At 61.6% G+C, this 57671-nt stretch carries 39 protein-coding genes and 1 pseudogene (2 of these 40 only partly in view); 10 read left to right on the top strand and 30 right to left on the bottom strand.

Going from position 1 to position 57671, the window contains the following annotated elements; all coding sequences use genetic code 11:
• The 3 genes in view from ACRRSD_RS27340 to ACRRSD_RS27330 are tightly spaced (each overlapping or abutting the next) and all read left to right on the top strand, a layout consistent with a single transcriptional unit that may run on beyond the window.
• Nucleotides 1-35, top strand: the 3' portion of a protein-coding gene (locus tag ACRRSD_RS27340) for an ATP-binding protein (protein WP_435038553.1). Its footprint begins 976 nt before the window's first position; 35 of the gene's 1011 nt are visible here — the last part of the coding sequence; the start codon falls outside the window, past its left edge; the stop codon is at nt 33-35.
• Entirely contained in the window at nt 28-903 is an 876-nt protein-coding gene (locus tag ACRRSD_RS27335; protein ID WP_038368915.1) for a sensor histidine kinase, read from the top strand. Before ACRRSD_RS27340 ends, ACRRSD_RS27335 begins: the two co-directional genes overlap by 8 nt.
• Nucleotides 893-2836: a response regulator gene (locus ACRRSD_RS27330; RefSeq protein WP_435036370.1), complete on the top strand. Its 1944-nt coding sequence runs from the start codon at nt 893-895 to the stop codon at nt 2834-2836. Before ACRRSD_RS27335 ends, ACRRSD_RS27330 begins: the two co-directional genes overlap by 11 nt.
• Nucleotides 2837-2958: 122 nt before the next feature.
• Here ACRRSD_RS27330 and ACRRSD_RS27325 read toward each other — a convergent pair whose 3' ends face one another.
• From ACRRSD_RS27325 to ACRRSD_RS27315, 3 genes are all read right to left on the bottom strand, one after another.
• Entirely contained in the window at nt 2959-5592 is a 2634-nt protein-coding gene (locus ACRRSD_RS27325) for an excinuclease ABC subunit A (protein WP_435036369.1), read from the bottom strand.
• Nucleotides 5593-5623: 31 nt separating this feature from the next.
• Nucleotides 5624-7735 carry an ATP-binding protein gene (locus ACRRSD_RS27320; RefSeq protein ID WP_435036368.1) on the bottom strand — a complete coding sequence of 704 codons (2112 nt, stop codon included), beginning with the start codon at nt 7733-7735 and terminating at the stop codon, nt 5624-5626.
• 134 nt (nt 7736-7869) lie between these two features.
• Nucleotides 7870-8559, bottom strand: a complete 690-nt coding sequence (locus ACRRSD_RS27315; RefSeq protein ID WP_435036367.1) for a GntR family transcriptional regulator — start codon at nt 8557-8559, stop codon at nt 7870-7872.
• A 103-nt stretch (nt 8560-8662) separates the two neighbouring features.
• Between ACRRSD_RS27315 and ACRRSD_RS27310 the strand changes: the two are divergent.
• Nucleotides 8663-8916: pseudogene (locus ACRRSD_RS27310) on the top strand (flavin reductase family protein); the annotation flags it as partial.
• A gap of 127 nt (nt 8917-9043) precedes the next feature.
• On the opposite strand, the gene ACRRSD_RS27305 reads toward ACRRSD_RS27310, so the two are convergent.
• The 8 genes from ACRRSD_RS27305 to ACRRSD_RS27270 form a co-directional block, all read right to left on the bottom strand.
• A complete protein-coding gene (locus ACRRSD_RS27305) occupies nt 9044-9703 on the bottom strand; it encodes a DUF799 domain-containing protein (RefSeq protein WP_435036366.1) in 660 nt (219 codons plus the stop codon).
• The gene (locus tag ACRRSD_RS27300; RefSeq protein WP_134177559.1) at nt 9700-10071 is read right to left on the bottom strand and encodes a DUF4810 domain-containing protein; all 372 of its coding nucleotides are present in this window, start codon (nt 10069-10071) and stop codon (nt 9700-9702) included. Before ACRRSD_RS27300 ends, ACRRSD_RS27305 begins: the two co-directional genes overlap by 4 nt.
• Nucleotides 10072-10099: 28 nt before the next feature.
• Nucleotides 10100-10774 carry a CsgG/HfaB family protein gene (locus ACRRSD_RS27295; RefSeq protein ID WP_435038552.1) on the bottom strand — a complete coding sequence of 225 codons (675 nt, stop codon included), beginning with the start codon at nt 10772-10774 and terminating at the stop codon, nt 10100-10102.
• A 300-nt stretch (nt 10775-11074) separates the two neighbouring features.
• The gene (locus ACRRSD_RS27290) at nt 11075-14152 is read right to left on the bottom strand and encodes an error-prone DNA polymerase (RefSeq protein WP_435036365.1); all 3078 of its coding nucleotides are present in this window, start codon (nt 14150-14152) and stop codon (nt 11075-11077) included.
• Nucleotides 14149-15564, bottom strand: coding sequence for a Y-family DNA polymerase (locus ACRRSD_RS27285; RefSeq protein WP_435036364.1), 1416 nt, complete (start codon nt 15562-15564; stop codon nt 14149-14151). Before ACRRSD_RS27285 ends, ACRRSD_RS27290 begins: the two co-directional genes overlap by 4 nt.
• Before the next feature lie 7 nt (nt 15565-15571).
• On the bottom strand, nt 15572-16189 hold the full coding sequence (imuA, locus tag ACRRSD_RS27280; RefSeq protein WP_435036363.1) for a translesion DNA synthesis-associated protein ImuA: 618 nt from the start codon (nt 16187-16189) through the stop codon (nt 15572-15574).
• On the bottom strand, nt 16189-16806 hold the full coding sequence (gene lexA, locus ACRRSD_RS27275) for a transcriptional repressor LexA (protein WP_435036362.1): 618 nt from the start codon (nt 16804-16806) through the stop codon (nt 16189-16191). The genes imuA and lexA overlap by 1 nt, the downstream gene beginning before the upstream one ends.
• Nucleotides 16807-16994: 188 nt before the next feature.
• Nucleotides 16995-17912 carry a LysR substrate-binding domain-containing protein gene (locus tag ACRRSD_RS27270; RefSeq protein WP_435036361.1) on the bottom strand — a complete coding sequence of 306 codons (918 nt, stop codon included), beginning with the start codon at nt 17910-17912 and terminating at the stop codon, nt 16995-16997.
• A gap of 103 nt (nt 17913-18015) precedes the next feature.
• Here ACRRSD_RS27270 and ACRRSD_RS27265 point away from each other — a divergent pair, with 103 nt between their 5' ends.
• The 3 genes from ACRRSD_RS27265 to ACRRSD_RS27255 all read left to right on the top strand — a co-directional run bounded on the left by ACRRSD_RS27265 (nt 18016) and on the right by ACRRSD_RS27255 (nt 22555).
• Nucleotides 18016-19758 carry an amidohydrolase gene (locus ACRRSD_RS27265; protein ID WP_435036360.1) on the top strand — a complete coding sequence of 581 codons (1743 nt, stop codon included), beginning with the start codon at nt 18016-18018 and terminating at the stop codon, nt 19756-19758.
• A gap of 189 nt (nt 19759-19947) precedes the next feature.
• Nucleotides 19948-20685 carry a TorF family putative porin gene (locus ACRRSD_RS27260; RefSeq protein WP_435036359.1) on the top strand — a complete coding sequence of 246 codons (738 nt, stop codon included), beginning with the start codon at nt 19948-19950 and terminating at the stop codon, nt 20683-20685.
• Between the two features lie 211 nt (nt 20686-20896).
• Nucleotides 20897-22555, top strand: a complete 1659-nt coding sequence (locus ACRRSD_RS27255) for a phosphoethanolamine transferase (protein WP_435036358.1) — start codon at nt 20897-20899, stop codon at nt 22553-22555.
• A 130-nt stretch (nt 22556-22685) separates the two neighbouring features.
• Here ACRRSD_RS27255 and ACRRSD_RS27250 read toward each other — a convergent pair whose 3' ends face one another.
• The 11 genes from ACRRSD_RS27250 to ACRRSD_RS27200 all read right to left on the bottom strand — a co-directional run bounded on the left by ACRRSD_RS27250 (nt 22686) and on the right by ACRRSD_RS27200 (nt 33654).
• A complete protein-coding gene (locus ACRRSD_RS27250) occupies nt 22686-22964 on the bottom strand; it encodes a DUF971 domain-containing protein (protein ID WP_435036357.1) in 279 nt (92 codons plus the stop codon).
• Nucleotides 22961-23923: a HEAT repeat domain-containing protein gene (locus ACRRSD_RS27245; protein ID WP_435036356.1), complete on the bottom strand. Its 963-nt coding sequence runs from the start codon at nt 23921-23923 to the stop codon at nt 22961-22963. The genes ACRRSD_RS27250 and ACRRSD_RS27245 overlap by 4 nt, the downstream gene beginning before the upstream one ends.
• Nucleotides 23920-24768: an ABC transporter ATP-binding protein gene (locus tag ACRRSD_RS27240; protein WP_435036355.1), complete on the bottom strand. Its 849-nt coding sequence runs from the start codon at nt 24766-24768 to the stop codon at nt 23920-23922. Before ACRRSD_RS27240 ends, ACRRSD_RS27245 begins: the two co-directional genes overlap by 4 nt.
• Nucleotides 24768-25550 (bottom strand): ABC transporter permease, encoded by a 783-nt coding sequence (locus tag ACRRSD_RS27235; RefSeq protein WP_435036354.1) that lies wholly within the window; start codon nt 25548-25550, stop codon nt 24768-24770. The genes ACRRSD_RS27240 and ACRRSD_RS27235 overlap by 1 nt, the downstream gene beginning before the upstream one ends.
• A 266-nt stretch (nt 25551-25816) precedes the next feature.
• Nucleotides 25817-27220 carry an ABC transporter substrate-binding protein gene (locus ACRRSD_RS27230; RefSeq protein ID WP_435036353.1) on the bottom strand — a complete coding sequence of 468 codons (1404 nt, stop codon included), beginning with the start codon at nt 27218-27220 and terminating at the stop codon, nt 25817-25819.
• A gap of 298 nt (nt 27221-27518) precedes the next feature.
• A complete protein-coding gene (locus ACRRSD_RS27225; protein WP_003225615.1) occupies nt 27519-27764 on the bottom strand; it encodes a 4Fe-4S dicluster domain-containing protein in 246 nt (81 codons plus the stop codon).
• Between the two features lie 27 nt (nt 27765-27791).
• Nucleotides 27792-29522, bottom strand: a complete 1731-nt coding sequence (locus ACRRSD_RS27220) for a fumarate reductase/succinate dehydrogenase flavoprotein subunit (protein WP_435036352.1) — start codon at nt 29520-29522, stop codon at nt 27792-27794.
• Entirely contained in the window at nt 29519-30271 is a 753-nt protein-coding gene (locus tag ACRRSD_RS27215) for a GntR family transcriptional regulator (RefSeq protein ID WP_435036351.1), read from the bottom strand. Before ACRRSD_RS27215 ends, ACRRSD_RS27220 begins: the two co-directional genes overlap by 4 nt.
• A gap of 221 nt (nt 30272-30492) precedes the next feature.
• A complete protein-coding gene (locus tag ACRRSD_RS27210; protein WP_435036350.1) occupies nt 30493-31461 on the bottom strand; it encodes a Gfo/Idh/MocA family protein in 969 nt (322 codons plus the stop codon).
• 23 nt (nt 31462-31484) lie between these two features.
• Nucleotides 31485-32372 carry a Dyp-type peroxidase gene (locus ACRRSD_RS27205; protein ID WP_435036349.1) on the bottom strand — a complete coding sequence of 296 codons (888 nt, stop codon included), beginning with the start codon at nt 32370-32372 and terminating at the stop codon, nt 31485-31487.
• A gap of 184 nt (nt 32373-32556) precedes the next feature.
• Nucleotides 32557-33654, bottom strand: a complete 1098-nt coding sequence (locus ACRRSD_RS27200; RefSeq protein WP_435036348.1) for an AraC family transcriptional regulator — start codon at nt 33652-33654, stop codon at nt 32557-32559.
• 211 nt (nt 33655-33865) lie between these two features.
• Between ACRRSD_RS27200 and ACRRSD_RS27195 the strand changes: the two genes are divergently transcribed.
• The 3 genes from ACRRSD_RS27195 to ACRRSD_RS27185 all read left to right on the top strand — a co-directional run bounded on the left by ACRRSD_RS27195 (nt 33866) and on the right by ACRRSD_RS27185 (nt 35537).
• Complete coding sequence (locus tag ACRRSD_RS27195; protein WP_435036347.1) at nt 33866-34813, top strand: SphA family protein; 948 nt, start codon at nt 33866-33868, stop codon at nt 34811-34813.
• Nucleotides 34814-35068: 255 nt separating this feature from the next.
• The gene (gene relB, locus ACRRSD_RS27190) at nt 35069-35263 is read left to right on the top strand and encodes a type II toxin-antitoxin system RelB family antitoxin (protein WP_007918192.1); all 195 of its coding nucleotides are present in this window, start codon (nt 35069-35071) and stop codon (nt 35261-35263) included.
• Complete coding sequence (locus ACRRSD_RS27185; RefSeq protein WP_122600330.1) at nt 35196-35537, top strand: type II toxin-antitoxin system RelE/ParE family toxin; 342 nt, start codon at nt 35196-35198, stop codon at nt 35535-35537. Before relB ends, ACRRSD_RS27185 begins: the two co-directional genes overlap by 68 nt.
• A gap of 47 nt (nt 35538-35584) precedes the next feature.
• On the opposite strand, the gene ACRRSD_RS27180 is transcribed toward ACRRSD_RS27185, so the two are convergent.
• From ACRRSD_RS27180 to gspK, 8 genes are all read right to left on the bottom strand, one after another.
• Nucleotides 35585-48079, bottom strand: coding sequence for a filamentous haemagglutinin family protein (locus ACRRSD_RS27180; protein ID WP_435036346.1), 12495 nt, complete (start codon nt 48077-48079; stop codon nt 35585-35587).
• Nucleotides 48080-48270: 191 nt separating this feature from the next.
• Nucleotides 48271-49386: a substrate-binding domain-containing protein gene (locus tag ACRRSD_RS27175; protein ID WP_435036345.1), complete on the bottom strand. Its 1116-nt coding sequence runs from the start codon at nt 49384-49386 to the stop codon at nt 48271-48273.
• A gap of 578 nt (nt 49387-49964) precedes the next feature.
• On the bottom strand, nt 49965-51176 hold the full coding sequence (gspF, locus tag ACRRSD_RS27170) for a type II secretion system inner membrane protein GspF (RefSeq protein ID WP_212622268.1): 1212 nt from the start codon (nt 51174-51176) through the stop codon (nt 49965-49967).
• Nucleotides 51176-52582, bottom strand: a complete 1407-nt coding sequence (gspE, locus tag ACRRSD_RS27165; protein WP_122843689.1) for a type II secretion system ATPase GspE — start codon at nt 52580-52582, stop codon at nt 51176-51178. The genes gspF and gspE overlap by 1 nt, the downstream gene beginning before the upstream one ends.
• Nucleotides 52583-52733: 151 nt before the next feature.
• On the bottom strand, nt 52734-55106 hold the full coding sequence (gene gspD / locus ACRRSD_RS27160) for a type II secretion system secretin GspD (protein WP_435036344.1): 2373 nt from the start codon (nt 55104-55106) through the stop codon (nt 52734-52736).
• Entirely contained in the window at nt 55103-55648 is a 546-nt protein-coding gene (gene gspM, locus ACRRSD_RS27155) for a type II secretion system protein GspM (RefSeq protein ID WP_435036343.1), read from the bottom strand. Before gspM ends, gspD begins: the two co-directional genes overlap by 4 nt.
• Nucleotides 55641-56819 (bottom strand): type II secretion system protein GspL, encoded by a 1179-nt coding sequence (gspL, locus tag ACRRSD_RS27150; protein ID WP_435036342.1) that lies wholly within the window; start codon nt 56817-56819, stop codon nt 55641-55643. Before gspL ends, gspM begins: the two co-directional genes overlap by 8 nt.
• Nucleotides 56816-57671, bottom strand: partial view of a type II secretion system minor pseudopilin GspK gene (gene gspK / locus ACRRSD_RS27145; RefSeq protein WP_435036341.1) — the 3' portion only. 104 nt of this gene lie beyond the right edge of the window; 856 of the gene's 960 nt are visible here — the last part of the coding sequence; its start codon lies beyond the right edge, outside the window; it ends in the stop codon at nt 56816-56818. The genes gspL and gspK overlap by 4 nt, the downstream gene beginning before the upstream one ends.

Genomic DNA, 57671 nt, shown 5'->3' with positions numbered 1-57671 from the left:
TGCTTGTCGTTGCCCTGGAGGCCGCCCATGGCTGAGTCGCCGATTCTGAGCAGTGCGGAGCAGACCGCGCTGATCGCCCAGTTGCAAAGCGAAACCGCGGCCCTGCGCGAAGAACTCGATGAAACCAACCAGGGTGTGCTGGCCCTGTACGCCGAACTCGACATACAGGCTGAGGAATTGCGCCAGGCCTCGGACTTGAAAAGCCGTTTCCTGTCGTACATGAGCCATGAGTTCCGCACGCCACTGGGTTCGATCCTGAGTATCAACAGCCTGCTCGCCGACGAACTCGACGGCCCGCTCAGTCCCGAGCAACACAAACAGGTAGCGTTCGTCAGCACCGCCGCCCGCGAACTCAGCGACATGGTCGATGACCTGCTCGATCTGGCGAAGATCGAGGCCGGACGCATCAGCATTTCCCCGGCGTGGTTCGACATGTTCGACCTGTTCTCCGCCCTGCGCGGGATGTTCCGGCCGATTGTCGATGCTACTGCGGTCGATTTGATCTTCGAAGAACCGGTCGGTTTGCCGCGCCTGTATACCGACGACAAAAAGCTCGCGCAGATCCTGCGCAACTTCATTTCCAACTCACTGAAGTTCACCACCCGTGGCGAAGTGCGGGTTTCGGCGCGGCTCGAAGGTGCGGACAAGGTGCGCTTTGCCGTCAGTGACACCGGAATCGGTATCGCACCAGAGCTGCATGGTGCATTGTTCGAGGACTTTTCCCAGGTCGACTCGCCGTTGCAGAAACGTCTGCGCGGCACCGGGCTGGGCCTGTCGCTGTGTAAACGCTTCGCCGCCCTGCTCGGCGGTGAAGTCGGGCTGGAAAGCACGCCGGGGGTCGGCTCGACCTTTTTCGTGATCATTCCGCTGGCGATCGCTCTGGAGAACGTCGATGAAACGTGACATCCGCCTGTTGATCGTCGACGACAACGTCGCCACCCGCTACGCCTTGCGCCGACGGCTGGAGCGTCACGGCTACGAGGTGCTGGAGGCCGGCACCGGCGGCGAGGGGCTGGCGCTGATTGACAGCGAAGCACTCGACGCGTTGATTCTCGACGTCAATCTGCCGGACATGAGCGGCTTCGACATCGTGCGCATTCTGCGCGCTGATACGCGCACCGCGCTGCTGCCTGTCATCCATGTGTCCGCCGCGTCGATCCAGACCGGCGACATCATCACCGGCCTCAATGCCGGTGCCGACGCCTACCTGATTCACCCGGTTGACCCGGACGTGCTGCTGGCCACCCTGCGTACGTTGCTGCGAGTGCGCGACACGGAAAATGCCCTGCGCGAGAGTGAAGCGCGATTCCGCGAGATTTTCGTTAACGTCTCCGCGCCGATCGCGGTGCTCGATGCCAGCCTCAAGGTGCATGAGTGCAACCATGCCTTCACACAACTGATTCTCGACAATCGGGATCCGCAGGCCCTGCGTGAATGCTTCGCCGAAGATCAGAGCGCCATCCTCAATGAGCTACGCCTGCGTCTGGTCGATGGCGAGCGCTGGAAAGGCACGCTGAACATGCGCGTGCAGGGCGAGATTCGCGAGACCGAATGGCAGATTTCGCCGTACCGCACGCCCGAACTGAGCCTGGTCTTCGTTGAGGACGTTACCGAACACCGCCATCGCGAGCGCTCGCATCTGGCGCGCCTGGACGACACCACTACGCAACTGGTCAAGGAGACCGCCGAGCGCGTACGTGCCGAGGCGCAGTTGCTGCAGGTGCAGAAAATGGACGCATTGGGCAAACTCACCGGCGGTATCGCCCATGACTTCAACAACCTGCTGACCGGGATCATCACCAGCCTCGAGCTGATCCAGAAACGTGTTGCCGATCAACGTCTGGACAAGGTGCAGTTTTATAGTGAAGCGGCGCTGAATTCGGCGATGAGTGCCGCGTCGCTCACCCATCGTCTGCTGGCCTTCGCCCGTCAGCAACCGCTGGACACACGGCCGGTGGACATCAACGACCAAGTCCGTTCGCTGGAAGAATTGCTGGTGCGTACCATCGGTGAGCGGATCACCCTCAAACTGGAGCTGACCAGCAAACCGGCCATCGCGCTGGTTGACCCGGTGCAGCTGGAAAGCGCGGTGTTGAATCTGGTGATCAACGCCCGCGATGCCCTGCCGGTGGGTGGCAATATATGGGTCAACACTTACGCCGCGTACTCCCATGGCGATCCGAATCTGGCCGATGGCGCTTACGTGGCGCTGTCGGTGCGTGATGACGGTACGGGCATCGAGCACAACGTCATCGACAAGGTCTTCGATCCGTTTTTCACCACCAAACCGTTGGGCCAGGGTACAGGGCTGGGGTTGTCGACAATCTATGGCTTTGCCCGCCAGTCGGGTGGCGATGCACACATCCGCAGCGTCGCGCGGCGCGGCACCGAAGTGACCATCATGTTGCCGGCTACCACCGATCCGACAGGGGCCGACATTCCTGCTCCCGTGGTCGATCCGCAAGGCACCGGTGAACATGTACTGATTGTCGAAGACATGCCATCGGTGCGCATGTTTGTCACTGAAGTGCTGGAGGACGCCGGTTATCGCTGCACCCAGGCGGCAGATATCGAAACGGCACTGGAGCGGTTGCAGAATGATCCATCGATCAACCTGCTGCTGACCGACGTCGGCCTGCCGCGCATGAGCGGTCGTGAATTGGCGGATGTTGCGCGCGGTTGGCGAGAGGGATTGCCGATTCTGTTCATGACCGGGTATGCGGAGACAGCGATCAATCGTCAGGTGTTTCTGGGCAGTGGCATGGACATGCTGGTCAAGCCGTTTCAGATCAGTGAGCTGCTCGACAAGGTTCGCCGCACCCTTGATGGTGCCTGACACTCCGCCATCGCTAGCAGGCTAGCTCTCACACGGAGCTTGTGGTGTATTCATATTCCGGGTTCACCACAAAAACTGTGGGAGCCAGCCTGCTGGCGATGGGGCCAGTTGAACCTCCGCATCTACCGGCTCAAAGCCCGGGCCAAAAACGGTGCCGTCCGGCTCTTCTTGCTCGCCGCTACCTTCTGCGGTGTACCCGCCACCACGATTCGGCCGCCCTGATCCCCCGCCCCCGGCCCGATGTCGATCACCCAGTCACTCTGCGCCACCACACGCATTTCGTGTTCGACAACGATCACCGTGTGCCCCGCCGTCACCAGCGTATCCAGCTGTTCCAGCAGCCGGTCGACATCACGCGGATGCAACCCGGTGGTCGGTTCGTCCAGCACATACAAGGTCGCGCCGCGCTGGTTGCGTTGCAATTCGGTGGCCAGTTTGATCCGCTGCGCTTCACCGCCGGACAGCTCCGTGGCGGGTTGGCCGAGGCGCAGATAACCCAGGCCGATATCGCGCAGCACCTCCAATGACCGGCGAATCCCCGGTTGCCCGGTAAACACCGTCACCGCTTCCTCGACGGTCAATTGCAACACCTGGGCAATGCTCAAGCCCTCCCAGAGAATCGCCAGGGTCTGCGGGTTGTAGCGGGCGCCATGGCAGGTCGGGCATGGCGCATAGACGCTCGGCATAAACAACAACTCGACACTGACAAACCCCTCACCTTCGCAGGTGGCGCACCGGCCCTTGGCGACGTTGAAGGAAAACTGCCCGGCGTCATAACCCGCCGCCCGTGCAGCGTCGGTCGCGGCGTAGAGCTTGCGCACGTTATCGAACAACCCGGTGTAGGTCGCCAGATTCGAACGTGGCGTGCGGCCGATGGGTTTCTGGTCGACCTGCACCAGTCGCTTGATCGACTCCAGCCCGGACGTGACCTGGCCGCTGCTGACCTGCGGTACGTTGTCTTCGAGGCTGAGTTCTTCAGGCTCGTTGTCCACGGTCGGTCGGCCCAATTGCGCGCCGACCAGTTCCAGCAAGGCCTGACTGACCAGACTCGATTTGCCGGAACCGGACACGCCCGTCACCGACGTGAAGCAGCCCAGCGGAAATTCAGCGCTGAGGTTGTTCAGGTTATTGCGGGTGATCCCCTCGAGTTTCAGCCACGCCGTCGGCTTGCGCGCCGTTCGTGTCTGGCGTTGCGACTCGGCAAACAGATAAGCCCGCGTCTGCGACGCTTCGATCTCGGCCAAACCCGCCGGCGGGCCGCTGTACAGCACCTGCCCACCCTGCTCGCCGGCTGCCGGGCCGACATCGATCAGCCAGTCGGCGCGGCGCATGGTTTCCAGGTCATGCTCGACTACAAACAATGTGTTGCCGTCGGCCTTCAAGCGCTGCAAGGCCTCGAACAACGCTTCGCCATCAGCCGGATGCAAACCGGCGGATGGCTCGTCGAGCACATAAATCACACCAAACAACTGCGAGCCCAATTGCGTCGCCAGGCGCAAACGCTGCAACTCACCGGACGACAAGGTTGGCGTGCTGCGCTCCAGCGCCAGATAACCAAGACCCAGATCGGTCAGCGTGCTGACGCGCTCCAGCAGATCCTCGGCAATGCGCTGCGCCGCCAGACGTTTCTCCAGCGAAAGATTTGGCGTGTGGCGCACGTCGGGCGCGCTACCGTGCCCGCTGGCGCCATGGGCCACACGCTGCTGGCGGGCCTCGCGGGTTTGCGCGTGGCTCAAGGTCTCGCCGGTTTCTTCTGCGTGTTCGAGGTAACTGGCCGCCGCTACCGGCCGTAATACCTCCGCCACTTGCAATAACGGCATCTGCGACAGCTCGCCAATGTCATACCCGGCAAACGTCACTGACAACGCCTCACGCTTCAAGCGTTTGCCGTCACACAACGGGCAAGGGCTGCCGAGCATGAACTGCGAGACGCGCTTTTTCATCAGCGCACTTTGCGAATGAGTAAACGTGTGCAGGATGTAGCGGCGCGCACCGGTGAAAGTGCCCTGATAACTCGGTTCCATTTTGCGTTTGAGGGCGACGCGGGTTTCTTCCGGGGTCAGCCCGGCGTACACCGGCACGGTCGGGGTTTCTTCGGTGAAGAGAATCCAGTCGCGCTGCTTTTTCGGCAGTTTCTTCCACGGGATGTCGACATCGATGCCCATGGTCACGAGGATGTCGCGCAGGTTCTGCCCCTGCCATGCCAGCGGCCAGGACGCCACGGCGCGCTGGCGGATGGTCAGGTTGGGATCGGGCACCATCAGCGCTTCGGTGACTTCATACACCCGGCCGAGGCCATGGCACTCCGGGCAGGCGCCTTGCGGAGTGTTCGGCGAAAAGTCCTCGGCATACAACATCGGCTGCCCCGGCGGATAACTGCCGGCACGCGAATAAAGCATGCGGATCAGGCTCGACAACGTCGTCACGCTGCCCACCGACGAGCGCGTACTCGGCGTACCGCGCTGCTGTTGCAGGGCCACGGCCGGTGGCAGGCCTTCGATGGAGTCGACATCCGGCACGCCGACCTGATCGATCAGCCGTCGCGCATACGGCGCCACCGATTCGAAGTAGCGGCGCTGGGCCTCGGCATACAAAGTCGAGAACGCCAGCGACGACTTGCCCGAACCGGACACCCCGGTAAACACCACCAGTGCATCGCGGGGGATGTCGACATCGACGTTTTTCAGGTTATGTTCTCGGGCGCCGCGCACCCGGACCATGCCGGCGGGCGCTTTGGAGGTGCGTTTGGAAGTCATCGACCTGCCTTGGTGAAGGAATGTTCAACGCTCAGCTACCGAGCACCACCCGAATCATCTGCAACATGGCTTCCGGGCTATACGGTTTGCCAAGCAAGTGCGTGTCAGGGCTTAACTGGTGATTGCGCGAAATGATGTCTCGGGTGTGCCCGGAGGTGAACAGCACCGCCACCGGTGGCGTCTGTACCTTGGCCCAGGCGAACAGGTCGGAGCTTTTGATCAGCCCCGGCATGACCACATCGGTGAAGATCAGGTCGACTTCGACACCTTCGAGGAGCATTTGCATGGCCGCATCGCCGTGGCCGGCGGTCAACACGCGATAACCCTCCTCGCGCAACAACTCGACCGCCGAGGCGCGCACCGCGTCATTGTCTTCGACCACCAGAATCGTCTCGTGCCCCCCGCTCTGCTGCCTTTGCAGATTGGGTGCTTCATCAAGAATCGGCCGCAGGCTGCGCGGGAAGTACAACTGCACCCGCGTGCCCTCACCGACGGTACTGGCGATCTCGACGTGGCCGCCGCTCTGTTTAACGAAACCGAACACCATGCTCAGGCCCAGACCGGTGCCCTGACCGTCAGCCTTGGTGGTGAAAAACGGTTCGAACACTTGCTCGAGAATACCCGGCGCGATGCCGGCGCCGGAGTCACTGACCGCGACGCGGACAAATTCGCCGGGGACGATGCCTTTACCGGCGCAGAACTCGCGATCGAGCCGCACGTTGGCGGCGCTGAGCGCGATGGTGCCCTCGCCCTTCATCGCATCGCGAGCGTTGATCGCCAGGTTGAGAATGGCGTTTTCCAACTGGTTGCGGTCGACGTTGATGTGCCACGGTTGCTGCGGCAACTGCACGTCGATCTGAATGGTTTCGCCCAGCGCTCGCTGCAGTAATTCACCGACACCTTCGAAAATCTGTCGCGGGTTACACACTGCCGGCGACAACGGCTGGCGCCGGGCAAACGCGAGCAGTTGCGAGGACAGCTTGGCACCGCGTTCGACCGCCGCCAGCGAGGCACTGACACGACGCTGCACGTTGGCATTGTCCGGTTCGTGGCGCGCAAGCAGATGCAGATTGCCGGCGATCACTTGCAGCAGGTTATTGAAGTCGTGAGCGACACCGCCGGTCAGCCCGCCAATCGCTTCGAGTTTCTGCGACTGGCGCAACTGCTCTTCAGCCGCCAGCCGCGCCTCGACCTCTTCGCCCACGCGCTGTTCGAGGTTGCGGGTAAATTTGAGCAGGGACTCTTCGGCGATCTTGCGTTCATGAATATCGATCAGCACGCCGGGAAAGCGCAACGGCTTGCCGTGCTCGTCGAACTCGCAACCGCCGCTGGCCAGCACCCATAGATAGCTGCCGTCGCTACGCTGCACGCGGTATTCGGCGTTGTACGGTTCGCCGGTCTGCACCGAATGGGCGACGCGCTCTTGTACCCAGGCGTGGTCATCGGGATGAATGCGCGACTCGGCAATATCCTGGGCCAGATTGCTCAGGTCATGATCCGGCGGATAAGAGAACGTGCGGGCAAAACGCTCGTCCGCCGACAGCGTGTTGTTTTTCACGTCCCAGACAAACGAGCCGAGCAAGGCCCCGGCATTCAGCGCCAGACGTACCCGCTCGTTGTCGGCGCGGTAAGCCTTTTCGGCGGCCTGGCGGCGGCGTTCGGAGTGCATGAATTCGGTGGTTTCGACCACCATCGCCATCACCCCGGCAGGCTTGCCGTCATCATTGGCCACCGGGCTGTAATACAGATCCATCCAGACGTCTTCGGGGACGCCGTCGCGCAACAACACCAGCTCTTTATTGCGAAACGACAAGGTGCCACCGGCCAGGCAGGTATCGACCACGTGCCGGTTGAAATCGGCGACTTCCGGCCAGCCCAGTTCTACCGGCGAACCGAGCAGATAGGGGTGGCGACCACCGGCAAATTTCGAATAGGCATCGTTGTAGATCATGTACCCGGCATAACCCCAGAGCATGACCATCGGCAGTGGCGACGCCAGCATCAGTTGCACCGCGCTGCACAGGCTGGCCGGCCAGCTATTCAGCGGGCCAAGTTCGGTGTGGCTCCAGTCGAACGCACTGATGCGCCCGGCCATTTCGCCTTTCCAGCCGTCACAACCATGGCTATCGGATAAAAACTGCATCGACTGACTCAGTGTCCTTAGGTGGTTGCCCGATAAATCGCGATGCCAGAACGACGCGACGCCCGTCTGTTTCGAGCGTCTGCAGTCGTATTGGTTTCATATGAGGTATAGCCGATTTCATTCCCGCGCGGAACCTAGACCCCGATCAGGTGTTTGAGCGGATGGTAGCCAGTTTTCATCTTCGCGGCGACGTCGAGAATAGCTTTCTCGATACCGTTCAAGTGCATGCAGGTCAGCTCGATAGCAGCGTTCTGATTGCCGGCTTCGATGTATTCGATCAGTCGCAGGTGTTCGTCATCGCGGCAGACTTCGTGGCTGTCGTCATCCAGCGCGGCGGCGTACAGCGAGGCACGGGAAATCAGCTTCTGGAACCAGTCGAGCAGCACCGGGTTGTTGAGGCTGCGCGCCAGTTTGATGTGGAACTCGCCGAGCAGATGGATCAGCCGTTCGTGATCGCCGGCGGCGTGCGCTTGATCTTCCAGCAGCAGGTGTTCGCGCAGATCCTGCATCGCCGCCGTGTCCTTGCGTCGGCACAGTTCACTGACGATGCCGATTTCGATCAGCCGGCGGGTTTCGAACAGTGAACGGATCTCTTCATTGCTCGGCAACGACACCGATGCACCTTTGTTGGGCTCGGTGGTGACCAGTCCATCGGCCTCCAATTGCTTCAGTGCCGCACGCACCGACGTGCGGCTGACATTGAATAACTCGGCCAACGAGGCCTCGCCCAGCTTCATCCCCGGGCGCAACGAACGTTTGCTGATCGCCTCGTAAACCCCTTGGTAGACGCGGTCGACCGTGGTTTCCGGTTTCTTTTCGGTCATTTGGGCACTCCTTTAACGTCAGGCAACCAGCCCTTGGCGATGCCTGGCCATGGAAACGCAGATTAATCCGGGCCTTTGCAAATTGCATTCATATATTGCATACCGGCGGATGATGGCGCTGAACATTGGTCAGTCGCCGGAGATCATTTTTGGCGAGGTGTTGATGGCGCATGTGCGCGATGAGCTGATCGATCCGAAGACGCTGTACATTGATCAATGGGCCTGGATGCGATCGGACGCATGGGTGGCCATGGTTACGCACGAACCCGCGATTACTTCGATTTGCCGACCCGCTCGTTGCAAGCGTGGACGGAAGCGCCGGGCGGTGGCGAGCGGTTTTGGCCTGCTGCCAAATAAACCAGAGCAACGCATTACCCCTGTGGGAGCGAGCCTGCTCGCGAAAGCGGTATATCAGCCAAATAATCTTTGAATGGCAGACCGCCTTCGCGAGCAGGCTCGCTCCCACAGGGATTTATGTCGTTTCTTAGTCTGTGCCGTACTTCGGCGAACGCGGGCCGTACAGCAGGCCTGCCCGATGGCCGGCCGAGAGCAGACGATTGCTCGCCACACCGGCAATCGGGTAGCCGGCATCGGTAGCGCTGTTGATGACCTGCTTCACCGCCGCCGTGATCAGCATGCCGATCAGACCGCCACCGCTGTTGTTGCCGCCCTCTTCACTCGACGCTCGCGCCGAACCGGTCCACAGCGTGGTGCCGCTTTTCAGGTCAACCAGTTTTGCCGTCGCAGTCACCGCAGTCTCGCTGCTGATCACCATGTAGCGCGTACCGTATTCGGTTACGGTGATGTACAGCGCGGCGTCCGCACCGAAGATGTCCCTCAGTTTGTTTGCCGGTGCCTGATGGATGTCGTCCGGGGTGGTCAGACCGTTCTGGCGGAACGTCTCGTCCACCAACGTAATCGGCAGCACGTAATAACCGGCTTCGGCCAACGGGAAGGTCACCTGCGACAACAGGCTGTACGACGCCTTCACATCCGGCGAAGTGTTCAGCGGAGGCAGCACCAGAATGGTCTTCGGCCGTGCTTGTTTGTAGGCCGAGTAGTCCACGGTTTTGGGGGCGACGCAGCCACCCAGCACGGTCAGGGCCAAACCGGCGGCAAGCAGCTTCAAGGTACGCGAAATCATTTCGCGTCTCCGCTCTTGGCGTTCTTGAGCAGGAAATCCATGTACGTGCCGGACTCGGGGAACAGGGTTTTCTCGGTATTGAACTGCTGCACCATCTGATCGTCCTTGCCCATGCTCAGATAGAGCAAGCCAAGGTGTGCGTGGTAACCCGGCGGTACGGCTTTGCCGGTGGAGCGGATTTTCTGCAGGTCACGTTCCAGCGCTTCGGCCTGGGCTTCTTTCGGCTCTTCGCCTTTGAAATATTCGTAAACCTGGGGTTCGTAGCCTTCCCATTGGTACAGGGTCTGCGGGCCGGGGGCACAACCGGCCAGCAAGGCGCTGGCGGCCAGCGTCAGCGCCATCAGCGCGCGCGACAAAGTCAGTTTCATGGATGTTGCTCCTTGCAATGGGTGTCGATCAGTTGCCCGGTTTCCAGGCACCGGCGTTCATGCCATCGACCAGACGATTGATCGCCTCGCGCATGGCCAGATCGAGGACTTTGCCGTTAAGGGTCGAGTCGTAGGCAGCGGTGCCGCCGAAGCCGATGATTTCGCGGTTGGACAAGGCGTATTCGCCGGCGCCCTGAGTCGAATAGACCACTTCGGAGGTGCTGATATTGACGATGTTCAGGTTGACTTTGGCGTAGGCGACCTGAGTCTTGCCACGACCGAGAATGCCGAACAGCTGGTGATCGCCGGTCTCTTTGCGGCCGAACTCGGTGACGTCACCGGTGACCACATAATCAGCACCTTTCAGACGCTGGGCCTGGCCCTTGATCGCCGCTTCCTGCTGGATTTCGCCCATGTTGTCGCGATCCAGCACGCTGAAGCGATTGGTCTGCTGCAAGTGGGTGATGAGGATGGTCTTGGCCTGACCGCCGAGACGGTCGACGCCGTCAGAGAAGATCCCGCGCATGTAGCTGGAGCGGTTGTCGAACTTGCCCACAGCCATTGGTACGCGAACACCGGTCCAGACTTGTGTAGCGCTTTCAACCTTGGCCACCGGCAATGCGCGGGAGCTTTCCGTCGCGCACCCTGAGAGTGTGCCAGCAATGGCGCCAAGCACAGCAATCGCAACGCCTGAGACCAGCATCCGGGAGATCATTCTCACTGAGTATTCCTTTGAAAAACGGGGATGTCCCGGCGCGGCATTGCGCGGCGGGAGCTGAAAAGGGGCGGCATTATGACAAAGTGCCATCATTCGCGACAGGCTTTTTTGACGCCAATGAATTGGCTTGATTAGCCTTACGCAAATCCACTGTGGGAGCGAGCTTGCTCGCGAAAGGGGTTCGTCATTCAATGAACATTTGGCTGATGCACCGCCTTCGCGAGCAAGCTCGCTCCCACAGGGTTTTATGTCTGACTTGGGTTTGTGTTCGGCTTGGGGAAAGGATCAGTGGAAATCGCGGCTCTGCACGCGGATGCCATTGAGCAACGGGCTGAGGTCGCTTAGCCGGCCTGCAATTAAATGGCGCACTTCACCTTCGCGCTCCCAGCGGCCATCGACCTTGAGCAATTGCGAGCCCACCAGCACTTGGCGCTGACGCTCGGCCAGATCGCGCCAGACCACCACATTGACGTTGCCGAACTCGTCTTCCAGGGTCACGAAGGTCACCCCGCTGGCGGTGCCCGGTCGTTGCCGTCCGGTCACCAGCCCGGCGACGCTCACCGGCCGACCGTGCTCGACCTCAAGCAACTCCTGCGAACTGCGACAGCGTCGCGCCTTGAGTTCACTGCGCAACAGCGCCAGCGGATGCGGCCCCAACGTCGTACCGACGGTGCTGTAATCGGCGTGCAGATCCTCGCCAACACTGGGTTTTGGCAGCTCCACCTCCGGCTCTTCCTGGCTCGGCAACCCGGCAAACAACCCCAGCTGCTTCTGCACCCCGGCCACTTCCCAACGGGCGCGATGTCGATGCCCAGCCAGACCGCGCAACGCCCCGGCATCGGCGAGCAACGCCTGCGCCCGGCTGTCGAGCGCCGCCCGTTCGCCCAGATCGGCGACATCGGCAAACGCCCCGCGCGCCCGCGCCGCCTCGATGCGCCGGGCATCGTCTTCGCGAAAGCCCTTGATCATGCGCAGGCCCATGCGAATCGCCGGTTGCGCCACCGTGGTGGTTTCCAGACTGCAATCCCAATCACTGGCGCGCACGTCGACCGGGCGGATCTGCAATTGATGCCGGCGCGCGTCCTGGAGAATCTGATCGGGGCTGTAGAAACCCATCGGCCAGCTATTGATCAGCGCACAGGCGAACGCCGCCGGTTCGTGGCACTTGAGCCAGCAACTGGCGTAGGTCAGCAAAGCAAAACTGGCGGCGTGGGATTCGGGAAAACCGTAGCTGCCGAAACCTTTGATCTGCTCGAAAATCTGCGCGGCGAACTCCGGTGTATAGCCGTTTTTCTTCATGCCGGCGGCGAGGCGTTCCTTGTGCGGCTCCAATCCACCGTGGCGTTTCCACGCGGCCATCGAGCGACGTAATTGATCGGCCTCGCCGGGGCTGTAGTCGGCGGCGACGATGGCGATCTGCATGACCTGTTCCTGAAACAGCGGCACGCCGAGGGTGCGTTTGAGCACCACTTCCAGCTCCGGTGACGGATAGGTTTCTTTTTCTTCTTTATTGCGCCGGCGCAGGTACGGATGGACCATCCCGCCCTGAATCGGCCCCGGGCGGACGATGGCCACTTCGATCACCAAGTCATAGAACTTCGCCGGTTTCAGACGTGGCAGCATCGACATCTGTGCGCGGGATTCGATCTGAAACACGCCAATGGTGTCGGCGCGGCTGATCATGTCGTAGGTCGGTTTGTCTTCGGCCGGAATCGTCGCAAGACTCAAGTCCAGATTGCGATGGCGACGCAGCAAGTCGAAGCAACGGCGAATTGCGCTGAGCATGCCGAGGGCGAGGATATCCACCTTGAGCAGGCCGACCGCGTCAAGGTCGTCCTTGTCCCACTGGATAATCGTGCGATCAGCCATCGCCGCGTTCTCGACCGGCACCAGTGTGTCCAGCGGCTGCTCGGAAATCACAAAGCCGCCGGGATGCTGCGACAGGTGCCGGGGGAAACCGATCAACTGTGCGGTCAGGCTCAATACCCGGCGCAACACCGGGCTTTCCGGGTCGAAACCGCCTTCCAGCAAGCGTTCCAGTGGCGGCGTTTCATCGCTCCAGTGGCCGCAGCAATCGGCCAGTGCGTTGATCTGATCCGGCGGCAGGCCCAAGGCCTTGGCCACATCGCGTACGGCGCCGGCAGCGTGGTAAGTGCTGACCACCGCCGTCAGTGCCGCTCGACCACGACCGTAACGGCGAAACACGTATTGCAGGACTTCTTCGCGGCGTTCGTGTTCGAAGTCGACGTCGATGTCCGGCGGTTCGTTGCGCTCCTTCGACATAAAGCGTTCGAACAGCAGCGTGGTGCGGTCCGGGTCGATTTCGGTGATGCCCAAGGCAAAGCACACCGCCGAGTTGGCCGCCGAGCCACGGCCCTGACAAAGGATTTTCTGCTCACGAGCAAAGCGCACCACGTCATGCACGGTGAGGAAGTAGCTTTCATAGCCGAGTTCGGCGATCAGCTTCAGCTCTTTGTTGATCTGCCTCAGCACCTTGAAGGGCGCACCTTTCTTCCAGCGCCAGGCGATGCCTTCCTTGGTCAGTTGCCTTAGCCAGGAACTGGCGCTGTGTCCCTCGGGCACCAGTTCTTTGGGGTATTGATAACGCAATTCGCCCAGATCGAACGTGCAACGCCGGGCCAGCTTCACCGACTCATCCAGCAAGGCCTGCGGATACAACTCGCGCAACACTTCGACGCTGCGCAAATGCCGCTCGCCATTGGGGTGTAATCGCAGCCCGGCCTCAGCCACCGGCACGTGATGACGTATCGCCGTCATGGTGTCCTGCAAGGCGCGGCGGCCACGGGCGTGCATGTGCACATCGCCACTGGCCACGGCCGGAATCTGCAACTCGGCGGCCAGACGCAACAACGCCGCCAGCCGCTGCTGATCGTCCTGGCCACGATGCAATTGCACCGCCAGCCACAGGCGTTCGCCGAAGGTCTGCTGCAGCCAACGGCCCTCTTCCACCTGATCAAGCGAGTCCGCCACCCACAACACCAGCACCCCCGGCAGCGCTTCGTCGAAGTCCTCGCGCAACACCTGATACTGGCCTTTTTGCGTGCGCCGCCGCGCGCGGGTGATCAAACCGCACAGCGCTTGATAGCCCGCCAGATTCTCCACCAGCAGCACCAGTTTCGGGCCGTTTTCAATGCGCACTTCACTGCCGATGATCAGCGGCAGTTCAACCGATTTCGCCGCTTGCCAGGCGCGTACGATCCCGGCCAGCGTGCATTCATCGGTGATCGCCAGTGCCTGATAGCCGTGTTTTTTCGCCCGTTGAAACAGTTCCAGTGCACTGGACGCACCGCGCTGAAAACTGAAGTTCGACAGGCAGTGCAGTTCGGCATAACCGTCACTCATGCAAACCAGCCCTGCAGCCACAACGGACCGCCCTCGCCCACCGCCCGATAAGCCCAGCCCTGCTGACCGGCGCGGTTCTGGATCAGGTAGTAATCGCGGCGCACATCGTCACCGTCCCACCAGCCGGACTCGATACGCTCCGGGCCCATGAGAATCCGCGCCGAACCTTGCGCCACGCTTTGCGGTTCACCGAGCAACCAGCCCGGGCGATGCACGCTGGGCAAAGCTGCGCAGCGTTGTTTGTCGACGCCATGCTGCCACGCGCACTCCGGACGGTGATCGGCCTGAAAGCGCAGCCCCTGCACGGCGTCATCACCGAGCCGTGCGCGCAGGCGTTCGCGCAACTGCTCCCAGGGCAAGGTCTGTTGCGGACGGTCGTCGAACAGTTCCTGAAACTGCGGGACGAAACTCGGCAGGTCCTCGGCACGCAGACGAAAGCCGCGCACGGGCGCCTCAACCTGTACCTGTTCCAGCCGCCCTCGGGCCAGTTCAAAGAGCATCGCCGGATCACGTTCGGCGCTGAGCAAACCAACCTTGATCACGCTGTCCGGCAACCCGGCGTGTTCCAGATGCAGGTCGAAACGCTGCACGCCGCTGTCACGCCCGCAGAGGAACGCCGACAGATCGCCGGTCAAACGCCGCAGCGGGAACAATAGTGCCTGATGGGATTGCACGTCGAAATTCAGCTCAATGCGCACATCGAAACGATCCGGCGGCAGGTAGAACTCCAGCGCCAATGGCCGCGCACCGAACAAGGTGTCGAGATGTTTGAGCATCTGCGCTTCGAAGCGCCGGGCCAGCGCCTGACGCGGCAGGCTCTGCACCTGACTGAGATTGCGCAGGCCCATGCGCGACAACGCCGTGGCCACTGCTGGCTCCAGACCGACACGATCGACGGGTAACTGACCGAGGTGATGCTGCAAGGCCTCGCCGTCCGGCACCACCAAGCCGTCATAGGCGTTGGCCAACACCCGCGCCGCCACCGGGTTCGGTGCGGCAACGATGCGATGACGAAAACCCAGATCGGTCAGTTCCTGGCGCAACCGTGCTTCGAGCTGTGCCCAGGAACCGAACAGGCCCAGGCTGGATTCGATCTCGAACACCACGGTGCGCGGGTAATGCACGCTGACCTGCGCGCTGAAACCGTAGGCCCACGCGGCGAGAAATTGCTGCCAGTGCTCGACCTCGGCGGCCTCGTAATCGGCGGTGGCAAAACCTTTGCACATCGCTTGGGCGGCGGTCATCGACTGGCCCGGACGCAAACCGAGTTTGCGTGCCGCCGGGTTGACCGCTTGCAGCACCCGGCGCTGGGCCGGGCCGTTGAGCAGCACCAACGGTTCATCGGGATCGGGGCGCTGACGCAGCACGGCGTCGAGGGCCAATTGCGGAAACAGAATACACACCCAGCGCATGGCGACCTCAGTGCCCCACGGCAAAGGCAATCGGTGCCGTACGCGCCAGCCCGCCACGGCACTTGAGCACGCGCAGTTGTGCAGGTTTGGCGTCGATGGCAATCCGTAATGCGGCGGGCGACGGGTTGACCGCCTCGCTCAATGGGCGCCATGCAAACGCCAGGGTCTGACCGGTTTCGGCCGCCACCTGCAAACGCCGCAACGCGCGGTCATCGGCCTTGTGCGGCCAGCACAGCACCGCGCCGCAACTGCCCGAACGCAGGCACTGTTCCGCCGCCCACAAGGCATCGCGCTCACTAGCCTGGATCACCGACAACTGGCGCAGATCGACCCCGGCGTTTGCCCACGCCTGCGGGTACGGCACGAACGGCGGCGCCACCAGCACGATGCGCTCGCCCGCCGCCGACAACCGCGCCAGCGTTGGCCAGACCAGTTGCAGCTCGCCGACACCCGGGCCGGCCAAAAGGATTTCACTCAGCGCCGCTTCCGGCCAGCCACCGTTGGGCAATGCTGCGTCCAGCGCGGCGTGCCCGGTGGGTTGCGGACTGGCGGCCGGCGGCGCAGGCCGGCCCCTCCAGACCTGGCCGCCATTGAACAGCGTATCCAACGCAACGACGGCGCCCATCAGCCTTGCCTCACCAGACCGCAGAACACCCCTTCGATGGCCAGATCCTGATCGTCGCGCACGACAATCGGCTGGTACGCCGGGTTGCGCGGCAACAGCCGCACTTCATCGCCGAGCCGTTCGAAACGTTTGATGGTGACTTCACCGTCGAGCCGCGCCACGACGATCTGGCCGTTGAGCGCTTCGGAATTGCGCCGCACGCCGACCAGATCGCCGTCGAGAATGCCATCCTCGATCATCGAATCGCCCTGCACCCGCAGCATGTAATCGGGTGTACGCGAGAACAGCGCCGGGTCGAGCAGCAAGCGGCTATGGATGTCGGCATCGGCGCCAATCGGCGCACCGGCAGCGACGCGGCCGAGCACAGGAATGTCGAGCAATTCCGGGCGCGGCGGTTGCCCGAGCAAGCGAATGCCGCGGGCCTGATGCGGGTTGACCTCGATAAACCCGGCTTCGGTGAGCGCGAGCACGTGCTTGCGCGCCACGCTGCGCGAGGCGAAACCAAAAGCCTCGCTGATTTCAGCGAGGCTTGGGGGCTGACCGTGTTCGGCGATTCGATCGCGGATAAACGTCAGGATGGCGGTACGGCGGGGAGTCAGATTGGTCATGGAGTACATTTGTACTCCTGTAGGATTTTCCTGACAAGCACCGCAGGTCGGCCCACCCCACGTTGATCGTTCCTACGTTCTTGATCGTTCCCACGCTCTGCGTGGGAATGCCTCTAGGGACGCTCTGCGTCCAGTGACGCGGAGCGTCACGGGCTGCATTCCCACGCCGGAGCGTGGGAACGATCAGTGCGTGGGTGTTAGCCAAGGCCACGTTCGGCGAGAAATGCTGCGATGTAATCGATGAAGGCAACGACCTTGGCCGTGGCCCGGCGGTGGCTCGGGTACACCGCCAGAATGTGCGGGCCAAAGGTATCCGGGTCGATCTCGTAATCGGCCATGACCCGCACCAGCCGCCCGTCGGCAATGTACGGTGCGGCGCTCCACAGCGGCGTGTGCAGCAAACCGCGCCCGGCCAGAGCACTGGCCAGCAACAAATCGTAATTGTCACTGCGCAACAGCGGCGCCGTCGGTTGCGCCAGACTCAAACGCTGCCCGTCACGCTCGGCCCACCAGAACTCGCGGCTGAGCAACGGGTGCTGATAAAGCAGCCATTCATGCTGTTCAAGGGTTTGCGGATTCACCGGCAAGCCCTTGCGCGCGAGGTACTCGGGGCTGCCGCACAACGCCAGACGATTGCTGCCAACCACCCGCGCAATCAGCCCCGGCAAGTCATCGTGACCCTCACGCAGCGCCAGGTCATAACCACTTTCCAGCAGATTGACGAAGGCATCACAAAGATCCACTTGCAGGCTGATCTGCGGGTATTGCTGCAAAAAGCCGTCACACACCTGATCGAGAAACGCCCGCCCGTACGCCAGTGGTGCAGTGATTTTCAAGCTGCCGCGCAAGCCGTGCTGCAACTGCTCGATTTCCTCGCTGGCCTCGTCCAGCCGCTGCAACACCAGCCGCGCAGTTTCCAGGTAAACACGGCCGATTTCAGTGAGCAAAATCCGTCGCGTGCTGCGCTCGAACAGCCGTGCGCCCAGCTCCGATTCCAGGTGATTGACCGCTTTGGTCAGCGCCGACGGGGTCTTGCCCAACTGCTCGGCGGCGCGGCTGAAACTGCCGAGCTGCGCGGTGACCACGAACATTTTCAATGCAGCCAACTTGTCCATGCTTTTTCCATTCAGGCAAAAACGTTTTTCGTGAGGGAGGCGTTCTGTCAGCCGTTGCCAGCCACTAATCTGGCCATCAGACGCAATAACAAGGAAATCTTCAATGAAAAGATTCATCCCCAAGCTGCTGGTTGTCGCTGTAAGTTTTGCCTCGATGGAAGCCATGGCCGCCGCCGATCTGATTCTGCTCAACGGCAAGATTTTTACCGCTGACCGCGCGCAACCCAAGGTGCAGGCCTTGGCCGTGGAGAACGGCAAAGTGCTGAAAGTCGGCACCAACGCGCAGATAAAAGCCTTGATCGAACCCGGCACAAAGGTCATCGACCTCAAGGGCAAAGCGCTGATGCCCGGCCTGATCGACAGCCATTCCCACGCGATTTTCGGCGGCCTGGAAATGGTCTCGGCGAACATGGAGGACGAAGTCGTCGACCTCGACGAACTGCAAAAACGCCTGCGCGACTGGCGTGAAGACGGTAAGGCCAAACATGGCGACGTGCTGAGCATTGCCGGCATGAGTTCGGCTTATTGGGCGCAAGCGGAAGCCTTGGGCAAAACCTTCAACAGCGGCGAATGGGCCAGCGTGCCAGTGGTGTTTATCGGCAGCGACCACCACACGGCGTGGGCCAACAATGTGATGCTCAAGCGCGCCGGCATTGACGCGGCCCTGCTGAAAACCCTGCCCGACGCGGAAAAAGACACCATCGGCAAACTGGCCAACGGTGAGCCCAATGGATTTGTGGTCGACGCCGGATGGGACCGGGTCGCTTCAAAAATGCCGGTGCCAAGCCCCGCCGACATGTTGAACGCCGCCAAATCAGCGGTGCGCTACAACAACAGCGTGGGCATCACCGCATGGATGGACCCGGCGGCCAACGCCGCACCGGGGGAAGCGGTGTTCGCGCTCAAACCGACCGAGAAAACCGTCGGCGTGTTGCCAGCCTATAAAGCGCTGTCGGAAAGCGGCGACATGAGCGTGCACGTCGCGGCGCTGCTGGTGGCCAACCCGAAAAGCGTGCCCGCTGACCTCGACACACTGGACAAGGTGCGCCAGCAATTTCAGGGCATTCCCAACCTGACCCTGCCCGGGATCAAGATCTTTGCCGACGGCGTGATCGAATTCCCGGCGCAGAGCGCAGCGATGATCGATTCGTACAGCAACTCGCACAAACAGGGCGAACTGCTGATCGATCCGCAGCATTTCGGCGAACTGGTCAGCGCCATCGACCAGCGCGGCTGGCTGGTGCATATCCATGCGATCGGCGACCGTGCGGTGCGAGAATCGCTGAACGGCATCGCGCAGGCGCGCAAGGACCGACAGAGCGGCGTGACCCACTCGATCACTCACTTGCAAATGGTCAACCCGAAGGAGTTCGCCCGCTTCAAGCCGCTCAACGTCATCGCCTCGATGCAACTGCTGTGGGCCAGCGCCGACGACTACACCACCGACATGATCAAGCCGTACGTCAGCGCCCTCGCCTTCCGCTATCAGTACCCGGCGCATTCGCTGCTGAAACAGGGCGCGACGATTGCCGGTGCGAGTGACTGGCCGGTGTCTTCGCCGAACCCGTTCAATGCCATGGCCCAGGCGATTACTCGCGTTGGCCCGTTGGGCGTGCTCAATGCCGATGAGCGTCTGGATCGCGACACGATGTTCTATGCCTACACCGTTAATGCGGCGCGGACGATTGGTCTGGAGAAGCAGATCGGCTCGCTGACGCCGGGCAAGCAGGCGGACTTTATTGTGCTTGATCGTGACGTGTTCAGCGTCGACAACAAGGCCCTGCATGACACCAAAGTCCTGCAAACCTGGTTCGGCGGTCGTCAGGTCTATACCGCCACAAAATAACAACAACCATCCCACCCTGTGGGAGCGAGCTTGCTCGCGAAGAGGCCAGTTTATTCAACATCTTCACTGACTGACCCACCGCCTTCGCGAGCAAGCTCGCTCCCACATGTTTTGTGAGGGTGGCCGATATGGCATTCCCACACACAGTTTTCGTTCTGCCCAAAAATAATCACAACATCGGGACTTCACATGAAAGCCTTGCCCCTGTTCGCCCTGAGTTTCTTGAGCGTGCTGCCCTTGAGCAGCTTTGCGATCCCTTTGAACGATGATTTTGCGCTGTTGGTGGATCTCACTTTAGCCAGCGACTATCGCACTCGCGGCATCTCGCAAACGCAAAATGACCCCGCCGTACAGGCAGGCCTGACCCTCGCCCACAGCAGCGGTCTGTACCTCGGCGCCTGGAGTTCCAACGTCGATTTCGGCGGCGGTCTGAAAACCCGGCAGGAAGTCGAGTACTACGGCGGCTGGCTGTGGCAAGTGAACGAGGAGGTCAGCCTCGATCTGGGCTACATCAAGTACGCCTACCCCAAGGAAAACCAGTTCAACCAGAGTGAGGTCTATGGGATTCTCGGCGTTTATGGGGTGAAGCTGGCGGCGTATTACTCCAGCGATGCGCCGGGGATCGATAGCAAGCAGAGTTCGCTGTACAGCTATGTCAGCTATGAAACCGAGTTGCCGTTCGACTCAGGCTTGAAGTTGCGATACGGCAACATGGATTTCAAGGATCCGCACCTGTACTCGGCGTCCGGACAGGCCGAGGACAGTTATCGCGAATGGGAAGTCAAACTCACCCACAATTTGGCCGGGGTGGTGTTGGGCCTGAGCTACATCGACACCGATCTGTCGCAAACCCAGTGCCTGAGTAATTGGGGCTTCAAGGATGTCTGCACGGCAACTGTCGTCACCAGCGTCAGCAAATCTTTCTGACCCACCGAAATCCCTCTGTAGGAGCTGCCGAAGGCTGCGATCTTTTGATCTTGATGTTAAGAACAACATCAAAAGATCGCAGCCTTCGGCAGCTCCTACAGGAAATGGGGGTCGAACTTGTTACAGGATGTTTACGATTTTTTTACTAATGTTCTTCTACAGTTACTCGCGCAACCGCGTGGTTTTCTCTTTATGTAGAGGGATGTTTGACATGGCTTTGGGCAACGGACTGCGTTTACCGTCCATCACTCCTACCCGACTGGTGCTGCTGTTTTCCCTGGCACTGGTGACGTTGTACAACCTGGCGACCTGGAAGGCGCTGGGCACGCTGATCACGTTGCAAGGCGCGCATAAAGTGGCGTTCTTCGCCTCGTTCGCGCTGTTTTTGTGGGCGGCAATCGCCCTGCTGCTGACCCTGGTGTCGTTTCGCTGGACGCTGAAGCCAGTGCTCACCGTGGTCGCCCTGCTCTCGGCCTGCGCCGCGTATTTCATGAACGAATACGGCATCACCATCGATACGGTGATGATTCAGAATGTCTTCGAAACCAACCCCGCCGAAGCCACTGCGCTGTTCAACGGCAAGCTGCTGGCTTACGTGCTGCTGCTCGGTGTGTTGCCCGCGGCATTGATCTGGCGTTGGCCGGTGAGTTATCGGCCGTTCTTTCGCGGTTTGCTCAACAAGGTGTTGGTGATCATCGCCTGCGTGCTGGTAATCGCCGCTTCGGTGGGTGCGTTCTATTCGACCTACGCGCCGATCTTTCGCGAAGAAGACAAGCTCACCCACTTCATCAACCCGACCAACTACATCTACGCGATCAGCAAATACACCAAGCAACGCCTGGGCATCAAAAAGCATGTTGCGGTGCAGGCCATCGGCGAAGACGCGGTGATGAGCGCCAAAGCTGCGAGTCGCGAGAAGAAATCGCTGATGATATTCGTGGTCGGTGAAACCGCCCGCGCCGATCACTTTTCGCTGAACGGCTATGAACGCGAGACCAATCCCGAACTGAGCAAACTCGACATCCTCAATTTCACTCAGGTGCATTCCTGCGGTACGTCGACGGCGGTCTCGGTGCCGTGCATGTTCTCGATGTTCCCGCGTGAGGATTACAGCGACAAGAAAGGCAAAACCTACGAAGGCCTGCTCGACATTCTCCAGCGTGCCGGCGTGCAAGTGCTGTGGCTGGATAACAACAGCGACTGCAAAGGCACCTGCCTGCGCGTGCCGCATCGCGATATTTCGAAGCACCAGCCGGGGCCATTCTGCGATGGCAACAACTGCCTCGACGAAGCACTGCTGGCCGATCTGCAAAGCTACATCGACAGCCTCAAGGGCCACGCGATCATCGTCCTGCACGCCGACGGCAGTCATGGCCCCGAGTATTACGAGCGCTATCCGAAAGACAGGGAGCGCTTCAAACCAATCTGCCACACCAACCAGCTGGGCAGTTGCAGCCGCGATGAACTGGTGAACGTGTACGACAACACGATTCTGTACACCGACCATTTCCTCGCCAAGGTCATCGAATTGCTCAAGCGCAATCAGGCCACCCTGGATACGTCGATGCTGTACGTCTCCGATCACGGCGAATCATTGGGCGAGAACGGGCTGTACCTGCACGCGGCGCCTTATGCGCTGGCGCCGGAAGCGCAGACGCATGTGCCGATGGTGATGTGGTTTGGCAATGGCACGCTCGCCAGTGAGGGGATTGATCGCGGCTGCCTGCAAGGCAAGACCGGGCAGGCGGACTTGAGCCACGACAACCTGTTTCACTCGGTGCTGGGGTTGTTTGAGGTGAGGACGTCGGTGTATCAGCCGGGGCTGGATATTTTTCATGGCTGCCGGCCATCGATGACGGCCGCCCAGTAACCCGGGAATTACATACCTCCCCCTGTGGGAGCGAGCCTGCTCGCGAAGGCGGTGTATCAGTCGCCATCAATGCTGAATGAACCACCGCATTCGCGAGCAGGCTCGCTCCCACATTTGGATATTTGTCGGGTCAAGGGTTGAGGTTTGCCAGATAGGCCCATGGGTAGATGCCGCGTTGATGGCCGTCGCTGAAGATCAACTGCACGCCGTAGCCCTGGGGGTTGAGTTCGATGAGGCGCACGCGGTCATCGACCGATGGTGTCGAACCGCGCAGGCGAAACGCGCGGCATTGCGAGCACGGGCACTGGCGGCGCAGTTCGGCGTGGTTGAGCAGGGTTTCACGGCCGTCCGGCCAGTTCAAGCGTAGCGTCTGCTCGCTTTGCGAATTGCTCACCGACAGCGGGTTCATTGCAACTGACTCAGGGCGATGCGCACGGCTTTGCGCACTTCCGGGTCGCCGTCGTCCTGCGCAGCCTGCAACGCGACCACGGCGCCGCGATCATTCAACTCACCCAAGGCCAGCGCGGCTTCCTTGCGCAGGTTGCTGATGCGGTGGCCGAGGGTCTCGATCAACGCCTCCAGCGCCGGTGCGAAACGCAGACGACCGAGGCTGCGAGTGGCGCGCAGGCGTACTTGCCAGTAGTCATCGCTCAAGGCTTCGACCAGCGCCGGGCCGGCATCGCGGTGGCCGACTTTGCCCAAGGTCGTCGCGGCTTCTTCGCGCACTTGCCAGGCGTGGTCCTGCAAGGCCTGGCGCAGGGCTGGCAGTACTTCGGCGCTGGAGGCCAAACCGAGGGCACCGGTGGCGGCGCGGCGCACTTCGGTGTCCGGATCGTCACTGGCCAATCGCGCCAGGGCTGGCAGTGCGTCGAGTTGTTTGAGCCAGCCGAGCACGCCGACGGCTTCGCGGCGCACGTTGGCATCGGCATCGTTCAGCGCAGAGACCGCAGCAGGCGCAGCGTCAGCGAAACGCAACTCGCGCAAGGCACGGAACGCCGCGATACGCACGCTGACGTCGGCGTGATCGGTCCACGGCAGAATCACCCGCCCCGCTGCTTCCGTCTTGAGCAGACTCAAGCTCTGCGCAGCAGCGGATTGCACGGCGGGCGACGAGTCGGTCAGCGCCTCGCACAAGGCTTGCACAACGTCTTCATCCTCCCAGGCCTCGAGCAAACGCGCGGCTTCGGCGCGGACTTCTTCAGCAGAATCCTGGCCGAGGCGATCGACCAGCCAGAGCAAGCCATCCGGCTCCTCCAAATCCGCCAGATCAATCAGGGCAATGCGTCGCACGCCGGCGTCCTCGGCAGTGAGGCGCGGCTGCAGGGCGAGGATTTCATCGTTATCGGTCACAGCAAATATAGAGGTCATAGGGCAAATCGCGGCAAAGGGTTTTCGGGCGGCAGGCCGAGCGGATTGAGGCGCGGCAGCGGTCGGTCGTTGTCGTGGCGCAGCAGGTCGAGGCAGTGGCGCTTGAGGCGCGAGAACTCGGGGCTGGTGACCAGTTCGCTGGTGCGGGGTCGGGCGAAATCCAGACGCAGGTCTTCAATGATTCGCCCTGGCCGTGCGCTCATCACCAGCAAGCGATCGGCGAGGAACAGCGCCTCGTCGATGTCGTGAGTGACGAACACCACCGTGGTGCGGATCCGCGTCCAGATGTCCAGCAGCAATTCCTGCATGTTCAGACGTGTCAGCGCATCCAGCGCGCCGAACGGTTCGTCCATCAACAGCAGACGCGGACGGTTGACCAACACGCGGGCGATCTCCACCCGTTGCTGCATGCCGCCGGACAGCTGATCGGGCCAGCGTTCGGCGAAACCTTCGAGGCCGACCAGTTTGAGGATTTCGTCGGCGGCGCGATGACGTTCGGCCTTGCCGATGCCGCGCATCTTCAGGCCAAAAGCGACGTTGTCGCGCACCGTGCGCCACGGAAACAGCGTGTGGTGCTGGAACACCATGCCGCGCTGCGGAGACGGGCCGGACACTTCGCCGCCATCGACTTTCAGGCTGCCGGCATGAGCGCTCAGGTGCCCGGCCAAAGCGCCGAGCAAGGTCGACTTGCCGCAACCGGACGGACCGAGAATGCAGACGAACTGGCCCGGTTCGATCTGGCAATCGAGTTCGCGCACCGCTTCAAACGCTTCCCGCCCTGCGCCGAGGACGATGGACAGCTGGCGGATGTCGATCCGCCCTTCCGGGGTTTGCATCACGCTCATCAGGCTTTTCCTCGCGGTCGATGCCAAGGCGTGAACAACCCGCCGAGGCGTTTGATCAGCAGACTGCTGCCCATGCCCAACACGCCGATCAGGAGCATGCCGACGACGATGTCGGCGTAGTTCTGAATGGTGTAGGACTCCCAGGTGTAGTAACCGATGCCGAACTGGCCGGAGATCATTTCCGCCGTGACCAGACAAAACCACGAAGTGCCCATGCCGATCGCAAGACCGGTGATGATGCTGGGTGCAGCGCCCGGCAAAATCACTTCCAGCAGGATTGCGCGGCGCCCTGCCCCGAGACTTTTCGCTGAGGCGATCAGCCGTGGGTCGACGCCTTCGACGCCGTGTACGGTGTTGAGCAGGATCGGGAACAGCGCGCCAGTGAAGGTGATGAAGACCATCGACAGTTCCGAGGACGGGAACATCAGGATTGCCAGCGGGATCCATGCCACGGCTGGGATCGGACGCAGGACTTCCAGAGGTGGCAGCAACAGGTCTTCGGCCCATTTCGAGCGACCGATGGCCAGACCGAGGGCTATGCCGATCAGCAGTGCCGCGAGGTAACCGGCGAAGACGCGGCTGAGGCTGGCGGTGAGGTGTTGCAGAAGCTTGCCGGAGTCGCCGAGGCCCAATGCTGCTTCGATCACGGCCAAAGGAGTGGGCACGTTGGCGAAGGTGACAAGGCCGAGGTTCCAGTGATGGCTGGCGGCAAGTTGCCAGAACAGCAGGCAGAGCAGCAAGGATGCGGCTCTTGATGTCCAGCGTAGGGTGGGTGATTTCATCGAGCGGGTTTCCAGTTCTGGATCTGTTTCAAGGCTGAGATTTACCCCCCTCACCCCAGCCCTCTCCCCCCAAGGGGGGCGAGGGGGAAAGGGAGCTGATCTTCGTTGCTTGCAAACCTGAGTTCGGCCAGAAAGGCAGCCGATCTTCGTTGCTTGCAAACCTGAGTCCGGCTCGGTATTTCAGGTCGGCGTACCTCGCCCAAACACCGCGATCAGTCCCCTCTCCCTCTGGGAGAGGGCTAGGGTGAGGGGCTCTTGATCTTCACTTAGCGGGCTACAACCGCTTGAGTAGTGGCATCGGTGAAGTCGAAAACCTTGCCACCCTGTGCCGAGGCGTATTGCTGAGCCTGGCCTTTAAGCAGGAACGCACTCAGGCGGCCTTTCGAATCACTGGCAAACCACGCCTGTTCGGCGAGCAACTTGATCCCGCTGTCACTGGCCTGCGCATACACCGCACGGACGTTTTTGCCTTCCTGCTTCAACGCAGCCAGCGCCGTGAACGCCTCTTGCGCCGAGGCGTATTGGCGCACTTTGTCCTCCCCTCGCACCCAGATTTCCGCGACATGGCTGAAGTCGGTGATTGCCTTGCCGGTCGCCGCATCCGTAGCCTGCAACGGTGTCTGCGCGTAATTCGCCAGTTGCGCCGTGTAATCCAGACCCGACGCCTTGAACGCCGCGCGGATGTATTGATCGTCGATAAACGTATTCAGATCGAGCCCACGATCAGCCTTCTTCAGCAGCTTCAACGTATCGATAGCCGTGCCGACCGCCTGGCGATATTCCGGCTTCCAGCTCAGGTCGCGGGTCTGCACGCCAAGCGGGCCGTGGAACAGGTAATTGACCTCGGCATCGACGCCAGTGACTTTGGCGATCAGCTCGCTGTACTTCTCAGGCTCGGCGGCGAGCAATTGATTGGCCTCGATGCTCGCTCGCAGATAAGCGACGACAATCTCTGGGTATTTCTTCGCGTAGGCCTGATCGACCAGCGCACCATGGAACGTCGGCGCATTGGCCTGAGCACCGTCGTAAATCTTGCGGGCGAAACCCCGGCTCGGGAACAGCTCGGCGAACGGTACGAAATCGGCGTGAGCGTCGATCTTGCCGGCCTGCAACGCGGAGCCAGCGACTTCCGGCGGCTGGGCGATGATGTTCACATCCTTCAACGGATCCCAGCCCTGCGCCGCCACCGCGCGCAATAACATGCCATGGGCGGTGGAGGCGAACGGCACGGAAATGGTCTTGCCCTTGAGTTCGCTCAGCGCCTGCACACCGGATGCACTCGGCACGACGATGCCGTTACCACTACCCTTGATGCTCCCCGACAACACACTGATGAACAGGCTGTGCTTGCCGGCGGTTTCGTAGGCGACACCGTTGAACGCACCGGGGAAATCGGCCATGGCGCCGAAGTCGAGTTTGCCGGCGACCATCTCGTTGGTCAGCGGTGCGCCGCTGGTGAAGTTCTTCCACTGCACGTCGTACTTGGCGTCTTGGTAGGCGCCGTCGTGAGGCAGGTATTTGTCGAGCAGCCCCAGCTCACGAATCAACAAGCCACCGGCGGCGCAGTTGATGGTGGTGTCCTGAGTGCCGATGGCGATGCGGATGGTTTCGGCCGAGGCCGACACGGTAAACGAAGCCAGTACCAGACCGGCGATTGCTGCACGCAACATGGTTGTTTCCCCTCGAATCATTTATTTGAGTTCGTCTCCGCCGCGATCAGGGCGCGGTGGGAAACGAGGGGTTTTTTTCTATTCAGCGTCCGGGGTTTACCGGATGGCTTTGGGTTGTCTGGGGTGGCCTCTTCGCGAGCAAGCTCGCTCCCACAGGATTTCTTGCGTATTCAATTTGTGCAGTAACTCGATCCACTGTGAGAGCGAGCTTGCTCGCGAAAGCGGCGTATTTGTCGACATCATTGCTGAATGACCCACCGCTATCGCGAGCAGGCTCACTCCTACAGGGGAAAGCGTTTCAACGAAGGAGATAGGGAATGTCGACTTTCACGGCGCCCGTCGGGCAATCCTTCTCGCACGGCATGCAGTACCAGCATTCGTCGAACGCCATATAAGCCTTCTGCGTCGCCGGATTGATCGCCAGCAAGTCCATCGGGCAAACGTCAACACACACGGTGCAGCCCTTTTCGGCGATGCATTTGTCCTCGTCCACGGTGACGGGAGCGTTGGAGCGGAAGAAGATTTCCTGAGCTTGATAGGCCATGGTCCGAACTCTCTTTTTAGTGGTGCATCAAGCGGCGAAAGCACCGACACGCAAACGGTCGTAGGCCTGCATTTCTTCAGCATCGAGCGGGATGATGTAAGGCTCGACGGCTTTCTTGAAACTGGTCATCTGGCCGTCATCGCCCTTCTTCAGGTGGCAATGGCAGAACCATTCACCGTCATTGCGTTGCGGGTGATCGACGCGATAGTGGTACAGGCCCCAGCGGCTTTCGGCGCGGAACAACGAGGCGCGCGCAGCCATTTCGGCGCAGTCGCGGATCACGCTGGTCTCCATCGCACGCATCAGTTCGTGGGCGTTGTTGGCCTTCATCTGCTCGAGATCGCGTTCGATGTCGCTAAAGCGTTGCAGGCCGATCTGCATTTTCCTGGTGACTTTCGGCGGTTGCAGGTAATCGTTAACAAAGCGCCGCAGCTTGTACTCAACCTGGGCCGGCGGCAGACCGTGTTCGCGATCCAGCGGTGCGTAAACCCGGGCCTTTTCCTTTTCGATCTGCTTGGCATCCAGCGCAGAAAACTCGCGACCGGCGACGAAATCCGCAGCGTTATGCCCGGCGAACCAGCCATAGGTGAACGCACCGAGCATGTAGTTGTGCGGCACGGCGGCCATGTCACCCGCCGAGTACAACCCCTTCACCGAGGTCTCGGCGCGTTCGTTGACCCACACGCCGGACGCCGAGTGGCCGCTGCAAAAGCCGATTTCGGAGATGTGCATTTCAACCATTTGCGTGCGGTAATCGGTGCCGCGATTGGCGTGGAATTGACCACGGCTCGGGCGCTCGTTGCTGTGCAGAATCTCCTCGATGTTCTGGATGGTTTCTTCCGCGAGGTGATCGAGTTTGAGAAACACCGGGCCGTTGCCGCTCTCCAGTTCCTGGTGGAATTCCCACATCATCTGCCCGCTCCAGTAGTCGCACTCGATGAAGCGTTCGCCCTTGTTGTTGGCGGTGTAGCCGCCCAGCGGGCCGGTGACGTAGGCGCAGGCCGGGCCGTTGTAATCCTTGATCAACGGATTGATCTGGAAGCATTCGAGATTGGCCAGTTCGGCGCCGGCGTGATAGGCCATCGCGTAGCCGTCGCCGGCGTTGGTCGGGTTTTCGTAGGTGCCCATCAGGTAGCCCGACGATGGCAGACCGAGGCGCCCGGCAGCGCCGCAGGCGAGGATCACCGCTTTGGCCTTGATCACATGGAAGTCAGCGGTGCGGCAATCGAAGCCCATCACACCGTTGACGGTGCCCTCCGCGTCGGTCAGCAACCGCGTGCAGACGAGACGATTGGTGATGCTCACCCGCGCACGTTTCAACTGCCGATAGAGGACTTTTTTGATGTCGTGCCCTTCCGGCATCGGCAGCACGTAGGCGCCCATGTGGTGGACTTTTTTCACCGCGTAATCGCCGGTTTCGTCCTTCTCGAACTTCACGCCCCAGCGGTCGAGCTGCTCGATGGTTTCAAAGCTGTGAGTCGCGTAAGCGTAAACGGCGGCCTGATTGACGATGCCGTCGTTGGCGATGGTGATTTCCTTGGTGTACTGCTCAGGCGTCGAGTGCCCGGGAATGATCGCGTTGTTCAGGCCGTCCATACCCATGCTGATCGCGCCGCTGCGTTTGACGTTGGCCTTGTCGACGAGCAATACGCGCAGATCGCGGTTCTTTTCCTTGGCCTTGATTGCCGCCATTGGGCCTGCGGTGCCACCGCCGATGACGACGATGTCGTATTCCTGTTCGAGCACGTTGCGGGTCATGCCTGCTCCCCTTTTTGCCGGTCGATCCGCAGGCGGTACTGGAACGCATCGCCACGGTAGTAAAGGTGTTCGAAGTCCAGCGGCTGGCCTTGCGCGTCGTGGGTCAAACGCTCGATGCGCATGATCGGCGAGCCGGCCTCGACGTTCAGCGCCTGGGTCAGGTCGCTATCCGCCAACACCGCATCGATGGCCAGATCCGCATGACCGAGGGCGATGCCGCAGTCGTTTTCGAGGATCAGGAAGATGTCGCGGGTGACCAGATCGGCCTTCTCCAGCCGCTCGCCAACGGTTTTGGGCAGGTAGGTGATTTCCAGCGAGATCGGCTCACGGTTGATCAGGCGTACGCGTTTGATCTGCGCGACGGTTTCGCCCTCGGCGATCTGCAAACGCTCGGCGACGCGCTTGTCGGCCGGGATGAATTTGAAGCTGCGCAGGCGGTTGATCACCTCATAACCGCGCCCGGTCATCGACTCGGCGAGGCCTTGCAGGCTGCTGACGTTCTGAAAGGTTTTCGGTTTGGCGACGAAGGTGCCTTTGCCGTGGATCTTGAAGATCAGCCCTTCCTTTTGCAGATCGCCGAGTGCCTGGCGCACGGTGATGCGGCTGACTTTGAACAAGGCGCCAAGTTCGCTTTCGGAGGGCATCTGGCTGTCTTGCGGGTATTCGCCGTCGAGAATGCGCGCACGGAGGACGTCGCGCAGTTGGGTGTGCAGCGGGACACTGCTCAAAGAGAGAACGTTATCGGTCATCACGGGATCACTTGTCATAACGAGTTATGACGTGATCTTAGAGTTGTTATGACAAGGTTGAGAAATACCGAATGGGCATAACCTTAGACGCGACGACGCACTGCCCAATGTGGGAGCGAGCCTGCTCGCGAAGGCGGCATGTCAGATAATATTTTTGAAACAGACACACCGCTTTCGCGAGCAGGCTCGCTCCCACATTGGGAAGGTGTACAACCGGGGGGTCAGTGGCGTTTGAGAATCTGATCCATGACCCAGTCGGTTTTCAGGGCTTGTTCGGCGACTGCGGGGTGTCTGGAATCACCACGAATGTGGGCATTCATGCCGAGCACGTGATGCCACTGAATGTGTTCGTGATGCGGGATTTCCAGGCTAATGATTTCACCGGCATGCAACTGCACGGGATGCTCATCAAACACCGAAAAACTGATCCGACCTTCACTGCCGATGATCTCGACGCGATCCTCACGCCGATCCGCGACAAAGCTCCAGCAACCCATGCCCAACGCCCCGGAGGCGAACCGCCAACTGGCGCTGACGGCATCTTCAGCCGCATACAACCCGGCCTGACGCGCGGTGAAACCGGCGACTTCAACGATGTCGCCGAGCAGGTACTGGAACAGGTCAAAGCCATGACTGGCCAGATCAGCGAAGTACCCTCCGCCAGCCACCGCAGGATCGGTGCGCCAATTGTCGCGCCCCCCCAGATCCGCCGGCGAAGGCGCCTTGGTCAGCGTCCAGCTCAAATGCCGAACGTCACCAATGCGCCCCTCCTCCAGCCATTGCCGCACCTGCGCAAAACGCGGCAACGAACGGCGATAGTAGGACACAAAAAAGTGCAATCCGGCCTCGGCAAACGCCTGCTGCATCTCGCGGCTTTGCCCGGCATTCAGCGCCATGGGTTTTTCCACGCAGCAATGTTTGCCAGCGGCGGCGACTTTCAGGCTGTAGGCGTGATGGCTGTCGGGCGGTGTGGCGATGTACACCGCGTCCACCTCGGGGTCGTTGATCAGTGCATCGACGTCGGTGTAGACGCGGGCGATGCCGTGGCGCGCGGCGTAGTCGGTGACGGCTTCCAGGCGTCGGCCCATCACCGCCACCAGCGCCGAACCGGGCGCCTTGTAGAAGGCCGGCCCGCTCTTGCGTTCAGTGACATCACCGCAACCGATCATACCCCAGCGCACCACGTTCATTTTTCAGTCCCTTTTTTTCAAGATCAGCCAATGCGCAAGGCGCGCAGATCGAGGTGACCGTTCTTCAGCGGCGGGCACCAGTAGTAGCCGCCGGTAATCGGCCGGCTGATGCGATACAGGCCATCGGTGATGCCGTCTTCCAGACCGCTCATGCGCCGCAGTTGTGCTTCGAAAGCATCCAGCGAGAAACCGAAAGCGAGGAACATCAGGCCGGCGCGATCACCTTCGATCCACGGCATCGAGCGGCGCACGACAAACGCTTCCGGGGCGAAGCTTTCTTGCGCGGTGCGTTTGACGTGGGCGGAGACTGGCGCATCGTCAATCTCTTCGTTGTCGCTGAGGCGACGCCCCATGATGTTGTCTTTGTCCTCGGACGAGAGTTTATGGAAACCCTTGAGGTCGTGCTGCCACTGTTGGATCGCGGCGAAGCTGCCACCGACCATGCCGTCGGTGCCGGCGCTTTGCAGAGCGGCGGCGATGGCGGCTTCATCGTGCGGGTTTTCGGTGCCGTCTTCGTAGCCGGTCAGGTCGTGGCCGTCCTTGTGGCGGAAAGCTTCCTGCATTTCTACCAAGCGCAGGGCCGGGGCCAGTGCAGCTTCGAAGGCGTTGCAGCGGTTGAGCAGTTCACCACGGTCGACGCCGTGCAGCCAGACCCACAGCGCGTGCTGGGTCGACGGGTTTTCCACGCCAACACCGGTCAGCGCCGGGAAGCTGCGCAGGCCGTCGATCTGCACGTTGAGAGCCTTGGCCAGGGATTCGCCGAAACCGACCACCGCCGACTTGCCGTCCACCTGATTCAGCAGATTGTCGATCGCCTGCGGAAGCGCTTCAACCGACTCAAGGGCGAAAAACAGGTGACGTGCTTGCGCAGGAACTGGGGTGGCGAGAATGCCCGGCTGGTAGTAACTCATGTGAACTCCTTGGGAAAGTGCGCGGGAGTTTACCTGTGGCCGGAGGATTTGTGTGGGTCTGGATGGAAGTCAAAAGCCCCTCACCCTAGCCCTCTCCCGGGGGGAGAGGGAACTGAATGGGGGATATTTAAGATCTACACCGACCTGAACGTGTAGCTGTGAATCCATAATCGAAAAAAATCTTTCAGGTCGATGTTTGACACAAGACACCTCGATCGGCCCCCTCTCCCTCCGGGAGAGGGCTGGGGTGAGGGTTGGCGTCCTGGCGCCAGGCACTAGGACTCATCCCCGTCCAACGCTTGAATGCCCGGCGAAAACTGCGCACATCGCTATAGCCCACCTCTTCGGTAATCCGTTCAATCGGCATATCAGGATTGGCCAGCAAACTCAGGGTCCGCGCCTGGCGCACCTGCTCCAGCAGCGCCTCGAACGTCAGCGCATGCTCGGTCAGCCGCCGGCGCAACGTACGGCTGCTCATGTTCAAATCACCGGCAATCCTTTCAATGTGACTACCACGACTCAAATCCCGCGCAATCGCCCGCTCCACGGCCTGAATCAGATCGAGTTTCTGATGCACCTGCGCCGCTTCCAGCTCCAGCAATGCAACGGCCTGACGCAGCGCCAGCGAATGATGATTGGGCAGATTCACATCCAGCCACTGCGCATCGATCAACATGCGATTGTGCAGACAGCCGAAACGCACATCCGGTCCCAGCAGGCGGTGGTATTCGCTCAGGTAATCCGGCGCGGCATGCATAAACTCCACGGCAATCGCCTTGAACTCGGCCCCGACCAGTGCGCGGCCATACACCAGTAAACTGGCAAAAAACTCCTCGACTGCAAACACCTGCACATCGGCGAACGGCAAGCGGCACTCGGCATCGAGATGCACCTGGCCACCGACCACATCGACGCTCGACACCACGATGCCGCCCGAAGTGTGCTGGTGACGAATGCCCAACGCAAAGGCATCGCGCAAGGTCTTGCACAGCGACAATACATGCCCGAGCAGACCCAAAGTGCCGAGTACGTTCTGCGCGCCAACCCACAAACCCAGACCTTGGTTGGGCAGCACTTTGAGCGCGCGCTGAATCATCGCCACGGCCTGGCGATAGGAAATCCGCTGCGCCGGATCCTGCAGGTCTTCAAGGGTAAAACCCAGGCCACGGCACAGGCTCTGGGGATCGATGCCTTTGTTCTGCGCGACTTCAGCGAGGGTTTGCAAAAGAAACGGCGAGACCAGCGCCAGTTCGAAGGTCGGGTCTTGGACTTTTACGTTCATGGGGGCTGACATTCCGGATCACGCTTGATTGTTATTTTTGTAACCGGTTGTGTCGATGGAAGTTAGCACATGGTTTACGGACTGTCCGCAGATGCCCCCCTCAGTGTCCGCCAATACCCTGCCCCAACGTACGCCAAACGCTTATTTCTAGCGTACCGGCGCTCCAAGCGACCGGTACCAGGTCCCAATCACAATAATAATGAGGACAGTCATGAGCCAGAACCGTGCAACATCCTTCTTGCCGCTCGCCCTTTTCATCGCGGGTTGCACCCTGACGTTGCCCGCCCTTGCCACCGAAGCCGGGGTCGACAACATCGGCACCGGCACCGACGGTTTCTTCATGCTGCCGCTGGAAGTCGACAGCCTCCCGGAGAACATGGTCGCGTTCAACCTCTACTACAACCATTACAAGTCGCGAAAGCTCAACATCAGCTCGCTGGGCGGCAAGGTGCCGAACGTCGAGATCGAATCCACTGCGGTGATTCCGCGCCTCGATTATTTAAGCCCGGTGCGCGTGTTCGGCGGACGCCTGGCCGGTTACATCGCCCAGCCATGGCTGAAGCAAGAAGTCTCGGTGTTCGGCTTGAGCGACACCCGCGAAGGCATGGGCGATACCACCATCGCGCCGATCATCCTGTGGGACATGGGCAAGCACCTGACCCTCGGCGCCGCCGTGGAAGTCACCGTGCCCACCGGCGAATACAGCGTCGATCGGCTGGCCAACACCAGCAACAATTTCTACACCTACAAGCCGTTGTTCTCGTTTACCTGGCTGCCGACTGAACGCACCGAAGTCTCGATGAAGACCACCTACAGCTTCAACGAGAAGAACAAGGACACCGACTACAAGTCCGGGCAGATTTTCCACTTCGATTACTCGGCCAGCTACAAGATCACCGACGACTTGATGCTCGGCGTCAACGGCTACTTCCTCAAGCAGACCACCGACGACAAACAGTTCGGCCGCACCGTGCAGTTTGCCGGGCAGGACGTCGATGACGGGGTACGCGGCAAGGTGTTCGCGATTGGCCCGGCGCTGCACTTCACGTTTCTCAAGTACGCCAGTGCGGAGATTCGCTGGGCCAAGGAATTTGATGTGGAGAACCGGCCGGAGGGGGAAATGTTGTGGGCGAAGGTGAGTATTCCCTATGCGTTCTGAGTGCATTTGTAGGAAAGCGCACCTGGATTTGTAGCCTGAAAACCTGAAAACCGCATGGGTGGAATACGCCTACAGCGGCGGTCGAGATTACCGGACAACAGGGGGAAACGTCTGGCAGATTTAAAGGGTGCGCTTACAGATACTGGGCTCCGTTATCCCATGGATCCTCAAGGGCTCATGGGGTGCATCGTCTGCCAGTGACGACAATGGGCCATGTCCCCCCTTAAACTGCCGAGATTGATCACGGAGATCACTATGAGCATATTACTTTCCCCGTTTTACTCTGACTTCGAATCCGAAGAAGAGGCCGAGAGCTACGATCGCTGGTTTCGTGCAGAGGTACAGCATGCACTCGATGATCCTAGTCCTGGTATTCCCCATGATGAGGCTATGGCGATGCTCGACCAGATGCTGGAAGAGATGCGCAGGAAGCGCCGCTCTGCTGCTTGAATGGAGCAGCAAGTCCTCGCGTCAACTGGCTGACATCTTCAAATACATCGAGCAACACAACACCAACGCTTCAATTTCGCTAAGACACAAGGTTGGTGCGGCAGCACAACGGCTTTCATCAATACCTTACGGTTACCGACCTGGCCGAGTGCCTGGTACTCGTGAGATGGTGATTCATCCGAACTATCTGCTGGTCTATCGAGTGAATGGGCGCATCAGAATACTGGGGGTGCTTCACGCCCGGCAAAAATACCCTTCAACTTCATCGACATAAAAAAAAGGCGGCCAACCGGCCGCCCAAACGTACTGCACGAGAGTCTTTTACAACGTCAGTTGCCCGCGCTCCTCCTCAGTCAACTGCTGTTTCGCCTGTTCATCCAGCGTCCCGGCGCCCAACACCTGCACCGGGCTGTTCGGGTTGTAGCCCGCCGCAGGTGTGCGGCTGGCGCCATCACGTGAAGGCGCAAGCTGTTCGTTGCCGAAGCTCAGCACCTGCACGGTGAACACCGAGGCCTGATTCTGTCGCGCAGCCGCTTGCTGCTGCCGCGCGACGTCCTCTGCTGCTTGCGTCGCCGACGATGCGGCGGAACTGGCGGAAGTGATCGCTCCGGTATTCACCGCAGAGACCACCGGCACACCCGTCGCTTTGCCTTGCACCGAAATGTTGGCGGCATTGACCACCGTCAGCGCGGCGATGTTGACGTTGCCCGACACGCGAATCCCCGCCTCGCCGGCATCGATGGTGCCCAGCGGCGCGATCAGGTCGATGTCGCCCGGGGCCACTTCGGCGATCGGGTTGAGCGTGGCGATACCGGCGCCGGTGCTCGGCACCGACGGCGACAGTGTGACGTTGCCCCAGGTGTCGTAAACCCGTTTCGGCGGGGTGTAGACCACGGTGGTTTTCGAGCCGCGACCGGCGTTGATGTCGCCCTCGGCCGACCAACCGAGGATCGAGCCACCAAAGGTGGTCATGATCCGGCTCTGGCCGAGCAAAATGCTGCCCTGCGAATAGAGCTGAATATTGCCCGAGCCCTGAGTGATGATCCCCGCGGTGGACGGCGGTGCCGCACCTTCGATGCCGAACACCTGACCGCCGCCCGGCGTGAGCATCTGGATGTCGCCGCCGAACAGGGTCTTGACCCCTGCCCCGCCGTACATCGTGATGTCGCCGTCGTAACGGATCGAATTGCCCGCCACATCGCTGGTCGGGAACAGCGCCGCAATCGCGTTGCGACCGCGTAGATAACTGCCAGTGCGCGGGCCATCGACGTCGTTGTATTCGAGGCCGCCGGCACGCAGTTCGGCGAAGTACACCTGGCGGGCGAAGATCGCCTGTTCGGTACTCGGCAGTGCGGCGAAGAGGGCTTGCGCCTGTTCTTCGCTGCCGCTGAAGCCGTAGCCGAGGGTCAGCCAGCTCTGCAACTCGTCCAGGTAGGTCTTGACCACTTTGCCCGGTTGCCCGTTGAGGGAAGCGTTCGGATCGGCCAGGTTCTGCGCGTTAAGGTAACGCGCAATGAACCGCGTGTAGTCCGGCCCCTGTACTCCTGCGCCGGCCTGCAACACGATGCTCGCCCCCGATCGGCGGTCTCCCGCCGTGATCGGTCCGAGGCTGGTAATAGCGGCCTGATTCTCCATCAGGATGTTGCGCCCGGCATTGACATCCAAAAGGCCCGGGCCGGCGATATCGAAGCTGCTGTAGAGAATGTCGCGCCCGGCAGATACGCGCGAGACATCCCGCGGGTCGTTGTGAATGAACAGGTTGCCGGTCGAACTGACGTTTTGTCGGGTTCCGCCCAATTCCTCATTCGGCGCGATTGTCGGCTGCCCCAGGAAAGTACCGGACGCGACGATATCGCGACCGGCCATCATCCACACCGGCCCCGCCGCTTCATACCAGGTACGAGCGGACGGGGAAAAACTCAGCGTTTCGCCGCTGCGTAAACCGACCAGATCACCTGTCAAGGCATAGAAACGCGCCGGGCCCTGTACATCGCTCAACCCCGAGAAGGTGTCGGCGCCAAAGGCAAACAGCGGATAACGCAGGTTTCCCTTCGGGATCACACCATCGGGGCTGTAGTTGCTGACCAACGGCACGTTCGCGCTGGCTCCGTATCCCGAGAAGGCAGGCGCAAAGGGGGTCGCGATGGCTGCCGGGCTCGCGCCGGACTGATTGATCGCATAACCGCCGGCGTAGATGGAGTCACCGGCCAGCAACGACAGTTGCCCGTTTGTCGAAGGCGCCAGCAATAACGAGTACCCCACCGCCGGAAACAGATTGCTTGATGCACCGAAAGCGGCCGACGGTCCCACATAGATGGAACCCTGGGCTGCAACGGCCCGAAGAATCGAGGGGTATACAAAGCGACCATCAGTCGGCGAGCTGTTCATCCCGCTTACGGTTTGAGACGACGTCGTGATGACTTCAGCCATCTGTGTGCTCGGTGTGAGATTGCCTCCGGCGGAAAACAGATCGATGGCCGTGTGCCCGGTCCACAACGAGAAGCCGCTCAGTCCACCACCCGCATGGACCTCGCCATTGTCAGTGGTGAACGGCGTGGAGTTCTGCAGCCTGACCCGACCCGGATCCGCCGCGCCCCCTATCACCAGGTCGCCGCGTGTGCTGATGCGCATCCCCGAATCACCCGGTATCAAGACCACGCCACCGCCGGCCGCTCCGGTGCTGGCACTGAACAAATCGTAGGCTCTGGTTTCCCGGGCGTCCTGCTGGAATTGCTCGACGCCATATTGCAGGTTGATCGCACCCGCAGCAGCGCCGGTCAGCTGTGCCGCACCCCGTAGATTGATCAGGGCGCCTTGAAGGTCGTGTCGCGGCGGTGTCGTGCCGTTCTGCCCCGACCTCGCCTGCAATGACGGATTGAGCATGCCGCCAAGACGAATGTCCATGTCGCCACCGCCGGTCAACTGCAGGCTACCGTCAGCGCCAACGCGGCCGGTGCTGCCCACTGCCACGATCAGTCCCTGACTGCGGGGGTTAAGCAACTGATCGCCTATGGCCCTGAGCATGCCTGCATCCGCGCCAGCGCGCAGGCTGATATTGCCGCCGCCCAACGTGCCGAAGCCGGTGAACCCGACCAGGTACGCCCCGGTGTCGGTGCTCTGGTCCGGCAAGGGCTGCGTGGCGTAGCTGCCGAAGTTGATCCACCAGGCCGTAGGCAGATCCGCCTTTCCGTCGCCCTGACGCCAGAGCCAGTTGCCCACAGCAACGCTGGGGACCTGTTCACGCAGTGGCGCGTTCATTGCGTAGCTGCGCCGCCCGAGCGTGTCCCCCGACACCGAGCCACCGGCACCGATCGTCAGGTTGCCGCCCATCTGCGGATACCACGCCTGATACAGGCTTTCTGAACCGCCATTGACCCATTTTTCGTAAGCACTGCCGGCGCTGCCCAGTACCGATCCATCGTCAGACAAGCGGCCACGGGCCTGGTTGAAACGTGAATCGACATCGCTGGACTGAGTGCCCGCCGTATAAACGCCGAACGGTGAGTCCATGCGCAGATTGCCCGCAGCCATCAAATCCAGATCGCCAGTACCGGTGCGCAGCACGCTGAACATCTGCGAGTGGGGATTGGCGGTTATCCCGCCCTTGTTGGCCAGGCAGTTCCCCGGATCGATGTCGCACCAGAACAGATCGTCGTCACTGACCGGGGTTCCGGCGGGTATGCCCATCATGTTGCCATCCGCCCACAGGAACTTGGCCGGTGGGAGACAGACCCCGGGAATCAGATCGCACCAGAAACTGTCCTCATCGCTGACGACGCTGCCCGCCGGATACCCCAACGGGTTATCCGCCGACCAGGTGCTGTCGAGCTTTTTCTCGGTGACGATAATCCCGAGGTGAGTGTCTGCCAGCCGTAAGTCACCGGCACTGGTGACGGGTTTCACCACACGACTGTCAGCGGCTTCCAGGTCGGCACCCGCAACCATCCGCATCGACCACGATGCGCTGCCCGACGGCAACATGCTCGCGATCGCCCAGTTCGCGCCTTGGCGTGTACCGTTCAATGAACGAAGTTCGATAAAGGGTGTGTCGGCAGCCAGCACCACATCGGTCATGGACGGAATCAGGGAGCCGCGCAGCAGCGCCAGCGACCCACTCAACTTCGCCCCCACCGAACGCTGCTGGTCATCCAGAACACTGGGCAGCGGCACGCCTTTTGGCCAGAGCATGGCCTGCATCCCGGTAGCCTGAGCGAGTCGGGTCCCGGCGCCCAGGCGGCTGCCGGCCGGCAATATCACACTGTCATTGAGCAGCGTTCCGGCGCCATACAGCAGGTTACCGGAGGCATCGTGTACGGCTGCGCTCAACACGGTGCCGGCCGGCAACGTGTAGGGGCCGGCGAGCACGCCCTCGGTGGGCAACAGCGTACCGCTGGCGAGGACGGCGGCCTGGATCGGCAAGTCATAGTTCAGCTTGACGCCCGCCGGGAACAACGTGCCCTCGGCCAGCGTCACGCCCGCCCCGGGCACAATCAGATCGCCGCCAAACGGCTGAACGCCCGGCAGCAGTTTCCATCCCGCATCGTCCACGGTTTCCGGTGGCGGCGCGAAACCATCGTTGATGCTGCCGTAGATGTCCAGGTCCCCCCCGGCTCTAATCACCAGGCTCCCCGCCTCGCCAGAACCGTAGAGCGAAGTTTTGCCGGTGTTCGGGTTGAGACTGGCGTAACGATAGCCGGACAAGTCCAGATCGCCCTGCACCACCAGATCGCCGTCGGCGGTTTTACTCGCAATCTCTACACCTGGTCGCAAATGGAAGGCATCGGCATACCCCGCATTGTTCAACCCTGCCAGTTTGCGCTGCAACAGATCAGCGTTGCCCAAGGCTGCATTGATGAACAGGTCGTTGTCACCGTGGATGCGGTTCAGGTAAGACTGGTCGATGATTTGATAAGGCCGACCGCTGGCCGCCGGATCTACCCCGTCGGCGGCATCGGTATAGCGGCGCACGGCATTGAGCCCAATGGACCGCGCACCCTGGATGATCAACGCGCCACGGGCATCGATGGCGATGTCATCGGCGCCCAGTCGCGGTGCGTTCAGTTCCAGTGTGCCGCGCAGGCGACCGTCATTCTGACCCGCCAGGGTGCCGACTGCCGCGTCCGTGCCATGGCGCAGGTCAATCCGTGCACCGGGAGCGAGGGTCAGCAGGCCATCGCCGGAGCTGAGCTCGACCATGGCCCGGTTGGGCGCGTCGATAATCTTGCCGTAACTGTCGACCCGCAGTACCCGACCGTGAGCATCCAGTACCGCGCCGCCCGCCACATTCAGGCCATGGGCGGCCGACAGGCGAATATTGCCGACACGTTCGCCGCTGGCATCGACCAGGCCGTTCACCGTCAGGCTGCCGTTGTCCACCGATACCGAGACCTCGCCCGCCTTGAGGCCATCGCCGATCACCAGGTCGCCCTGTTTGAACTGGAAGTTGCGACTGCCGAAGACTTGCCCGGCGTTCAAGCGTTGGTTGAGCGCAGCAAACTGTTCATTCAGCGCTCCACCCAGGTGTTGCGCGCGTATGTCCACGCCAGCGGATTTGTAGGGTACCCACGTGCCGCCGGCATCGTAATGCCCTGTACTGCTGCCACGGATCTCGCCTTGCAGATCGACCTCGCCCGCGGTGTCTGACAGTGCCACGACGCTCAGATTGCCGGCCTGATTGTTCTGCGCTGACAGATCGATGCGCGAGCCGGCCGCCTGACGAATATTGCCGTCGCGGCTGTACAACGCCACGTCGCCGCCCCAGCTGTACTGATTGATATCGTTGAATGGCAGGGTGCGGCCCGCCAAGTCTAGGGTAGCCCCGCTCGTCAGGGTCAGATCGCCCTCGGCCTTGACCTGCAATTTGCCGCTGGCCAGCGCAATCCGGCCGTCGAGCACCACATTACGCCCCTCCAGCGTCAGTTCGGCACCCAGTGCATCGGCGGGCGCCACCCCGGTCGGCCCGCTCAATACCAGACTGCCGCCGGCCTTGAGCGCATTCACCGAGCCGCCCTCCCCGGTCAGCAGAGGTGTGCGCAGGTTCAGGTTGCCGCCGCTGTAGAGATAACCCTTGATCGGGTCGTAAGCCCCCTGCGTTTCATAAACCGCGAGGCTGCCCTTGTGGTTGGCGGTAATGCGGTCACTGGCGTTGAGGTTGACGTTGGCAAAGCCCAGCGCAAGACGAGCGTTCTGATCCAGGCCGTTGGGTTGGGAATAAGGGCCGTAGCCAAAATCGATGCGCTGAGCCTCGATATTCAGCGTGCCGTGCCCGGTGCCCGCACCGCCGCTGGCCACGGCCCCGGGCGCCTGAGTGGTGCCGTTCCAGATCAGGTTGGCCGTGCGGATGGTCGCCACGTCGCTCGTATCGCCCAGGCCGTAGATGGCCGGGGTCGTGATCATCAGATTCTGCAACCTGCTGCGCCCGGTCTGAGGATCCAGAGTGTCCAGCGCGACGCTGCCGTAGAAGTTGAACGCGTCGCGAGTGGTCAGGCTGAGCGTTTCCAGGGCTGGCGCAGCAAACTGAGTATCGCCGCGCAGCAACCGGTCCAGCACGCCCTGATTCAACGTCAGGCCGGCAGGCAGGCGACCGACCGCCGCCAGTGTTTCAGTGGTACCGATGTTGACCGCACCCACAGCCAATGCCAGGTGACGGGTGCCGAAACGCACCGCTTCGGCCAGTTCGAACTGATTGTTGGTGGCCGCCGTAATGCTGCCATTCGAATAAAGCATCGCCGGATTGGCGCATGCCTGGCGATCGCAGGTACCGATGCGGATGCTGCCAGACGCAGTGCTGACGTTGACCTCTGGCGCCAGCACATTCGTCCAGCCGTTGGACACCACCAGCAGACTCGCGGCGCCGGGCTGATAGACGAAACCGCTCGAGGAGTCGTACGGCACCTCGCCGCGTCCCAGAGAGTTGATGCCGGCACCGGCCTCGACCGTGATGGCACCGTCCCCACTGTTGGTCCAGAGCAGCACTTCGGGTGCTGAAAGCAGCGCACCTTCACGCAAGGTAATGTTGTAGGTACTGCCCGTGAAACTGACGATGTTACCGGCCGTGCCGTAATTCACCGTCGGGGTCGCACCGATCGCCAGACGAGAAGCGCCCAGCCGGTTGAGCGTATCGGCATTCAGCGAGACGCCGGCAAAGCCTTTCGTGGCTGACTGCCCGGTGGCGAGAATCTCAAAGCTGTCGCCACTGCCGCCACGAATCACCGCCGTCCCGGCCACGCCTCCCTTGGCGGCTGCGAAGGCGATCCGGCCGTTGAAGTCCAGCGCGGTATCCTGCTTGCCCCCAGCAATGACGAACAGGTTGAGCGCTTTGGCGTCCATGGGCGCCAAAGCACGCGGAACACCCCGGCGCGCCGCATCGCTGACGATGAACTGCTCCAGTGTGGTTTCGTTGTATTGCGAGTAACGCCGCAACACATCCGCCGATGTCACGATGACCTGGCTGGCGAGGTTGTCCCGCACACCGGTATTGGCAATCGACATCCGCGCACTGCTTGTCCACGAGCCGTTGCGCATTGCAACCGCGCCGTTGGTGGCGCCCGGGGCGGCCTGGCCGTTCACTTCCACCCGGAACGCGCCCGGCAGCAACGTGAAGGTGGAAGGCAACAATGTATAAGTGCCTGCCGCCAACCCTGGCACGCCGCTGCCCAGGGTGATCTGCTGACCGATGCGCGGATCGACCGCTCCCGCTTCCCCCAGTATCGGTGCGTAGGCACTCTGATCGCCCGGGACAATGGCGTACACCGGGTTGCTGGCCAGCCCCGGCAGACTGAACGTTCCATCGCTGGCATTACGCACCAGTGGACTGAACCGCGCATCGGTGGAGCCACCGCGACCGGAGACAAACCCGGCACCGCGCAAATCTCCGCCGCCCGACAGGTCGATCAACGCGCCGGACTGCACATCCACGTACTGCGAGCGCAGGCTCACCCCGGCGCTGTCGCCACTGATGCCTTTCAATATGATCGGCGCGCCGTTGTAAAGGTATTCGATACCGTCGGTGGTGCCGCCATAAGGCATCACCAGACCGGCCGCACTGACCGACGTCGTACTCCCGGGCAGCAGGCGCAGTTCCTGGGTTTTGGTCAGCAGATCACCCAGACTGATGACGCCCAGAGGCGCACGCAGAACACCGCCCTGATCGATCCGGCTGGCGCTCATCGCCAGCGTGCCAAACACCGAGTACGGCAGCGCTGTCGGCGCCGGCCCCTGGCCAGTGATGCGCAATGTCCGATGGGTATCGGCGAGAGAACTCTGACTCTGATAGCCGACCCGGACTTCGGCCGAGACCCCGCTCGCAGGGTAGATCTGCGCGGCGCGCAGATTCAGGTCCCCCGGTGTCCACAACTCTGACTTCACCTGGCCACTGGTGGGCGCAAGAAACCGCACGTCCCCGGTGCTGGTCAGCGATACCTGGTCAAAGCCGCGACGGCTGACTTCAACCGGGGCGTCGTTGTTCTGCAAGATCGACCCTTGCGCGCCGAACGACAGGCTGTTGGCAATATCCAGTACGTTGGCATTGACGTTGAACTGCGCCGGCGAAACTTGCGCAGTCGGACTGTTCAGGACCCGGGGACGAATGGTGCCCACCACACCGTAATAAGTCCCCACACCGGACAGCCGCACCGAAGGCGCTGATAGATTGACCCGCGTCGAGTCGCTGGAAGTCTGCGCCAGGGACAAGGCCCCCGCATAGAGATTCAGACTCTGATTCATGTGCAGGTCGACGTCGCCGTCAAATGACAAGAGGCCGTTGCTGTACAGGCTCAGATTGTCGAATCCGCCCGACATCAACGTATCGGTGCTCAGGCGGGCATGGCCGTAACGAAGAGTGTTCGCGGCGTCACCGGGCTTGAGGTCCACGGGCAACACTGCATCGCCCGGTCCGTGACCAATGACGATTTCCCGAGCTCGCAGAACCTCGGCACCCGCCTTCTGCGTAGCGTACAGCGGGGTCTCCAGAGCTACCTCCAGCCGTCCGCCGGCAGCACCGCTGCCACCTGAAGCGGCGCGCAATTGACCATTGATCCACAGGCCGTTATACGAACTCAGGCTGATACGTCCGCCATCCGAGGCAACGCGGGTCGGCCCCTGCCCGGAGATGTCCAGCACGGCCTGCGTCCCGGAGGCATCCAGACGTGCGCCTTCGCGCACAATCAGAAATGCATCGGCCGCCGTCGCCGTCGCACGCTTGGGATCGATTTCGCCGCCGATGATAATGCTGCCGCCCTTGTCGACCTGACCGTAGACCCGACCCGACGCATCGACCGCCGTGTGGGCACGCCCCGCGACGTCCAGCAGCGCCTGCTCGCCGATCCAGATCGAGCGGTTGTGCGCCTTGCTGTCGGCTTGTTGCTGTGAAGTGGCAACGTCGATCGAGCCGAACTGTTGCTGACGTATATCCAGGGTTCCGCCCCAGGCCTGCAGTTCGCCTTCCAGGGTGATCTGCCCGGTCCCGCGCAGATTGATCCGTTGTCCGGGATCGACCGTGATGCGCGATCCGCGTCCCAGCGTCAGGGTGCTGGCGGTGTCGAACCGGTCGAGTTCACTCGAGCCGGCTTGCAGCGCCAGACTCGCACCGGCGCGCTGACTGAGTACGCCCTTGAGCGGGTCTTCCTGATACAGCGTGGGTGTCCACCGCTCCATCGCCTGGCTCGGGTCGACCCCGCTGACCGGATTCAGCGTTGTGTCGGCAAAACGGTAGACCGGCATCGTCACATCGATTTGTGTGCCCGCCGTCACCTCCAGACCGTTCAGACCGGTAACCCGGTAGGCAGAGAAACCGTTGTCGAACAACTCGGGCGTCAGCTGCAAGGCATGTTCGGGCAGCGTGTCTGCGGACGCACCGATCCGCACCCGGTTGGCCTGAATAGCCAGCGTACCGCCGCCCGTCACGCCATGACCGAGAATGTCGCCGGCCATCGTCAGATGCGAATCGCCCAGCGCAGAAATCGCGCTGGACTCAAGACTCACGTCGCCACCCTTGCCGCCCCGGGTCTTGCCATTGGCCAGAATCGCACCACCGGACGACACATCGATCAAGCTGCCCGTCGCCACATCGATATCGCCACTGCTGCGGATCGAGACCCGGCCTCCGTTCAGGTATCCGAGACTTGCCACATCGTCCGGATCGGTACGCAGATTGCTCCAGAGACCACGGGTGTCGAGGCGTACATCCCTGGCGATTGTCACCTGCACCGGTTCACCCGCCGGTGCAGCAATCAGCATGTCGTCAAGGGTGCTGCTGCGCAGTTGGTTCAGCACGTTGCCCAGATTCAGACTGCCGCCGCGCGCCGTCATGTCGGCCGCAACACGGACATCCGGTGCGTACAGCGTGATGTCACCCCCGGTGTCTACCTTGAGCGCGTCGTTGACTTCAATCCGCTCAAGCGCCGAAATCTTCAGTGCGCCGAGATCAAAGCCATTGAGCTGGCCGGCGTCGAGAAACAACTTGCCCTGACGGTCTTGCGCGACGGCGCCGTTCAGATCCCCGGTGAATTCCTCGTCCCGCCGTTCGCCGCCGATCAGAACCTGATCCAGCAGCGGATTGAGGGTGTAGCGCAATCCGCCGGACGCCGCCTGATAGCTCGGCAGATAACTGCCGACAATCAACTGCGCGCGCCGTGCCAGCGCAGTCTGGCTCTGCTCATAACCGTCGATGACCGCACGCGGCGTCTGAGTCTGTCGTTCACCCTGGAAAACCTCACCCAGCAGTTGCCCGTCCAGCACCGCGTTTCCAGTGCTGACCACCAGTTGCCCGGCATCGCGACCCACGGTGTAACCCGACTCTGTACGACTGGACGGTGCAATCAGCGGGTTATAGAACGTGCGGGTCTGGCCCCACCGCTCACTGTGATCCTCGTAGCCCTTGTACAAACCGTTGTAGAGCTGATCCCCCGGGGCACGCGAGACTTCATAAAGGCGACCGTCTGCACCGCGCAGCCAGCTCTGTCGAATCTCGCCGCTTTGCACATCGAGGGTGCCGCCGGACAGGTTGATCAATGATCCTTTACGCGTGACCACGTCTTTGCCGGCAAAACTCACTGTGCCGCCCTGCGCCATCCACTCGCCGATGCCATGCCCCTGGGTGCCCAGATAACCGCCGACTTCCAGCAGGCCACCCGCGGTGTACCAACGGTCCGTCGCATAGCCATTGGTGCCGGCCGGCACGTAGACCAGTTCACGCACATCGACCCAGACATCGTTACTGTTGAGCGCGCCGCTCTCGCGATTGACCGACGCATCGCGCTGCTCGTTGCCCTGCACGTTGATCTTGATGTTGTTCGATTCCATCGCCACCTTGACGCCGACAGCGCCGGCAACGTCGATCACCGCGCCTTCGCCAACCAGGCTGCGACGCTGCGCGGTGACAGCGACCTGCCCCCCGGTGGCCAGGGTGATCGAACCGTTCTGGAATTCGACACTGCCGCCGCTCTGAAGATCGATACGCGACTGATCGCCACGAATCCTGTTATTGAGGTTGACCCCGCTCAGGGCGGCCTGATGCTGACTGTCCAGCGCCGTCAGGTCGCTGCTGTCGAGCATGACCGCCGTGACACTGCCGGGCGCCAGGGTCACGCTGCCGCTCGTGTCACTCGCCGGATTGAGCAGGTGAATGGTCCCGCGAGTGGCGACCGAGGTGCTGCTCAGCAACACGCCGCCCTGCTCCACCTCATGCCCGGTCAGGGTGATGTCACCCGTGGCAGCCTGAATCAACCCGCTGTTGCTGACCCGGCCGCCACTCTCGCCAGCCTTGAAGCCGGGCGTGACTTCGTTGCCAAAGGTTGTCGAAAACGTGTTGCCTTCTGTGCCTGAGCCTTTGCGGATGTAAAAACGATCACCGGCACCCAGCACGGTCTGGCCTTTGGCGGTGTTGAGGGTGCCGTCATTGACAACGTCTTTGCCGAGCAACAGCGTATAGCCACCGGCGTCGGTCGAGACGGCGGGCTTGTGGGTTTCAATCAGCGCACCGCGCTCCACCAGCACCTTGCCGGCGGCATCGGTGAACGTCGGCTGGCTGCCGTTGCTGTCGAAATACAGACCACGATCCCGGAACTGGATGTCGGTGATATTGGCAGCGGCGGCCACCAGGTTGCGCACGTTGACCTGGCTGCTGCCGCTGAACACGATGCCGTTGCGGTTGATCAGCATCACCGTGCCGTCGCCCTTGATCTGGCCCTGGATCTGACTGGCGCGTGCGTTCGGATCGTTGACACGGTTGAGCACGGCCCAATTCGACTGCTGAGCAAATTCGACTGTGGTATTTCGCCCGACGTTGAAGGTCTCCCAGTTGAGAATGGCCTTGTCGGCCGTCTGCTCGATCTTCACGTTGATCTTGCCATCGGCTTGCGTCTGCTGCGGGCCTTTGGCGTTCAGCCAACCCTGAGTCAGGCTGTTGTCGACCTTGAGGCCGCCCTCGCCCAGCCCGTCCGGAACGGTCTGCAGACTGCCCAGGGCCACCGCGCGCCCGGCAGCCTGAGCCGCCTGCTGTGCGGCAATGGCCGCCACGGTGTTGTTGAGGGTCTGCAACGAGCGTTGCAGTTGCTGGTTGGCTTTTTGCTGCTGCGCCAAGGGTGGCGTCATCCCCGGCAAACCAGCCGCACCGGGCCGGGCGGCCGCGGCTTGTTGCGCAGCGCCCTTGGCCGCGAACCAGCCAGAGCTGAACGCGGTCGCCGCCTCGGCACTGCCGGCTACCAGACACAATGCCACCGCGTGCGCCAGGGGCTTGAGCAACCACAGCGCCGGATCGGCAACGTCACGCCTGAAAGTCTGGCCAGGGATATTGCGACGGGATGGGCGAGCGAGCATCACTACGAGATCCTTTTTGATTGCCACACGAAGCTGCAGGCCAGCAAAAACCTGCTGTTACGACATAGGCTGTTGGCGAGGGCCACGACCGAACGGATGTCACACAAACTTCATGATTGAGGTGTAAATCGGCCAAAAAAAATGGCAGCAGCCCGAAGGCTGCTGCCATTTCATTGTGCGTGTAGCAGGACTTACAAAGGACGACCCACGCCGTTGCAGACGCTGGCGTTGTTGATGTCCAGGTTGTTGCCGGAGGAGTTGGTGATGAAGTTGGCGGTCACAGCGTTTTTCCAGTTGGTTGGAACCGGAATGAAGCCGTGGGCAGCGGTAGCAACAGCGTTGCCTGGAGTGCTGTAGTGCTGGGTCAGGAAGGCCTTCACGTCAGCGGCAACAGCGGCGTCCTTGTAGCACTGGCCGAAGATGAAGTTGGTGTAGGCCGCCATGGCATAGCCGGTCCCTGGGTTGGCTACGACCGGTACCCACTGCGCCGGGTTGGATGGAGTGGCTGGCAGAGCAGCCGATGACAGGGCAGCATTGACGTTGGCGCTGGTAGGCTGAACACCGTTGATGCGCGCCACAACGGCGTTGCTCGACGCGTTCACACCGTCCGGACCGACATAACCGATCGAACCGTTTACAGCGTTCACGGCGGTAGCGACGTCAGCCGTGTTGACCACACCTACCCAGTTGCCCGGCAGCGGAGAGCCACCCAGGCGAGCGCTGGTAAAGGTAGTGTTGACGGCGAACTGGCCAGGGCACACCGAGTTCAGGTGACGAGTGAGAATTTCAGTGGTACCGCTGGAAGCCGTGCGATAGACCACGCGGATCAGGGTCGGGTCGGTTTTGGCGTCGTTGTTGAGCAGTTCACCCCAGGTGGTCTTGGCACCGGACAAGGCGTCGCACAGTTGCGCGCTGGTCAGGTTGAGGGTGGTGTTGCCAGTCTTTTTGTAAGGGATCGCTACCGAGGTGGCAACCGATGGCAACTGAATCAGCGGGCCGTAGGAAGTACCGAAGTTGGCGGTGTAGTTGCTGAGTTCCGTAGCGTTGAGAATCGAATCGCTGGCAGCGAAGTGCACAGTGCCGGTGGTGCCGAATTGCGAAGCGGTGTTGGACAGGAAAGCACTTTTGCCGATGCCGCTACCGGTCACGGCGTAGCTGAAGTTGGCAGGCAGGATGCTGTTGGCAGAACCTTTGTACAGAGCGGCAGGCAGTGAGGCGCCACCACCGGTTACGTTGGCGGCCATGGCCTGGGCGGAAGCCAGGGCAGCGACGGTCAGGGAAGCTGCGATCAGAGTGCGCTTGAACATGAAGAATCTCCTTTTCAACTAGGTTTGGGAACACAGGTTTTCGGGTGACTTGCATGACACTGGGAGGACTCACCGGGGCCCTCGCTAGCGTTGGCCTTGGTTAAGTCGCACTGAGAAATTCGCAGCTTCCGGTGACAGATAAAGGAAAAAACCTCGGGAGGTGCGAGGTGTTTCTGAAGGGATTTTCTCGGGAGGTTGTCGGGTGCAGCGCAGGGTCTGGATCAGGGGTTTGGCGGAATCGGGCTGGAGGCTGTGGCGGGTGGTTGCAGATGACAGAAAGGAGAACCCGAGGATGGTTCTTTTGAGGGTCGGGTGATGCTGAAACCCTGGAAAAAAGATTGGATTATTTGTTGCCCTGACTGGCCTCTTCGCGAGCAGGCTCGCTCCCACATTTGAAATGCGTTCCCCCTGTGGGAGCGAGCCTGCTCGCGAAGGGGCCCGATCAGACACCCTCAAAACAGCAGACTCCTACTGGACCAGTTGATTGATCTCCCACATTTGAAATGCGTTCCCCCTGTGGGAGCGAGCCTGCTCGCGAAGGGGCCGGCCCAAACAGCATCAATACTTCAGACACACCACTACTGGACCAGCTGATTGATCTCAATGATCGGCAACAACACCGCCATCACAATCACCAGCACCACCCCGCCCATCACCACAATCATCAGCGGCTCCAGCAACGCGGTCATGCCCATCGCCCGCCGCTCGATATCCCGCGACAGGGTTTGCGCCGCACGCTCGAGCATCGGTGGCAACGATCCGGTTTTCTCGCCACTGGCGATCAAGTGAATCAGCACCGGCGGAAACACATTCTCCACGCGCAACGCCGCCGCGAGGTTCACGCCCTCGCGCACCTTGGCCGTGGCCTCAGTGACGCTCAAACTCAAGCGATCATTGGACAAGGTCTGCCGCGCCGCCTCCAGTGCGCGCAACAACGGCACGCCGGCGCCGCCGAGAATTGCCAACGTCGAGGCAAAACGCGCGGTGTTCAGACCGAGGATGAAGCGCCCGAACAGCGGCAACTTCAGCACCCGGTGATGCCAACTCAAACGCGCCGCCGGATTGCGCAGATACAGCCGCCAGCTCCAGAACGCGCCTGCGATGATCGCCGCACACAACCAACCCCACGCCCTTATGAAATCACTGGCGTTTAGCATCGCCAGGGTCAACCCCGGCAAATCCTGCCGTGCCTGGGAAAACGCGCTGACCACCTGCGGCACCACGTAACTGAGCAGGAAAATCACAATGCCGATCGACACCAGCCCGACCACGCCCGGATAGATAAACGCGGTGAGAATCTTGCCGCGCAGGTTGTTGCGCTCCTCGATGTAGTCGGCCAGCCGTTCCATGACCTGCGCCAGATCGCCGGACTCTTCCCCCGCCGCAATCAGCGCACGATAGATCTCCGGGAAATCTCGCGGCCGCGCCGCCAACGATTCCGCCAGACGCATGCCGCTGCGCACATCGGCACGCACGGCGCTAAGGGTGTGGGCGATGTGTTTTTTCTCGGCCTGCTCCACCGTGGCACTCAGCGCGGCCTCCAGTGGCAGACTGGCACCGAGCAGACTCGCCAATTGCCGCGTGGCCCAGGCCAGGTCGTTGTCCGAGAGCTTGGCGCTGAACAGTCCACCACCGCCGTGCTGGGCAACATTGCTTTCCTTGTGCACCGACAACGCAGTCAAACCGCGCCCGCGTAATGTTGTGAACGCGGCAGCCTGGCTGTCCGCCTCAAGGTGCCCGGATTCAATCTTGCCGGTCGCGTCGGCGGCTTCAAAACGATAGCGATTCATCAGGCGTCCCGTGTCACACGGAGGATTTCTTCAGGGGCGGTGGCGCCACTGCGGATCCAGCGCTCACCGTCCTCGCGCAGGCTGAACATCCCGGCCTTGGCGGCTGATGCACGCAAGGCCTGCTCCCCTGCCCCTTGATGGATCAGGGTGCGGATGTCGTCGTCGATACAGAACAATTCGTGGATGCCGGTGCGGCCGCTGTAGCCGGTTTGATTGCACGCTGGGCAGCCGACCGGGCGCCAGGTGCCCGGTGTCGCCGGGTCTTCCTGTTTGCATTGATTGCACAGACGTCGCACCAATCTTTGCGCTAGCACGCCGAGCATCGAAGAGGCCAGCAGAAACGGTTCGACGCCCATGTCGATCAAACGGTTGACCGCCGACACCGCGTCGTTGGTGTGCAGCGTTGCCAGAACTAGGTGCCCGGTCAACGAAGCCTGCACGGCAATTTGCGCAGTTTCGAGATCGCGGATTTCGCCGATCATAATGATGTCCGGGTCTTGGCGCAGAATCGCCCGCAGCGCCAGGGCAAAGGTCATGTCGATCTTGGCGTTGACCTGAATCTGGCTGATGCCCGGCAAGTCGTATTCCACCGGGTCTTCCACGGTCAGGATGTTACTGGTGCTCGCATCGAGTCGCGCCAGTGCCGCGTAGAGGCTGGTGGTCTTGCCGCTGCCGGTTGGCCCGGTGACCAAAACGATGCCGTGGGGCTGGCGGATCAGGTGATCGAGCTTGGCCAGCACCTGCGCGTCCATGCCGAGGGTTTCCAGATGCAGACGCCCAGCCTGTTTGTCGAGCAGACGCATCACCACCCTTTCGCCATGCCCGGTCGGCACAGTTGAAACACGAATATCGATCGGCCGCCCGGCCACACGCAAGGCGATGCGACCGTCCTGTGGCAGGCGTTTTTCGGCGATATCGAGCTGGGCCATGATCTTGATCCGCGACACCAGCGCACCGTGCAACGCCTTGCGCGGCGAGACCACATCACGCAGCGTACCGTCGACGCGGTAGCGCACCACGGAATGCGTTTCGAACGGTTCGATGTGAATGTCGCTGGCCTCGTCGCGGGCGGCTTGGGTGAGCAGCGCGTTGATCATGCGAATCACCGGCGCACCGTCCTGGGTGTCGAGCAGGTCAGTGATTTCCGGCATGTCCTGCATCAAACGGTCGAGATCGACTTCGTTTTCCGCCGCACCGACCACCGCCGCCGCGCTGCCCGTGTCGGCATAAGCGCTGGCAAGCAAGCCATCCAGCTCATCATCGCGCACCCGCTGAATCGTGGTCGCGCCAAACTGCCGCCGCGCCTCACTGATCGACCAGCCCGGCGTTGATGGGCAAACGGTCAACACGCCGTCGCACAAAAGAATGCGCTGCGCCTTGGCCCAGGCGTAAGGCAACGCACTCATCTCATGCCCTCCCCAATCCCTGTAGGAGCTGCCGAAGGCTGCGATCTTTTGATCTTTGGCCGTTTGGGTCCGTCGAAGAGCAAGATCAAAAGATCGCAGCCTTCGGCAGCTCCTACAGGTCGGTTTTCCAGATCAAGGGGCGATGTCGGCGTCATTGGATCGGCACCGCTTTGATGGTTGCGCGCGGACCCGACCCAGGTAAAACCGCCGGCACACCTTGCGCCGCCGTCGGCAACTGCGGCGCCTGCATGTCCGGCATCGCCCAGCTGCGTTCCGGTTGCAAACCGCCCTGCGCGCGGCGCATGAAGTCGTAGCGATTCAGAGTGATGCTGCGCCCCGCTTCGCTGTCGCGAATGATGTATGGGCGCAGGAACACCATCAGGTTGGTCTTGGTGATCGCCCGGCGCTCGTTGCGAAACAGCGCGCCAATTCCTGGCAAGCTACCCAGCCACGGCACCGCGTCGTTGCTCTGGCTGTAACCGTCCTGCAGCAACCCGCCGAGCACCATGATCTGCCCGTCATCGAGCAGAATGCTGGTGTCGATCGCGCGTTTGTTGGTGACAATCCCCGCCGACGCCGCACTGTTCGAAGCCCGCTCATCAATGCTGCTGACTTCCTGATAGATATCGAGCTTCACCGTGCCGCCCTCGGAAATCTGCGGGCGCACATTGAGCTTCAAGCCAACCTCTTCACGGGTCACAGTCTGGAACGGGTTGTTGCTGGTGCCCCCGCCGCCAGTCACGTAACTGCCGCTGACAAACGGGATGGTCTGGCCGACAAAAATACTCGCAGCCTCGTTGTCGAGGGTCAGCAGATTGGGCGTCGACAACACGTTGGTGCCGCCTTTGCTCTTCAACGCCCGGGCCAGCACTTTCAGGTCGAGAATCTTGCCGATACCGGGGATGTCGACGGTGCCGTTGACGTAGCCCAGGTTCAAACCTTGCGGCAGCACATCGATGCTGGTCTTGCCGTTGGTGTTGAGCCCCGAACCACCCAGATTCGCACCACCGATCACGCCGTTGCCACCGAGATTGCCGGTCTGCCATTGCACGCCAAACTCACTGGCATCGTCCTCGCCGACTTCGACAATCAAACTTTCGATCACCACTTGCGCGCGGCGCTGGTCGAGCAGATCGATCACCTCGCGCAGGTTGCGATACAGCGGCTCCGGCGCGGAAATCAGCAAGGTGTTGGTGGTGGCATCGGCCTGAATGGTCACACCACCGGCACTGAAGGCGACGTTCTGTTCGCTGTTTTGCGTGCCGCCGCTGCCGGTTGTGCTGCCACTGCTGCCTTGGGCGTAACTGCCGCCCGTGCTGCCGCTGCTGTTAGTGGTCGACGTGCTGCCGCTGCTTTGCGTACCGCTCTGGCCGTTCTGCCCAGCATTGCCGCCAGTGCTTGCGCCCATAGCGCTAAGCACCGAACGCGCACTGTCACTGGTGCCGCTGTCACTCTCGCCCGTGAGCAAACCGCGCAAGGCCTGCGCCAGTTTCGCCGCTTGCGCGTTGCGCAGATAAACCACATGCAGATTGCTCGGATTGCTCTGCGCGTTGTCCAGTTTGTAGATCAGGTTACGCGCCAGCTCCGTGCGCTCCGGGCTGCCAGCGCGAATGATGATGGTGTTGGAACGCGGATCACCAATCACCGCAATTTTCTGCGTCGGATCATTGCCCGGCGCATCGAGCAAATCCGCCACCATCGGCGCGATGTCGGCGGCGATGCCGTTCTGGATCTGCACCACATCGGTATCGATCGCACTCGGCGAATCAATGCTCGCAATCAACTGCGCAACGCGGGTCAGGTTCTCGGCGTAGTCGGTGATGACGATGGTGTTATTGCCCGGATAAGCGTTGATCGGATTGTTCGGCGACACGATCGGCCGCAGTACTGGAATCAGGTTCACCGCGTTTTCGTATTGCAGGCGAAACGTGCGCGTGAGCATGCCGTTACCGGCCGGTTTGTCGGCACTGTAAATCGGCCCGCCGAGCAACTTCGCATCAGCCTCCGGCACCACCTGCGCCACACCACCGACATCAACCACGCTGAAACCCTGCATGCGCAACGCCGCCAGCAACATGTCGTAAGCCTGCCGCGCCGGCACCTGACCTTCCGACACCAGCGTCAACGTGCCCTTCACCCGAGGGTCGACCAAAAACTGCTGCCCGGTCGAACGCGACAACGCGCGCACCACCGCTTGAATATCGGCGTCGACAAAATTCAGCGTCACCGGTTGATCACCCAAAGGATTACTCGGCAAGGCGATGCCCGACGCCGCCGCACCACTGCGCGCACTCTTGCTGATGTTGTGCAATTGCTTCGGCACAGGTCGCGCCTGCGCCTGCGCACGCTCGCGGTCAAGCATCGCGTCGCCGCTGCGCTGGGTGTTGGCCAGCGGCCGACCGAGTTCACTGTCGACCAGCAACGGCGGCTGGTTCTGCGGCGTGGTGGTGTTGCTGCACGCGCTCAACGCCATCAGCAGCATCGGCAACGCCAGACGTGCCGGTTTGGATCCTGACCCCTTCATGAAGCTTCCTTAGCGCCCAGCGCCTGATCCATGCGAACGGTGCCTGACAAAGTGCCGGCGGTGACTTCGGTCGAGGGGTTATCTGCGCGTTGCAAACGGGCCTCGACCACTTGCAGAGAAAGTTGTGCCGGGTTGCTCAACAGCCAGTCGAGCACGGCGTCGGCCGGTGCCGCGTCGAAGGTCAACTGCCAGGCGCCCTGCGCCTCCTGTAATTGGTAATGTCCCGCCAGGCCACTGGCCTGAAGGGTCTGCTCCAGCGACTGCGCCACGCTTTGCCCATCCGGACGCACGCTGACTTCGCGCAGCAGCACTTCCAGCGCCTCAGTCTGCGCGCGCAGCTTTGGCGTTTCGGTTTGCCAATAGGTAATTTTCTTCAGCGGTGGCTGGATCAACGCGACCCACAGCAGCAGGCCTATCAGCGCTACGGCCATGCCGGCAACCATGCGTTTTTCGCGCAAAGCCAACGGCTGCCAACGCGCCTGCAACTGAGCGTTAAAGCGTTGCCACTTGGCGCGGTACAGCGCGAGCGAGGCCTTATTCATCTTCTTCTGCTCCGCCGCTGTCATCGCTTTCACTTGGGCTGGCCTCACTGGCCGGACGCAACGTCCAGCCTTCGTCGTCCGCCGTCACGCTGATACCGGCCTGGGCCAAGGTGCTTTGCCACTCCTGATCATTGCCGCCACGACGGGCTTCACTCAGCAGACTCAGCTGCAAGGTGCCGTCGACAAACGTCAGCCGCTCAACACTGCCGGCCATCGACGGCATGCCGCTGCCGGCCCGCAACACCAGACGATTGAAAGTCTGCGCCGGATCATCCGCCGCGCCCTTCTGCCGCGCCGCCAATTGCTGACGCGCCTGTTGCAACGGGTTGAGGATCACCGGCAACTCGGGGAAGGCCTGCTTTACCCGCAGGTTCATCTGGGTCTTCAATTGCTGACCCTGCCCGGCCTCGCGAGCGGCATACAGGTTCAAACCGATCACCCACACCGCCACGGCCAACGCTGACAGGGCGATCGCCCTGCCCCAGCCGCGATGCTCGGTTTGTTGCTGCTGGACCGCGCCATGCAGTCCCCAACCCGGTAGCGGCCCGGTCCAGCGCTGCGCATCCGCCATCGGCAATTCAGCACCCGGCGGCGGTTGATCCCCGATCCAATGCAAAGTGATGCCCGGTTCCCACACGACGCTGTCGAGGCCGTCATCAAACAACGGCTGCACCCGCGCCACTTGCACACTGTCGCGCAGCAACAGATGCCCGTCCTGCACGCAAGCAACGGTGCCCGGCAGCACCGGCAAACAATACGGCGCCGGGTAGAGACCGCGCAGGTTCAGCCCAGCACTTTTCAGCAACTGACCAAAACCCAACAACTGTTGCCGAGGCACCCAGGCGATCTGCACCTGCCCGGCCTCGTCCCGCGCGCTGTGCGCGATGTGCATCTCACTGCTGTCGCCCAGCATCAAGGCCTGCGCCGCACACTGCACCGCCGCGACAATCTTGTTCGCAGGCAACGGCGGCAAATCGAGACTCGCCAACAGACTGTCGGCCGGGTGCAGAAAACACACCAGCGGCGGTAGTTTCGACTGCTGACTCAACTGGCTCAAACTGTGGCGTTCTTCCCGCGTAACCAGACCCTGACGATCCAGCCAGGCGCAGTGCAATTCACTGTGCAGATCCAGCTCCGCCAAGGGCGGCAACGCCACTTTCAACTGGCTCATACGCCCACCCGCGACCAAATCACCTGCGGCAAGCGGTCCTGGCTGCGATGCAGCAACGCCTCAAGACTGACCCGCCGCTGATCACGCCGCGCCTCACCGCGCAGGCGAAACCAGTCACTGGTGATGCCGACCTTGACGCTGGTCAGCTCCAATTGCGGCATGCGCAAGCGGTTAACGAAATCGCCACGGTTGATAAACCAGCGCCCGGCATCACGCTCGGCGATCAGCGCATTGGCACGCTCCAGCGACAGCCCCGGCACATACGCGGCCAACACCGGCGCGGTGGCGGTGTTGCCATTGAGCCAAGTGGTCGCGGGGATCACCGTCAGGTACGGCGCCAGTTTGCCGATCAACGCCTCATTTACGCCGTCGACACTGCGCAAATCATCAAGGCTGCGCAGCATCGGCATTGTCGGATTCTGCGGTTTGCGCGAGGCATTGGGTGAGGTCGCACGGCCGCTGTCGAAACCACTTTTCGGCGCCTCGGCCATCTGCGGATTCAGCAGTCGCGGATAAGAGGCAATCACCCGCTGACTGATGCGCTGGCTCAACCCGGCACTGACCCCGATCAACTCGCACAAGCGCTGAAACGCCGCCACCTGCGCCTCATCCACCCGCTCGTTGGCCACCAGATTGCGCAAGTTGAACTTGCCCTGCTCATCCTCCAGCCGCCCCTCAAAACCTTGCGCGGAGAGCCGCTGCGCCCACGGCTGATCGAGCCGGGTCAACGGGTCGCGCTTACGTGCATCCCAGAGCAATTGACGGCTGATCTCCAACCCGCCCAGCACCAGCCAACGCCCCTGCACACGCTGCTGATCCGCCTCCAGCGCACGGGTCGACACGCTCTGGCGC

It is taken from the genome of Pseudomonas neuropathica, from assembly GCF_051174785.1.
Classification (GTDB): Bacteria; Pseudomonadota; Gammaproteobacteria; order Pseudomonadales; family Pseudomonadaceae; genus Aquipseudomonas; species Aquipseudomonas neuropathica_A.
Note: the sequence above shows the minus strand (reverse complement) of the source record. Positions and strands in the feature narration are given on the sequence as shown.

What these genes read in the sequence shown, in the direction of transcription:
- lexA (WP_435036362.1), bottom strand. Translation starts at nt 16,806, where the DNA reads ATGTACTCCATGACCAATCTGACTCCCCGCCGTACCGCCATCCTGACG.
- ACRRSD_RS27225 (WP_003225615.1), bottom strand. Translation starts at nt 27,764, where the DNA reads ATGGCCTATCAAGCTCAGGAAATCTTCTTCCGCTCCAACGCTCCCGTC.
- ACRRSD_RS27205 (WP_435036349.1), bottom strand. Translation starts at nt 32,372, where the DNA reads ATGAGTTACTACCAGCCGGGCATTCTCGCCACCCCAGTTCCTGCGCAA.
- gspM (WP_435036343.1), bottom strand. Translation starts at nt 55,648, where the DNA reads ATGAATAAGGCCTCGCTCGCGCTGTACCGCGCCAAGTGGCAACGCTTT.
- ACRRSD_RS27255 (WP_435036358.1), top strand. Translation starts at nt 20,897, where the DNA reads ATGGCTTTGGGCAACGGACTGCGTTTACCGTCCATCACTCCTACCCGA.
- ACRRSD_RS27305 (WP_435036366.1), bottom strand. Translation starts at nt 9,703, where the DNA reads ATGATTTCGCGTACCTTGAAGCTGCTTGCCGCCGGTTTGGCCCTGACC.
- ACRRSD_RS27285 (WP_435036364.1), bottom strand. Translation starts at nt 15,564, where the DNA reads ATGCGCTGGGTGTGTATTCTGTTTCCGCAATTGGCCCTCGACGCCGTG.
- ACRRSD_RS27335 (WP_038368915.1), top strand. Translation starts at nt 28, where the DNA reads ATGGCTGAGTCGCCGATTCTGAGCAGTGCGGAGCAGACCGCGCTGATC.
- ACRRSD_RS27265 (WP_435036360.1), top strand. Translation starts at nt 18,016, where the DNA reads ATGAAAAGATTCATCCCCAAGCTGCTGGTTGTCGCTGTAAGTTTTGCC.
- ACRRSD_RS27330 (WP_435036370.1), top strand. Translation starts at nt 893, where the DNA reads ATGAAACGTGACATCCGCCTGTTGATCGTCGACGACAACGTCGCCACC.
- ACRRSD_RS27245 (WP_435036356.1), bottom strand. Translation starts at nt 23,923, where the DNA reads ATGACCTCTATATTTGCTGTGACCGATAACGATGAAATCCTCGCCCTG.
- gspE (WP_122843689.1), bottom strand. Translation starts at nt 52,582, where the DNA reads ATGAGTGCGTTGCCTTACGCCTGGGCCAAGGCGCAGCGCATTCTTTTG.
- ACRRSD_RS27325 (WP_435036369.1), bottom strand. Translation starts at nt 5,592, where the DNA reads ATGACTTCCAAACGCACCTCCAAAGCGCCCGCCGGCATGGTCCGGGTG.
- ACRRSD_RS27180 (WP_435036346.1), bottom strand. Translation starts at nt 48,079, where the DNA reads ATGCTCGCTCGCCCATCCCGTCGCAATATCCCTGGCCAGACTTTCAGG.
- ACRRSD_RS27270 (WP_435036361.1), bottom strand. Translation starts at nt 17,912, where the DNA reads ATGGACAAGTTGGCTGCATTGAAAATGTTCGTGGTCACCGCGCAGCTC.
- ACRRSD_RS27175 (WP_435036345.1), bottom strand. Translation starts at nt 49,386, where the DNA reads ATGTTCAAGCGCACTCTGATCGCAGCTTCCCTGACCGTCGCTGCCCTG.
- gspD (WP_435036344.1), bottom strand. Translation starts at nt 55,106, where the DNA reads ATGAAGGGGTCAGGATCCAAACCGGCACGTCTGGCGTTGCCGATGCTG.
- relB (WP_007918192.1), top strand. Translation starts at nt 35,069, where the DNA reads ATGAGCATATTACTTTCCCCGTTTTACTCTGACTTCGAATCCGAAGAA.
- ACRRSD_RS27215 (WP_435036351.1), bottom strand. Translation starts at nt 30,271, where the DNA reads ATGACCGATAACGTTCTCTCTTTGAGCAGTGTCCCGCTGCACACCCAA.
- ACRRSD_RS27235 (WP_435036354.1), bottom strand. Translation starts at nt 25,550, where the DNA reads ATGAAATCACCCACCCTACGCTGGACATCAAGAGCCGCATCCTTGCTG.
- gspF (WP_212622268.1), bottom strand. Translation starts at nt 51,176, where the DNA reads ATGAATCGCTATCGTTTTGAAGCCGCCGACGCGACCGGCAAGATTGAA.
- ACRRSD_RS27220 (WP_435036352.1), bottom strand. Translation starts at nt 29,522, where the DNA reads ATGACCCGCAACGTGCTCGAACAGGAATACGACATCGTCGTCATCGGC.
- imuA (WP_435036363.1), bottom strand. Translation starts at nt 16,189, where the DNA reads ATGGGCGCCGTCGTTGCGTTGGATACGCTGTTCAATGGCGGCCAGGTC.
- ACRRSD_RS27200 (WP_435036348.1), bottom strand. Translation starts at nt 33,654, where the DNA reads ATGAACGTAAAAGTCCAAGACCCGACCTTCGAACTGGCGCTGGTCTCG.
- gspL (WP_435036342.1), bottom strand. Translation starts at nt 56,819, where the DNA reads ATGAGCCAGTTGAAAGTGGCGTTGCCGCCCTTGGCGGAGCTGGATCTG.
- ACRRSD_RS27320 (WP_435036368.1), bottom strand. Translation starts at nt 7,735, where the DNA reads ATGCAGTTTTTATCCGATAGCCATGGTTGTGACGGCTGGAAAGGCGAA.
- ACRRSD_RS27315 (WP_435036367.1), bottom strand. Translation starts at nt 8,559, where the DNA reads ATGACCGAAAAGAAACCGGAAACCACGGTCGACCGCGTCTACCAAGGG.
- ACRRSD_RS27300 (WP_134177559.1), bottom strand. Translation starts at nt 10,071, where the DNA reads ATGAAACTGACTTTGTCGCGCGCGCTGATGGCGCTGACGCTGGCCGCC.
- ACRRSD_RS27250 (WP_435036357.1), bottom strand. Translation starts at nt 22,964, where the DNA reads ATGAACCCGCTGTCGGTGAGCAATTCGCAAAGCGAGCAGACGCTACGC.
- ACRRSD_RS27240 (WP_435036355.1), bottom strand. Translation starts at nt 24,768, where the DNA reads ATGAGCGTGATGCAAACCCCGGAAGGGCGGATCGACATCCGCCAGCTG.
- ACRRSD_RS27290 (WP_435036365.1), bottom strand. Translation starts at nt 14,152, where the DNA reads ATGAGTGACGGTTATGCCGAACTGCACTGCCTGTCGAACTTCAGTTTT.
- ACRRSD_RS27210 (WP_435036350.1), bottom strand. Translation starts at nt 31,461, where the DNA reads ATGAACGTGGTGCGCTGGGGTATGATCGGTTGCGGTGATGTCACTGAA.
- ACRRSD_RS27230 (WP_435036353.1), bottom strand. Translation starts at nt 27,220, where the DNA reads ATGTTGCGTGCAGCAATCGCCGGTCTGGTACTGGCTTCGTTTACCGTG.
- ACRRSD_RS27195 (WP_435036347.1), top strand. Translation starts at nt 33,866, where the DNA reads ATGAGCCAGAACCGTGCAACATCCTTCTTGCCGCTCGCCCTTTTCATC.
- ACRRSD_RS27295 (WP_435038552.1), bottom strand. Translation starts at nt 10,774, where the DNA reads ATGCTGGTCTCAGGCGTTGCGATTGCTGTGCTTGGCGCCATTGCTGGC.
- ACRRSD_RS27185 (WP_122600330.1), top strand. Translation starts at nt 35,196, where the DNA reads ATGAGGCTATGGCGATGCTCGACCAGATGCTGGAAGAGATGCGCAGGA.
- ACRRSD_RS27260 (WP_435036359.1), top strand. Translation starts at nt 19,948, where the DNA reads ATGAAAGCCTTGCCCCTGTTCGCCCTGAGTTTCTTGAGCGTGCTGCCC.